At 45.3% G+C, this 55,992-nt stretch carries 60 protein-coding genes and 1 tRNA gene; 16 read left to right on the plus strand and 45 right to left on the minus strand.

The annotated features are described in order from the left end of the window. Positions 1–217: 217 nt before the first annotated feature. From ccoS to ICN23_RS02230, 5 genes are all read right to left on the minus strand, one after another. Positions 218–373 (minus strand): cbb3-type cytochrome oxidase assembly protein CcoS, encoded by a 156-nt coding sequence (ccoS, locus tag ICN23_RS02210; protein WP_216223553.1) that lies wholly within the window; start codon positions 371–373, stop codon positions 218–220. A gap of 9 nt (positions 374–382) precedes the next feature. After that, the gene (locus tag ICN23_RS02215; protein WP_216230722.1) at positions 383–2,815 is read right to left on the minus strand and encodes a heavy metal translocating P-type ATPase; all 2,433 of its coding nucleotides are present in this window, start codon (positions 2,813–2,815) and stop codon (positions 383–385) included. Between the two features lie 8 nt (positions 2,816–2,823). Then, positions 2,824–4,059, minus strand: a complete 1,236-nt coding sequence (locus ICN23_RS02220; protein ID WP_216230723.1) for an MFS transporter — start codon at positions 4,057–4,059, stop codon at positions 2,824–2,826. A 140-nt stretch (positions 4,060–4,199) separates the two neighbouring features. Then, complete coding sequence (locus ICN23_RS02225) at positions 4,200–4,955, minus strand: 2OG-Fe dioxygenase family protein (protein ID WP_216230724.1); 756 nt, start codon at positions 4,953–4,955, stop codon at positions 4,200–4,202. Positions 4,956–5,010: 55 nt separating this feature from the next. Further along, a complete protein-coding gene (locus tag ICN23_RS02230; protein ID WP_216230725.1) occupies positions 5,011–6,312 on the minus strand; it encodes a TAXI family TRAP transporter solute-binding subunit in 1,302 nt (433 codons plus the stop codon). Between the two features lie 112 nt (positions 6,313–6,424). Between ICN23_RS02230 and ICN23_RS02235 the strand changes: the two genes are divergently transcribed. Further along, the gene (locus tag ICN23_RS02235; protein ID WP_216230726.1) at positions 6,425–7,189 is read left to right on the plus strand and encodes an SDR family oxidoreductase; all 765 of its coding nucleotides are present in this window, start codon (positions 6,425–6,427) and stop codon (positions 7,187–7,189) included. A gap of 4 nt (positions 7,190–7,193) precedes the next feature. Here ICN23_RS02235 and ccmI read toward each other — a convergent pair whose 3' ends face one another. The 16 genes from ccmI to ICN23_RS02315 all read right to left on the minus strand — a co-directional run bounded on the left by ccmI (position 7,194) and on the right by ICN23_RS02315 (position 18,299). Then, positions 7,194–8,393, minus strand: a complete 1,200-nt coding sequence (gene ccmI / locus ICN23_RS02240) for a c-type cytochrome biogenesis protein CcmI (protein ID WP_216230727.1) — start codon at positions 8,391–8,393, stop codon at positions 7,194–7,196. Continuing rightward, positions 8,390–8,860, minus strand: a complete 471-nt coding sequence (locus ICN23_RS02245; protein ID WP_216230728.1) for a cytochrome c-type biogenesis protein — start codon at positions 8,858–8,860, stop codon at positions 8,390–8,392. The genes ccmI and ICN23_RS02245 overlap by 4 nt, the downstream gene beginning before the upstream one ends. Continuing rightward, positions 8,857–9,387, minus strand: coding sequence for a DsbE family thiol:disulfide interchange protein (locus ICN23_RS02250; RefSeq protein WP_216230729.1), 531 nt, complete (start codon positions 9,385–9,387; stop codon positions 8,857–8,859). The genes ICN23_RS02245 and ICN23_RS02250 overlap by 4 nt, the downstream gene beginning before the upstream one ends. Then, positions 9,384–11,303, minus strand: a complete 1,920-nt coding sequence (locus tag ICN23_RS02255) for a heme lyase CcmF/NrfE family subunit (protein WP_216230730.1) — start codon at positions 11,301–11,303, stop codon at positions 9,384–9,386. The genes ICN23_RS02250 and ICN23_RS02255 overlap by 4 nt, the downstream gene beginning before the upstream one ends. After that, a complete protein-coding gene (gene ccmE / locus ICN23_RS02260) occupies positions 11,300–11,734 on the minus strand; it encodes a cytochrome c maturation protein CcmE (RefSeq protein ID WP_216230731.1) in 435 nt (144 codons plus the stop codon). Before ccmE ends, ICN23_RS02255 begins: the two co-directional genes overlap by 4 nt. Beyond that, complete coding sequence (gene ccmD / locus ICN23_RS02265) at positions 11,731–11,919, minus strand: heme exporter protein CcmD (protein WP_216230732.1); 189 nt, start codon at positions 11,917–11,919, stop codon at positions 11,731–11,733. Before ccmD ends, ccmE begins: the two co-directional genes overlap by 4 nt. Then, positions 11,919–12,689 (minus strand): heme ABC transporter permease, encoded by a 771-nt coding sequence (locus tag ICN23_RS02270; protein WP_216230733.1) that lies wholly within the window; start codon positions 12,687–12,689, stop codon positions 11,919–11,921. Before ICN23_RS02270 ends, ccmD begins: the two co-directional genes overlap by 1 nt. Continuing rightward, positions 12,686–13,351: a heme exporter protein CcmB gene (gene ccmB, locus ICN23_RS02275; protein WP_216230734.1), complete on the minus strand. Its 666-nt coding sequence runs from the start codon at positions 13,349–13,351 to the stop codon at positions 12,686–12,688. Before ccmB ends, ICN23_RS02270 begins: the two co-directional genes overlap by 4 nt. Beyond that, positions 13,348–13,995 (minus strand): cytochrome c biogenesis heme-transporting ATPase CcmA, encoded by a 648-nt coding sequence (gene ccmA / locus ICN23_RS02280; RefSeq protein WP_216230735.1) that lies wholly within the window; start codon positions 13,993–13,995, stop codon positions 13,348–13,350. Before ccmA ends, ccmB begins: the two co-directional genes overlap by 4 nt. Positions 13,996–14,184: 189 nt before the next feature. Continuing rightward, the gene (locus ICN23_RS02285) at positions 14,185–14,739 is read right to left on the minus strand and encodes a flavodoxin family protein (RefSeq protein WP_216230736.1); all 555 of its coding nucleotides are present in this window, start codon (positions 14,737–14,739) and stop codon (positions 14,185–14,187) included. Positions 14,740–14,779: 40 nt separating this feature from the next. Then, entirely contained in the window at positions 14,780–15,193 is a 414-nt protein-coding gene (locus ICN23_RS02290; RefSeq protein ID WP_216230737.1) for a carboxypeptidase regulatory-like domain-containing protein, read from the minus strand. 78 nt (positions 15,194–15,271) lie between these two features. After that, positions 15,272–16,252 carry a zinc-binding dehydrogenase gene (locus ICN23_RS02295; protein ID WP_216230738.1) on the minus strand — a complete coding sequence of 327 codons (981 nt, stop codon included), beginning with the start codon at positions 16,250–16,252 and terminating at the stop codon, positions 15,272–15,274. 34 nt (positions 16,253–16,286) lie between these two features. Next, complete coding sequence (locus ICN23_RS02300) at positions 16,287–16,721, minus strand: DUF2452 domain-containing protein (RefSeq protein ID WP_216230739.1); 435 nt, start codon at positions 16,719–16,721, stop codon at positions 16,287–16,289. Positions 16,722–16,791: 70 nt separating this feature from the next. Beyond that, positions 16,792–17,340: a DUF3833 domain-containing protein gene (locus ICN23_RS02305; protein WP_216230740.1), complete on the minus strand. Its 549-nt coding sequence runs from the start codon at positions 17,338–17,340 to the stop codon at positions 16,792–16,794. Positions 17,341–17,343: 3 nt separating this feature from the next. Further along, a complete protein-coding gene (locus ICN23_RS02310) occupies positions 17,344–17,892 on the minus strand; it encodes a chalcone isomerase family protein (RefSeq protein ID WP_216230741.1) in 549 nt (182 codons plus the stop codon). Then, on the minus strand, positions 17,889–18,299 hold the full coding sequence (locus tag ICN23_RS02315) for a thiol-disulfide oxidoreductase DCC family protein (protein ID WP_216230742.1): 411 nt from the start codon (positions 18,297–18,299) through the stop codon (positions 17,889–17,891). The genes ICN23_RS02310 and ICN23_RS02315 overlap by 4 nt, the downstream gene beginning before the upstream one ends. 61 nt (positions 18,300–18,360) lie before the next feature. Between ICN23_RS02315 and ICN23_RS02320 the strand changes: the two genes are divergently transcribed. Then, entirely contained in the window at positions 18,361–18,735 is a 375-nt protein-coding gene (locus ICN23_RS02320; protein ID WP_216230743.1) for a DUF2237 family protein, read from the plus strand. Continuing rightward, on the plus strand, positions 18,732–19,631 hold the full coding sequence (locus tag ICN23_RS02325; protein WP_216230744.1) for a histone deacetylase: 900 nt from the start codon (positions 18,732–18,734) through the stop codon (positions 19,629–19,631). Before ICN23_RS02320 ends, ICN23_RS02325 begins: the two co-directional genes overlap by 4 nt. A gap of 18 nt (positions 19,632–19,649) precedes the next feature. Here ICN23_RS02325 and ICN23_RS02330 read toward each other — a convergent pair whose 3' ends face one another. The 5 genes from ICN23_RS02330 to ICN23_RS02350 all read right to left on the minus strand — a co-directional run bounded on the left by ICN23_RS02330 (position 19,650) and on the right by ICN23_RS02350 (position 24,468). Next, complete coding sequence (locus ICN23_RS02330; protein ID WP_216230745.1) at positions 19,650–20,201, minus strand: phasin family protein; 552 nt, start codon at positions 20,199–20,201, stop codon at positions 19,650–19,652. Positions 20,202–20,299: 98 nt separating this feature from the next. Then, entirely contained in the window at positions 20,300–20,941 is a 642-nt protein-coding gene (locus ICN23_RS02335) for a hypothetical protein (RefSeq protein WP_216230746.1), read from the minus strand. An 18-nt stretch (positions 20,942–20,959) separates the two neighbouring features. Then, entirely contained in the window at positions 20,960–22,666 is a 1,707-nt protein-coding gene (locus tag ICN23_RS02340; protein ID WP_216230747.1) for an amidohydrolase, read from the minus strand. A gap of 80 nt (positions 22,667–22,746) precedes the next feature. Then, the gene (locus tag ICN23_RS02345; RefSeq protein WP_216230748.1) at positions 22,747–23,565 is read right to left on the minus strand and encodes a hypothetical protein; all 819 of its coding nucleotides are present in this window, start codon (positions 23,563–23,565) and stop codon (positions 22,747–22,749) included. A gap of 99 nt (positions 23,566–23,664) precedes the next feature. Next, complete coding sequence (locus ICN23_RS02350) at positions 23,665–24,468, minus strand: hypothetical protein (protein ID WP_255532678.1); 804 nt, start codon at positions 24,466–24,468, stop codon at positions 23,665–23,667. Between the two features lie 286 nt (positions 24,469–24,754). Here ICN23_RS02350 and ahpC point away from each other — a divergent pair, with 286 nt between their 5' ends. The 3 genes from ahpC to ICN23_RS02365 all read left to right on the plus strand — a co-directional run bounded on the left by ahpC (position 24,755) and on the right by ICN23_RS02365 (position 27,773). Further along, positions 24,755–25,318 (plus strand): alkyl hydroperoxide reductase subunit C, encoded by a 564-nt coding sequence (gene ahpC, locus ICN23_RS02355; protein ID WP_215347302.1) that lies wholly within the window; start codon positions 24,755–24,757, stop codon positions 25,316–25,318. A gap of 99 nt (positions 25,319–25,417) precedes the next feature. Continuing rightward, positions 25,418–26,995 carry an alkyl hydroperoxide reductase subunit F gene (gene ahpF, locus ICN23_RS02360; RefSeq protein ID WP_216230749.1) on the plus strand — a complete coding sequence of 526 codons (1,578 nt, stop codon included), beginning with the start codon at positions 25,418–25,420 and terminating at the stop codon, positions 26,993–26,995. A 142-nt stretch (positions 26,996–27,137) separates the two neighbouring features. After that, positions 27,138–27,773 (plus strand): NAD(P)H-dependent oxidoreductase, encoded by a 636-nt coding sequence (locus ICN23_RS02365; protein WP_216230750.1) that lies wholly within the window; start codon positions 27,138–27,140, stop codon positions 27,771–27,773. A gap of 73 nt (positions 27,774–27,846) precedes the next feature. On the opposite strand, the gene ICN23_RS02370 is transcribed toward ICN23_RS02365, so the two are convergent. From ICN23_RS02370 to ICN23_RS02385, 4 genes are all read right to left on the minus strand, one after another. Then, positions 27,847–28,419, minus strand: a complete 573-nt coding sequence (locus ICN23_RS02370) for a phasin family protein (RefSeq protein WP_216230751.1) — start codon at positions 28,417–28,419, stop codon at positions 27,847–27,849. A 232-nt stretch (positions 28,420–28,651) separates the two neighbouring features. Continuing rightward, the gene (locus ICN23_RS02375) at positions 28,652–29,347 is read right to left on the minus strand and encodes a nitroreductase (protein WP_216230752.1); all 696 of its coding nucleotides are present in this window, start codon (positions 29,345–29,347) and stop codon (positions 28,652–28,654) included. 33 nt (positions 29,348–29,380) lie between these two features. Then, positions 29,381–31,576 carry an OsmC domain/YcaO domain-containing protein gene (locus tag ICN23_RS02380; protein ID WP_216230753.1) on the minus strand — a complete coding sequence of 732 codons (2,196 nt, stop codon included), beginning with the start codon at positions 31,574–31,576 and terminating at the stop codon, positions 29,381–29,383. A gap of 93 nt (positions 31,577–31,669) precedes the next feature. Beyond that, positions 31,670–32,323, minus strand: a complete 654-nt coding sequence (locus tag ICN23_RS02385; protein WP_216230754.1) for a cupin domain-containing protein — start codon at positions 32,321–32,323, stop codon at positions 31,670–31,672. Positions 32,324–32,474: 151 nt separating this feature from the next. Between ICN23_RS02385 and ICN23_RS02390 the strand changes: the two genes are divergently transcribed. Next, the gene (locus ICN23_RS02390; protein ID WP_216230755.1) at positions 32,475–33,170 is read left to right on the plus strand and encodes an SDR family NAD(P)-dependent oxidoreductase; all 696 of its coding nucleotides are present in this window, start codon (positions 32,475–32,477) and stop codon (positions 33,168–33,170) included. Between the two features lie 24 nt (positions 33,171–33,194). Here the strand turns inward: ICN23_RS02390 and ICN23_RS02395 are convergent, their stop codons facing one another. Further along, positions 33,195–33,764, minus strand: coding sequence for an Rrf2 family transcriptional regulator (locus ICN23_RS02395; RefSeq protein WP_216230756.1), 570 nt, complete (start codon positions 33,762–33,764; stop codon positions 33,195–33,197). 89 nt (positions 33,765–33,853) lie between these two features. Here ICN23_RS02395 and ICN23_RS02400 point away from each other — a divergent pair, with 89 nt between their 5' ends. Continuing rightward, a complete protein-coding gene (locus ICN23_RS02400) occupies positions 33,854–34,345 on the plus strand; it encodes a DUF4149 domain-containing protein (RefSeq protein ID WP_216230757.1) in 492 nt (163 codons plus the stop codon). Here the strand turns inward: ICN23_RS02400 and ICN23_RS02405 are convergent. Continuing rightward, a complete protein-coding gene (locus tag ICN23_RS02405) occupies positions 34,337–34,765 on the minus strand; it encodes a DUF2244 domain-containing protein (RefSeq protein ID WP_216230758.1) in 429 nt (142 codons plus the stop codon). The two genes, ICN23_RS02400 and ICN23_RS02405, sit on opposite strands and share 9 nt — an antisense overlap. A 305-nt stretch (positions 34,766–35,070) precedes the next feature. On the opposite strand from ICN23_RS02405, the gene ICN23_RS02410 reads away from it, so the two are divergent. Both ICN23_RS02410 and ICN23_RS02415 read left to right on the plus strand, forming a co-directional pair. Continuing rightward, positions 35,071–35,715: an LON peptidase substrate-binding domain-containing protein gene (locus ICN23_RS02410; protein ID WP_216230759.1), complete on the plus strand. Its 645-nt coding sequence runs from the start codon at positions 35,071–35,073 to the stop codon at positions 35,713–35,715. Positions 35,716–35,719: 4 nt separating this feature from the next. Beyond that, positions 35,720–36,580: an oxygenase MpaB family protein gene (locus ICN23_RS02415; RefSeq protein ID WP_216230760.1), complete on the plus strand. Its 861-nt coding sequence runs from the start codon at positions 35,720–35,722 to the stop codon at positions 36,578–36,580. Positions 36,581–36,613: 33 nt separating this feature from the next. On the opposite strand, the gene ICN23_RS02420 is transcribed toward ICN23_RS02415, so the two are convergent. Then, entirely contained in the window at positions 36,614–36,787 is a 174-nt protein-coding gene (locus ICN23_RS02420; RefSeq protein WP_216230761.1) for a hypothetical protein, read from the minus strand. A gap of 53 nt (positions 36,788–36,840) precedes the next feature. On the opposite strand from ICN23_RS02420, the gene ICN23_RS02425 reads away from it, so the two are divergent. Further along, a complete protein-coding gene (locus ICN23_RS02425) occupies positions 36,841–37,233 on the plus strand; it encodes a dihydroneopterin aldolase (protein ID WP_216860530.1) in 393 nt (130 codons plus the stop codon). A 110-nt stretch (positions 37,234–37,343) separates the two neighbouring features. Beyond that, positions 37,344–37,916, plus strand: coding sequence for a histidine phosphatase family protein (locus tag ICN23_RS02430; RefSeq protein WP_216230762.1), 573 nt, complete (start codon positions 37,344–37,346; stop codon positions 37,914–37,916). A gap of 52 nt (positions 37,917–37,968) precedes the next feature. On the opposite strand, the gene ICN23_RS02435 is transcribed toward ICN23_RS02430, so the two are convergent. The 5 genes from ICN23_RS02435 to rpsU all read right to left on the minus strand — a co-directional run bounded on the left by ICN23_RS02435 (position 37,969) and on the right by rpsU (position 43,679). Next, positions 37,969–38,045: transfer RNA gene (locus ICN23_RS02435), tRNA-Ile, on the minus strand. 12 nt (positions 38,046–38,057) lie between these two features. Beyond that, complete coding sequence (gene rpoD, locus ICN23_RS02440) at positions 38,058–40,655, minus strand: RNA polymerase sigma factor RpoD (RefSeq protein ID WP_216230763.1); 2,598 nt, start codon at positions 40,653–40,655, stop codon at positions 38,058–38,060. Positions 40,656–40,888: 233 nt separating this feature from the next. Next, positions 40,889–42,856, minus strand: coding sequence for a DNA primase (dnaG, locus tag ICN23_RS02450; RefSeq protein WP_255532679.1), 1,968 nt, complete (start codon positions 42,854–42,856; stop codon positions 40,889–40,891). Between the two features lie 36 nt (positions 42,857–42,892). Continuing rightward, positions 42,893–43,339 (minus strand): GatB/YqeY domain-containing protein, encoded by a 447-nt coding sequence (locus ICN23_RS02455; RefSeq protein WP_216230765.1) that lies wholly within the window; start codon positions 43,337–43,339, stop codon positions 42,893–42,895. A gap of 127 nt (positions 43,340–43,466) precedes the next feature. Next, positions 43,467–43,679 carry a 30S ribosomal protein S21 gene (gene rpsU, locus ICN23_RS02460; RefSeq protein ID WP_011903537.1) on the minus strand — a complete coding sequence of 71 codons (213 nt, stop codon included), beginning with the start codon at positions 43,677–43,679 and terminating at the stop codon, positions 43,467–43,469. A 77-nt stretch (positions 43,680–43,756) separates the two neighbouring features. Between rpsU and tsaD the strand changes: the two genes are divergently transcribed. After that, on the plus strand, positions 43,757–44,830 hold the full coding sequence (tsaD, locus tag ICN23_RS02465) for a tRNA (adenosine(37)-N6)-threonylcarbamoyltransferase complex transferase subunit TsaD (RefSeq protein ID WP_216230766.1): 1,074 nt from the start codon (positions 43,757–43,759) through the stop codon (positions 44,828–44,830). A gap of 24 nt (positions 44,831–44,854) precedes the next feature. Here tsaD and folE2 read toward each other — a convergent pair whose 3' ends face one another. The 4 genes from folE2 to xseB are packed head-to-tail and all read right to left on the minus strand — an operon-like array spanning position 44,855 to position 48,800. Beyond that, positions 44,855–45,682, minus strand: coding sequence for a GTP cyclohydrolase FolE2 (gene folE2 / locus ICN23_RS02470; RefSeq protein ID WP_216230767.1), 828 nt, complete (start codon positions 45,680–45,682; stop codon positions 44,855–44,857). A 25-nt stretch (positions 45,683–45,707) separates the two neighbouring features. Further along, a complete protein-coding gene (dxs, locus tag ICN23_RS02475) occupies positions 45,708–47,609 on the minus strand; it encodes a 1-deoxy-D-xylulose-5-phosphate synthase (RefSeq protein WP_216230768.1) in 1,902 nt (633 codons plus the stop codon). Between the two features lie 55 nt (positions 47,610–47,664). Then, on the minus strand, positions 47,665–48,567 hold the full coding sequence (locus ICN23_RS02480) for a polyprenyl synthetase family protein (protein WP_216230769.1): 903 nt from the start codon (positions 48,565–48,567) through the stop codon (positions 47,665–47,667). Then, on the minus strand, positions 48,567–48,800 hold the full coding sequence (xseB, locus tag ICN23_RS02485; protein WP_216230770.1) for an exodeoxyribonuclease VII small subunit: 234 nt from the start codon (positions 48,798–48,800) through the stop codon (positions 48,567–48,569). Before xseB ends, ICN23_RS02480 begins: the two co-directional genes overlap by 1 nt. Before the next feature lie 162 nt (positions 48,801–48,962). Between xseB and ICN23_RS02490 the strand changes: the two genes are divergently transcribed. Together ICN23_RS02490 and ICN23_RS02495 are read left to right on the plus strand one after the other, a co-directional pair. Next, positions 48,963–50,069: an SRPBCC family protein gene (locus ICN23_RS02490; RefSeq protein ID WP_216230771.1), complete on the plus strand. Its 1,107-nt coding sequence runs from the start codon at positions 48,963–48,965 to the stop codon at positions 50,067–50,069. A 57-nt stretch (positions 50,070–50,126) separates the two neighbouring features. Then, positions 50,127–50,957, plus strand: a complete 831-nt coding sequence (locus tag ICN23_RS02495) for a sulfurtransferase (RefSeq protein ID WP_216230772.1) — start codon at positions 50,127–50,129, stop codon at positions 50,955–50,957. Positions 50,958–50,973: 16 nt separating this feature from the next. Here ICN23_RS02495 and ICN23_RS02500 read toward each other — a convergent pair whose 3' ends face one another. The 3 genes from ICN23_RS02500 to polA are packed head-to-tail and all read right to left on the minus strand — an operon-like array spanning position 50,974 to position 55,490. Further along, positions 50,974–51,747 carry a ZIP family metal transporter gene (locus ICN23_RS02500; RefSeq protein WP_216230773.1) on the minus strand — a complete coding sequence of 258 codons (774 nt, stop codon included), beginning with the start codon at positions 51,745–51,747 and terminating at the stop codon, positions 50,974–50,976. Between the two features lie 5 nt (positions 51,748–51,752). Beyond that, entirely contained in the window at positions 51,753–52,628 is an 876-nt protein-coding gene (locus tag ICN23_RS02505) for a dienelactone hydrolase family protein (protein WP_216230774.1), read from the minus strand. A 36-nt stretch (positions 52,629–52,664) separates the two neighbouring features. Then, positions 52,665–55,490 (minus strand): DNA polymerase I, encoded by a 2,826-nt coding sequence (gene polA, locus ICN23_RS02510; RefSeq protein WP_216230775.1) that lies wholly within the window; start codon positions 55,488–55,490, stop codon positions 52,665–52,667. Between the two features lie 116 nt (positions 55,491–55,606). Here polA and ICN23_RS02515 point away from each other — a divergent pair, with 116 nt between their 5' ends. After that, a complete protein-coding gene (locus tag ICN23_RS02515; RefSeq protein ID WP_255532680.1) occupies positions 55,607–55,981 on the plus strand; it encodes a hypothetical protein in 375 nt (124 codons plus the stop codon). Positions 55,982–55,992: the final 11 nt, after the last annotated feature.

Below are 55,992 nucleotides of genomic sequence, written 5' to 3' on the forward strand. Positions count from 1 at the left end.
CTTGATTACTCCCCACGGTAAGTCCCATGGTTTCTCCTTTTTTGTGACCAAACAACGACATAATCCAAATAGATTGGATCGATTATCAAAGTAAGGTCATTAAGGGAGTTTGATCTATGTCAAAAAGGATGGGGCAAATTGGAGCCCCTGGGAAATAAAATGCTTTATTTTCTAAATCATATTAAATATATGACTTTAATTGATAGTGCCTACTAACTTATTTAGACTTCGGAGTATCATCATCCATCAGAATGGCTTCGCCTGGACCATCCAAATCATCAAACTGACCGCTCTTAATGGACCAGTTCAAAATCCAGACCAATAGGCCAATCAGAACCAGCGAAATAGGGATGAGTAGAAAAAGGCTTTCCATCCCTATAGTCTAAGCTTTTCGCAAACGCCAGGCATTTAAGGTCACCGCAAGCGAAGAAAGCGACATGCCGATTCCCGCAACCCAAGGATTAACCCAACCCATCATTGCCGCCGGAATAGCTAACAAGTTGTAAATCAAAGCCCATAATAAGTTTTCCTTAATAATGGCTTGGGTTTTATCTGCTAATAAAAGCGTTTTTGCTAAGGGCTCTAGAGAGACGGCCGTCAAAATGGCATCAGCGCCTGCAGCAGCTAATGGTGCACCCGCACCAACGGCAATTGAGATATCTGCTCGCGCCAGCAATGGAGCATCGTTTACGCCATCACCAATGGCCCAAATAAAACGTCCTTCTTTTTGCAAGCGTTCAATGTAATCATACTTATCTTCGGGAGTGCAGCCGCCTCTGTGGGATTCAATACCAACATGATGAGCCCACCAAGCAACCGTATCACGATCATCGCCTGAAACTAAATGTACGGCAATATTTCTAGACTTCACCACTTTTAAGAATTCCTCCAAACCAACTCTTGGCGTGTCCAAGAAAACAAAGCTGGCGATCAATCCTTGCTCGTCGGCCAAATGCACTTGACCATATTGACCTAACTGAGAGCTCTGCTCTACACCCAGCCATAGAGCACTTCCGAGCCTATAAGATCCAGAACTTAAGCCTCGACCTAAAAGATTAATGACAGGCTCACTCAATAAAGGTATCGAAAGATTTTCTTTTTCAGTAGCACGCAATAAAGAAAGCGCCAGTGGATGCCTTTGCCCTGACTCCAAGGCCGCCGCTAAAGCAAGCGCATCCTCACGCCGATAACCCGCACGAAGATTGATGATTTCTTGTAACTCTGGCTGACCCATTGTTAGAGTACCGGTTTTATCAAGAACCAAATCCGTAGCCTTCACTAAACCCTCCATCACATGGCCACGCACGATCAGTAAACCTAATTTAGTTACAGCGCCTTGAGCTGCTGCCATGGCTGTTGGGACTGCAAGTGATAAAGCACAAGGACAACTCGCAACTAGTACCGAAACTAAAACAGTCCATGCGCGAGCAGGATCAAAGTAAAGCCAAATCGCTGATGAAGCAAATGCACTGAATAATAGGAACGCAACGAAATAGGCGGCCCACTTTTCAGCAAGACTAACCATCACTGGCTTTGCAAGTAATGCTTGATCCAGTAGAGATGCAATTCCTGCGATACGAGTGGATTGACCTACCGCATCAATTTTCATAAAGAATGGATTAAGAATGTTATGTGTACCTGCATACACGCGATCACCAATTTTCTTATCAACTGGTTTAGATTCACCGGTCAATAAGGACTCATCCAAAGCGCTCACATTTTCAACCAAAACACCATCAGCAGGCACCACCTCTCCAGGGGATACTCGTAATATCTGACCAGGATCGCAATTTACTACTGGAACAACCTCTATCTCTTGTGAAGCTGGGTAATCGATTGCACGCTCGCAGGTAGCAGGTAATTGTTTTGCCAAAGCCTCCGCCCCACCCTGCACATCTTGTCTAGCTAGTAATTCAACATATCTTGCAGCCAAGATAAATGCTACAAACATTGTGATTGAATCAAAATAACTTTGACTAGAGCCATTGATTAAGTTAATTGTGCCGGCGATGAAAGCCAATGCAAGCGCCAATGCAATTGGTACATCCATACCCAGCATATGCGTTTGCCTAAAGGACTGGACACTGCGCCAAGCTGCTTGAAATATTGGCCCTGCTGAATACACCATAACCGGTACGGTTAGCATCCAACTAGTCCAACCTAAAAGCACTTCAAACTCAGGGGTGATATCAGCGTCCACATAGGTTGGCCATGCATACATCATGACTTGCATCATGCCCAACATTGCTACGCCAAGACGTGACAGAAGCTGTCGCCTCTCTTTTTTCGCCCTATCCAATGATTGAGATGGTTCGAATGGCCAAGCTTCATAGCCAATCCGTTCAATTTCAAAAAGGAGTCTTGCTAAGCTTGTTTTTTCTGGTGAGAAACGCACCATCACTTTTTGAGTAACGTAATTAATTTGCACATCTTGAACACCAGCATTACGACGCAAATGTTGTTCACATAACCACACGCAAGCTGCACATCGAATTTTTTCTAATCGCAGAGTGGTCTCTAGACTGTCCTCGCCTTCAGATGAACGAGTAAAGCGGCCTCGCAAAGAAGGATCGTCATAAGGCTTCAGCTTTTCTGGGATTTCATTGCTAGCAAGATAGGCTGCCGGCTTATCACCAGCCTGTGATCGTCGGGCGTAAAAAACCTCAAGACCCTCACCATGAATCGTTTGTGCAATAGCCATGCAGCCTGGGCAGCAAAATGATCGAGGCTCTCCCCCTAATTCTGCCTCGATTAAATCATCTGGGAGAATATGGCTTGAGCAGTGATAACAAGCCAGAGAATTTGTTTTATCCATTTGGTTACTCAAGCACGTACTGCGCTACCCCAACCTCTTCGTCGCTCGTAGATGACAAATAGAACACCCCATATCACGACAGCAACATATGCCCAGACCCAAGCTACTTGTGAGGTACGCGAACCAGAGATATCCAGAACAAAGCCAAAAATTGCAGGGCCCAATAGGCCGCCGCCAAAGCCCATCAATGAGTGAAGGCCCATGGCAGCTCCTTTAATATTTTCTTGTGCGCTAATCACCAGGCCCGCAGTAAGTGTTGAGGAATCTGCCATGATGAAAATAGCATGTCCAATAGCTAGAGCAACAATTAACCACCATGATTGGCCTGTTGAGCAAGCAAATGCAATGCCTAATACAGCACTGGTCAGCATCACAATACAAACCCACTTCTGACGACCCACTCTTAAAGCAATTTCATTACCCAGTATTGAAGCAGGCACACCAAAGAAATTAATCACTCCGGCTAGAGTCGTAGCAGCCAGAAAAAAAGATTCTCCTGATGCTACAGCGCAAAAAGCAAAGAAGGCAACAATCCAACTCCTTGAGGCAAAGAGTTCTAATGTGTGAGCGGTATAGCCAAAAATAAATCCTGCTGCATTTTTATCTTGCAAAACTAGCTTCCATTTATCAACTGGAAAGATATCGTGCAGACGTATATTGATTGGACCCTTCCACTTCTCATGCTGCAATGCTGGGATAAATAGCAAAACAAGTAGAAATGCAGCAAGCGGTCCTAAGGCGATGAGCCCAAATACATATTGCCAACCCAGCGCACTCAGAATCCAACCAGAGCATAAATAAGAAAAGCCAGTGCCAATGCCAAAGAAAGCGGTATAAAAAGCAATGTGTCGTGTTAGCTCGCCTGACTGAATACGATCAGACAAAATTTTGAGGCCCGGCATATACGTGCCAGCAAGTCCGGCGCCATTTAAAGCCATGAATATTAGTGCTGTCCAAAAGTTATAAGCTAATAAGCCCATACCCAATAGGCCGCAGACAGCAGAAAGTCCACCTACTAAATACACCTTGCGAGCATCCACTCGATCGGTCAATGCAGTTGCTAATGGAACTGCCAGCATATAACCAAAGAAAAAAGCACTGGCAATCAATCCTGACTGTAAATTTGTGAGGTGCCATTCCTCTTGGAGGGTAGTGAGAACTACGGCATAGCAGGCAAAACCCAATAAGGCACAAGTTTGTGCCATCAGCATAAGAGGGGTGTAGCCAGCAGAACGAATGCGCATAGATAATCAGAAGAAACGTAAACTCATTCTACTCGCCCAGAACACAATAGGCTTGTTAGATCGTCAAAAACAAGATATTTACAGCAGGCTAGGCAATTCCATTGATGATTATGGAATAGTGCCAGAGCAACTCCCGGGCTTTATTGCTGACTAATATTCGGGGAATCTTGGAAACCGTTAGAGCGGTAAGTTAAGACTAAGGTATCTCGGTAGCCGTATTTTGTTAGCGGCTGAATAGGCGTTGATTCATGAATCATGCGCTGATCATTCATTAGCAATAAAGACCAAGGTTCTGTCAAAGTAAAGCGCAAACCCGCCGAGCCTGAGGCATCAAATATTCTCGTCTCACCACCCTTGATACCTGAACGATCTAATAAGAAGACTGCTACAAAATCTACACCATCGCGATGTGCCCCCTCAGGAGTCGGGCGACCAATACCATCGGTTGTATCAATCCGAAATTGATGCGCTTCTACAAACCAAGTATTAACAGGCTTTAAGCCATTTAAGATATGAGCAAGCCCAAGCAATACCGATTGCCAAGCAGGACTACTCAACAAGTCATTTTGGATAGGCTCAAACCAGCGCTCAATACCGCCGTGAAGCGCGTTGTAATCAAGTGATTGCCAATGTGCGCGATGCGGAACTAACGTAAGTTCATCGCCCTTGATTTGATAACTAGCATGACGACGGAAACGATAGCGACCGCCATCCTTTAAATAGGGGTCCCGGGGCAAGTCTTCCCAAAACTTGGCGAGGCCTTGTAGTTTGGCCAGATCGACATGACTAAATTGAGCCACAGTCTCAGCAGATACCACCGCAAAGCCGTCATCGAGTAAAGCTTGATCTATCTGCTTTAGAGGGGTTAATGGAGGCGCAAGGCCGGCAATCGTCATAGTTTTATTTTAGGGCAGTAAGCAAAAGCAGTTTTACTTTTTATATCCCCTTACCTTAATGAACTAGATTTAAACGTACACGCACCTCACCCACATGCCCTTTAAGGTCATATAGTTCTTTGGCGTCCAACATTGATACCTTGATATTACCAACCCGCTTTTCGATAGCCTCTAGATCTTTAAAATTCTTCTCTTTAAGCGCTGGATTTTGAGCATTCCTCTCAATCACCTTGAGCTCCTCATACACCTGAGCCAACTTCAATCGTAATAAGAAATTTTTCGTAGTTGGGATGTAAGTAAACAAGGGGATCAAAATCACTAAAAGCGGAATAACAATCTTGACAAAACGTCCCGCCCAAACTGCAGTCCAAAAAGGAAGGTGGCGATGCAGGAATGAAGGACCATCTTTTAGATAGATCTCTGCATCCACATCCAAAGGAAAATCCAATCCAGTACCCGATGGAAACTCGCCAGTCTTTTGCAGGCGTGAATATGATTTCAAAATATCATATGAAGCGCCAAGCAAAAGTGATATTAGTGCAGGGCTCGCATTATCGTGCGCCACTAAGGTCGCAGTAGCGGCCATCACCTGAATATCCTGACGAGGCTGATCATATTGAATGCTCAACAATCCTCTGGGCACGGTAACCTTAGATAAATAGGGAAGATTGCGAGTGTAAGCATCAGCCTGATCAAAGTTCATCAAGCGAATACCGGGAATAGAGTAAAACTTTTTCAAAATTGGCGCTTCCGCTGCTGCCACAATAAATACAGCATCTAATTCACCAGCACTGAACTTTGCAAGCGCTTCATCAGGCTTCAGTTTTTGCGCATCTATATCCTTGTCAGTAATGCCGCTAACCTGTAATAAATCCTTGGTGAGCGCCAGCGTGCCACTTCCTTCGTTGCCAATAGAGACTCTTTTTCCTTTTAGCTGACTCAATATTTTTAGTTGGCCGCCATCACTTTTAAAAGTACCTTCGCGATACCAAACCCAAATTGGCTCGTAAAACATGCCTGCTATCGAAACCAAATTGGGATATTCGCTAATGTTAGCGACCCCACCTTGCACCATCGCAAAATCTACTCCAGTTTTTGGATCATTTAAGAGGACCAAGTTATCGATAGTTCCACCAGTAGAGCGCACTTTAAGATCAACACCATCTTTAGATAACTCTGCTTTTAAACGCTCTCCAAATTGGTAGTAGAGACCGGTAGGAAATCCCGTGGCTAGCTCGATAGACTTTGGTGGTGGAGGTACTAAGATCCATAGCACCCCAAAAAGAATGATCAGCAGCGCAATAAAGGATGCTGCCAAAGCCAGTGGATTGTATATTTGCCTTTTGATGAAATTCATTGAAGCCTCTTATGTTTTTTGCATTATGCCCCGTGCATGGCATTAGGAAAAGGTTTCAAAACCATTCATGCAAATCAAGATAAGATGAGGCTTTTTAGACGCCCCAGAAACCATGAAGAATTCAGCAAAAACTAAGGTAGCCCTAGTCACCGGAGCGGGAACTGGAATTGGTAAGGCTGCAGCCAAGGCCCTGCTTAAGGGGGGCTATTGCGTAGTGTTGACGGGGCGCAGTATTGATAAATTAGAAAAAGCCATTACCGATATAGGCGGCGACCAAAGCAATTGTTTGGCGGTTGCTTGTGATGTTGGCAAACCTGATGCGGTCAAAAAGCTATTTACAGCCCTTAGTAATAAGTTTGGTCGCATCGATGTTTTATTCAACAATGCCGGCATGGGCGCTCCTGCAATCCCTATGGAAGACTTGAGCTATGAACAGTGGATGAACGTTGTGAATACCAATCTTTGCGGTGCATTCCTCTGCTCACAAGAAGCGATTCGCATGATGAAAGCACAATCACCTCAAGGAGGCAGAATTATTAATAATGGCTCAATCTCTGCTCATGCACCACGGCCTATGTCAGCACCATATACCGCCACAAAACATGCCATCAGCGGCTTAACCAAAACAATTGCATTGGATGGGCGCCCTTTTAATATTGCCTGCGGTCAAATTGATATTGGGAATGCAGCAACCGAGATGACTGAGCGCATGGCTGCTGGAATTCTGCAGGCCGATCAATCTATTAAGGTAGAACCCCGCATGGACGTTGATCACGTTGGGGAAGCAGTACTTCATATGGCTCAACTGCCGCTGGAGAGCAATATTCTGTCGATGACAATTATGGCAACCAATATGCCATTTGTAGGTAGAGGCTAAAACTTTACTGACGTACTTGATCGATCAGCAGGCGAACATTGCTTGCACCAACTTTAACTGTCTGCGCCGATGAGATGAGATCTCCTGCTTCGGGCTTTGCCATTCCAGTTTTCGAGATGCGTACCTCTACACTTGCCTCAGATAATTGAGAAAGTGGCGCACTTGGATTCATTGCCAAGGCGTCATTCAAAGTGAAGCTCATTGGAAAATCGCTAGCTGCCACCTTTAGAACCGCTACTGGCATGCGTTCACCAGGCTTACGAGCAATCACCATTACGATGTCTCCCGATTTAACCTTAGACTTCAAATCAGCAGACAGTTCAACCTTGCCACTAATCGCTTTGCTGGCCACCGAAGCGGGAGCGGAAGAAGAAAGGCCACCTTTAGAACGAGCCTCAGCAATTGATCCCTGAATAGCGCGTGCCTCATCAGTATCTGATGGTATCTGCTTTGCTAATTTTTCCCAAGTTTGAACCGCAGCCTTGTAATTACCAGCGCTATACGCTGCAGTTCCTGAAAGCCATAGCGCCATCAAATTATCAGGATCCAGTTTTAAGGCTTGATTGATTAACTGCAAAGGTTTTCCAGCAAAGTTACCGTTTGCATTAGTGGCCAATACATCTGCGTAATCAGCTAATAATTGCGGATCCGAATTGATGAAGTCGCCAGCACGGGCATAAGCTTTAGCCGCATCCTCATTACGGCCCAAGATTCGGTAAGAGCGAGCCAACATCGCCCAGCCCTTCAGATTACCTGGATCCTTCTCCATCTTGGCAGCAAATTCAGCCACCATTTTTTCAACGCCCTCTTGGGTAACCGGTGTCTCTGAATTTTTTTGCGCTATCCGAACCACATCCCCCAAAGAAAAATAGAGGGCGGATGAAAGCAAAACAATAAATATGCACAACCCAATAGCTGTTTTTTTCGCAGAACCCGCTACTTCGTGATCATCTTCTACGATCGTATCTTGAAAAAGGCGCTGGCGCATTTCAGCATGGGCAATTTCATAGTCAGCAGAACTAATTGTTCCTGCAAGATGTTCTGCTTCCAACTTTTCAAGCTCTTCTCGATAAATAGCAGCATTCATCTGGCGACGTGATGTTGCCGCACTCTTTGCAGGAAATATAAAAGGTCTTAGAACCAATACCAATACCAGAACCAAGAGCAAAAAAGCAGGAATCAAAAAGCTAGTCACTAAATTCATCCTTCTTTCTTATCAGCCGCATTTAACAATGCGTCGATTTTTTGATTGTCAGCATCCGTCAGTATGACGGTAGGAACGCTACTGTTTCTGCGTCGCAAATACATTAAGAGACCTGCAATACCAATGCCGAGAATGATGAACGGTCCAATCCAAAGCAACCAAGTCAATGGCTTGACTGGCGGACGATAGAGTACAAAATCACCATAACGCTCAACCATGAATGAGCGAATTTGATCATCAGTCTTGCCTTCACTAATCAGAATACGAATTTCACGGCGCAAATCATTCGCTAAATCAGAACGTGAGCCAGCCAATGATTCATTCTGACAAACTAAGCAACGCATTTCCTCTGAAATGCTAATGAGGCGCTGCTCTGTTACAGGATCATCCGCAAGAGGCGCTGCATCCTTGGCATATCCACTACCAAGACTTAATGCAAATAATATAGCTAGAAAAATCTGCTTCATGATTTTTTAAGCTCGCTGAGCATAGGGTAGATTTTTTGATTCAATAAATTGATCGTCAATGGACCAATATGCTTAAAGCGAATCACGCCTGCTTTATCAATAATGTAGGTCTCAGGCACACCATACACTCCGTAATCAATGCCAACGCGACCATTGCCATCAAAGGCAGAGAGTACATAAGGGTTGCCCTGTTTTGCCAACATAGCCAGTGCATCTTCACGCTTATCTTTGTAATCTAAGCCAATGACTGGCGCTATTTGAGACTTAGCCAGCTCAACTAATACGGGATGTTCTTCACGACAAGCTACACACCATGAGGCCCAAACATTCAGGACCCACACTTGACCCTTCATGCTTTCTGGTGAGAATGTTTTATTGGGTTCAGAAAGTTGAGCAACTTCAAACGCCGGGGCGGCCTTGTTAATTAATGGTGAAGGTACTTCATGAGGATCACGATTGAGACCAATAGCTAAGAAAACTACCAAGCCTGTAAACAATACAAGCGGAATTAAGAATTTTGCTTTCATGAGAGCTTGCTCTTTAACTTCATTCGATAACGCCTATCCGAAATAGCCAATACTCCGCCCAAAGCCATCAGTAAACAGCCACCCCAGATCCAATCAACAAAAGGCTTGTAGTAGACACGCACCGCCCAGGATTGATCTCCCAACTCTTCACCCAAAGATACATAAATATCGCGAGTCAGTCCTGCGTCAATTGCCGCCTCAGTCATCGGCATCGTAGATGAGAAGTAACTTCTCTTTTCAGGATAAAGACTGGTGGGCGAACCACCATCTTTTGACAGCAAGAAGGTACCGCGCATTGCCTGGTAATTAGGGCCGCGAGCAGGATTAACACCTTGCAACTGAATTTGATAGCCGCCAACCGTGACCGTGTCACCAGCTGACATACGTACATCTTTCTCTTCCTGATAAGCGCCCACCATCGTGACGCCAATTACAAACACCGCAATACCTAGGTGCGCTACCTGCATGCCGATAAAGGAGCGAGTAGGCTTACCAGCCTTTGCTTGACGAACGATTTGCATGCAGCCTGACGCGATGACCCAAAAAGCCAACATGAAGCCCATACCTGCAAGCCAAGTAAATTGCCCCATGACTAAAGGAATCGCAACGCCAGCCACTAAAGCAACGGCACCTGCAAGCCAAAGACGCTTGATGATGCTGAGCAAGTTGCTCTGTTTCCAGCTTGCCCAAGGGCCAATGCCCATCAACACCAATAAAGGAACCATGATGGGAACAAAGACGCTATTGAAATACGGAGGGCCTACAGAAATCTTACCCAGATGCAAAGCATCAATTAATAAAGGATAGAGTGTGCCCAGTAAGACAGATCCAGCCGAGACGACCAGAAAAACATTCCCAAGCAAGATAAATGTCTCTCTTGAGCTGAGATTAAATTTACCGCCCATCGTACTTTTAGGTGCGCGCCACGCGTAAAGCACCAGAGAAGATCCAACTACTAGTGATAAAAAGATCAGGATAAAAATACCGCGCCGAGGATCAGTTGCAAACGCATGCACCGAGGTCAATACACCGGAGCGAACTAAGAAGGTGCCCAGCAATGATAAAGAGAATGCTGTAATTGCCAAAAGCACGGTCCAACTCTTGAACCCGCCACGCTTTTCAGTAACAGCCAATGAGTGCAATAAGGCAGTGCCTACCAGCCAAGGAATAAATGAGGCGTTCTCAACTGGGTCCCAGAACCACCAACCGCCCCAACCTAATTCGTAATAAGCCCACCAAGAACCCAGGGCAATACCCAGAGTCAAGAAAACCCAGGCAGCTGTAGTCCATGGACGTGACCAACGTGCCCATGCTGCATCTAATCTGCCTGACAACAAAGAGGCTATCGCAAAAGCAAAGGCTACTGAAAAACCAACATAGCCCATGTACAACATTGGCGGATGAAATACCAAACCTGGATCCTGAAGCAGTGGATTTAGCGATCGCCCATCTTGAGCAGCCGGCAATAAACGTTCAAATGGATTGGAGGTAGTTAAAACAAATAACAGCAAACCGCTGGTAACCAATCCCAGTACGCCGATTACGCGCGCCACCATGAAATCATCCAAGGCTTTTGAGAGTTGCGCCACCAAGATAGTCCACGTAGCCAGCAAGAAGATCCACAATAAGAGCGACCCTTCATGGCCACCCCATACCGCACCCAATCGATAAATCACCGGCATTTGTGAATTAGAGTGCTCAGCAACATAGAGCACAGAAAAATCATTGCTGTAAAAACTCCAAGCCAATATTCCAAAGGAAATCGCCAGTAGTAAGAAAACGGTTTGGGCGGTAGGTCTTGCGAGAACTAGCCAGTCTCGGCGGCCAAAGTGGGCGCCCACCAAAGGCAGAACCCCTTGCACAAGAGAAATACAAAGCGCTAGAACTAATGCGTAATGCCCAAACTCTGGAATCATTTAGCGCTTCCGTTTTTCTGCGCCTGATCTAAAGCATGTTTGGCTTCAGGTGGCATGTAATTCTCATCATGTTTCGCGAGCACCTCACTGGCAATAAATTCACCATTCGCATTCATGCGACCTTGAATCACCGCACCTTTACCCTCTTTAAATAAATCGGGAAGAATGCCGGTATAGGCAACTGGAATATCTTTCACGAGATCAGTGATCTCAAAGTGCACAGTGAGGCCATCACGTTTTACCGAGCCATCCTTCACCATGCCACCAATTCTAAAAGTTTGACCTTGAGGCGCTTTACCTGCAGCAACCTCACTAGGAGTGACATACAAAGCGATATTGCTATTAAGCGCATTCAAGATCAACATGGCAGCAACTCCAATCGCCAGGAGTGCGCCAATAATAATCAATGCGCGTTTATGTCTAGGTTTCACTTACCAATCTCTTTATCAAACTGTTCTGCTAGCTGCTGTTGCTTCAACCTGCGCACAATCGCCCTAAAACGAGCGCGCACAAATAGAGGCTCCAATATCAAAACCAAGGCACAAATGCCAAAACTGCTCCACACATAGAGTGCGTAACCGCCCATAGCAAAAAACTCGGAAGGACTATTCCACATTAGCTTTTCACCTCAATTGATTGTCTCACCCAATCCGCATGGGCTTCACGCTCCAAAATGATTGCCCTCACTCGCATTAAGGTGACTGCAATGGTGTACATCCAGAAACACAAGGCCATCAATAGCATTCCCCAGAGCATGGTTTGAGCCATTGCTGGTGATTTAGTCAAAGAAACGGAAGCCCCTTGATGCAAGGTATTCCACCATTTCACTGAAAAGTAAATAATGGGTACATTAACTACGCCAACTAATGCCAAAATTGCACTAGCTTTATCAGCGCGACGCGGATCGTCGATAGCGGCTCGTAAGGCAATAAAGCCCAAATAAAGAAACAATAGAATCAGCTCTGATGTGAGTCGTGCATCCCATACCCACCATGTACCCCACATTGGCTTGCCCCAAAACGCACCAGTCCATAAAGACAGAAACGCCATCCAGGCGCCAATTGGCGCAAGTGCCTGCGCCATCATGGCAGACAAGCGGGTATTAAAAACAAGCCCGAGCCCCGCCCAAGCAGCCATCACTAAATAGATAAACATCGACATCCATGAGGCTGGCACATGGATAAAGATAATGCGATAGCCCTGCCCTTGAACGGCGTCCACTGGAGCAACAAAAAAACTTACCCATAAACCAATAGCGCCAAATAGCAATGTCAAAACCCAAAAGAATGGGATGAGCTTTCCCGCCACCGGATAAAAGGTGCTGGGGCTAGATAACTTAAACCAGTTAATCAGGCGGTTATTAGAAAAGTGATTTGTTTGACTCATTCAATCGCAATCTTTACAGCAGCAGTACTTACCCAAGGAACAAATGCTAAAGCCAAAATCAATAATGCGCCCAGCAATGAAAAATGGCCCGATGCATCCAAGCCCACACTATTAGCGTATACAGCGCCAGCACCAAAAATGAGGACTGGAATAAATAAAGGCAGTATCAATAAACTTAATAAAACGCTGCCACCCCTCACCCCCAAGGTCAATGCAGCCCCTATTGAGCCTAGCAAGGATAGCACTGGAGTACCCAATAAAAGAGTGCCCATCAGCACATATAAAGAGCTGGCATCTAAATCAAACTGAATACCAATAATAGGGGCTAAAAGTACCAGCGGTAGGCCACACACAATCCAGTGGGCAATAATTTTTCCGGCCACTAGTAGCGCCAGAGGTTGAGGCGACAAAACCAGCTGCTCTAAAGAACCATCCTGATAATCGGCCGCAAACATTCGATGCAAACCTAATAATGTAGAAAGCAAGGCCGCAACCCAAAGAACGCCTGGTGCGATTTTTCGCAATAATGCAGCATCCGCACCAATCCCCAGAGGAAATAAACTGGTTACAACGACAAAAAAGAATAAGGCCGTTAGCACTTCGCTCTTGCGGCGCATAACCAGCAACAGATCGCGATGAATGATCGTTAGTAAAGCCTTCATAAATCAAGCGTCCTCACATGAGGAAGATTTACCTCTTGATGGCTAGTCAATACCACCAAGCCCCCAAGCTTCACATGCTCTGCAATAAGATCTTGCAAGGCTTGCACAGCATGAATATCCAGCGCATTAAATGGTTCGTCAAGAATCCATAGCTTTGCTTGCCGCGTCAGCATGCGTGCCATCAAGACGCGACGCTTTTGCCCAGCCGACAAACAATTGACTGGCAAGTGTTCACGCCCACGTAATCCAAAGCGCCAGAGGGCTGATAAAGCCTTCTCGCCTAGCAATTGAATATCATCTAATGCAGCATAGATCTGTAAATTTTCTAGCGCAGTGAGATCTTCCTTTAAGGCGTCGCGATGTCCCATAAACAAGAGTTCGCGATGATAAGCAGAAACATCTTTAGCAATAGATATTCCATTCCAAAAAATCTCGCCAGCCTCTGGCTTTGATAAACCCGTCAGGAGTCTGAGTAAGCTAGTTTTTCCAACGCCATTTTCTCCGCGCACATGAAGGCACTCTCCACCAGAAACCTTTAAGTGAAGATCTTCAAACAATCTTCTTTCACCGCGTACACAAGCAAGAGCTCGCGCTTCAAGCGCCAAGGCAGAGTTGCTGGAGGTGGAAGAGTTATCGACTGTCATGTAGGGCAATGGCTTGATTTAAACCACCCCAGGCATTGTCCAGACCCCATTGGGACTAACAAACCAGAAAAAGTGGAATTAAGGGAATAATCCCTTTCAATTCAATTACTTATGAAATTATAAACCGAGTCCACCAAGAACAAAAAAACCACCAAAAGGTGGTTTTTTCAATTAAATCAATTACTTAGCTTAGTTCAGACGCTTTGTAATTTCAGCAATACGCTGCCCATAGAGTCTTGCAGTCTCTAAGTCACCGGCATTCACCTCATCCACACTCGCATCCGAGGGAGTCTGCATCATGGCTCCTGCAGAAGAACCAACATAGTTAATGTCATCACGTTTAGCGGCTTTTGAGTTGGAAGGCATCAACCCAGTTCCCACCCATAAACCATTGTGCTGCATGGCCAAGGTAAAGAAATAATGCAAAGTGGAATGCTTATCGCCATTCATCGTGGCTGAATTAGTAAAACCGCCAAACACTTTATCTTTCCATTGCTGAGAGAACCATTGCTTGGAACTCGCATCAGCAAACTTTTTAAATTGCCAGCTGACGGTTCCCATATAAGTTGGCGAACCAAAAACGATTGCATCCGCTTCATTCAAAATTACCCACTGCGCATCCGTCAAGTTGCCCTCAGCATCAATTGCTACCAATGTAGCGCCAGCTCCTTTTGCAACCGCTTCCGCCTGTTTTACCGTGTGCCCATAGCCACTATGAAATACCACTGCAATTTTTTTTGTCATATCAATCTCCTTTTAAGAATGCAATCTGCTCTTAATTATTTTATTTCCAGAATAAAGAAATTTTTTGCGGCGTTTCAGGCTTAATAGAAAGTATTCGCCTTTGAACAACCCCTTCATATACCGCTTCAACCACATAATCTCCGGGCGTAAGATTAATCAGCATATAAGGGCCATCTGCTTGGGCGTCAAAGATCATCTGCTTTTTATTTGAGCTCATGATTTTGATAGTTGCTCCAAATATCCAAACACCCCTACCATTCTCAATCTGCGACATTTCCAGCAATAAAGGCCATTGCTTTGCCTCGGCAAGAATGGCTACCGTCTCACCCTCACCAACACCGCCAGTGATGTAAGAAATGCCTTGTGAATACTGTGTTTCTGGAATTTGAGCCATAGACAAAGCGCTCATCAAAATCAAATGCGTGGAAAAAATTATTTTTAGAAGTGTTTTCATCCTTCTATCCTACGCCTGATTGCTCTATAAAAAAAGCCCCGCAAGACGGGGCTTTTGTACGCTAGAACACTTAAGAATCTATGGTGTCATGACAATTGCGCCAGAAACTTTTCTACCTTCAGCAGCACGGTGTGCGTCTGCCGCTTGCTCCAAGGAAAACTTCGCGCCAATTTGTACTTTGACCTGCCCTTTGGCAATTGCATCAAAGACTGCTTTAGCATTTTCTTTTAACAAGGCTGCAGTTGCATTATGTGGAAATACAGAAGGTCTTGTTAAAAATAGACAACCCTTCTTGTTTAAGATTTCTGGCTGAATCTCTGGGGCTGGTCCTGAGGCGGCGCCGAACAAGGCCACCGTGCCAAACGGAGCGGCACAATCCAAGGATCCCAAGAAAGTAGTCTTTGCAACAGAGTCGTAAACCACGTTAGCTTTTTTGCCACCAGCTGCCTTAATAACCTCTTCAACCCAATTTGGTTGAGAGTAATCAACTACGGCGTCACAACCTGCTTCCTTAGCGGCCGCGAACTTTGCTGGCGAACCCACAGTGCCAACAACAAAAGCACCCAAAGCTTTTGCCCAGCCAGCCAAAATTTGACCAACACCACCTGCAGCAGCATGGACAAGTACAACATCGCCAGCTTTTACTTTGTATGTTTTCTGAACTAGGTATTGCGCAGTCATTGCCTTAAAGAAAACCGCTGCAGCTACTTCATCAGAGATGCCAGCTGGTATCAAAACCAATTTATCAGCAGCAACATTACGAGCGCTAGCGTATGCACCAATTCCAGCGTTCATGTAAACCACGTGATCGCCAACTTTAAAGTCAGTAACGCCTTCGCCTACAACCTCAACAACACCAGCAGCCTCATGACCGAGGCCAGTAGGCATCTCGAGCGGGTACACACCAGAGCGCTGATAAACGTCAATGAAATTAAATCCAATCGCAGTTTGACGAATCTGCACTTCACCTTTTGCAGGTGGAGGCAATTCTTTGTCGATTACCTTAATTACGTCTGCACTGCCTAATTCAGTCAGACTAACAACTCGAGCTTTTGTCACGTGTCACCTTATTATTTTTATAGAGAGAAAATAATCATACAGTAAGGGCATCTTCCTCAATTACCGCCCAAGTACTATCACCCAACTTCTTCACTGCCATTGAATAGGTCCAACTCTCAGGAATACCGCAACTCCATTCTTTTGGACCATTCTGGATTAAGACATTAACGCCATTCCTGCCGTCATAGTACAAGTGATAAATTTTTCCATGAATTGGATTAAAGCTAAATTTAGCGCTGTGCACCATCTCAGTAGCATCGAGTCTTGCTTGCAAAGCTTTCGCCTGCTTCATCAAAACCTCAGCTTGCTCCATAATGCGGTCATATTCCAACTTAGCATTCTGACGCGCTACGTTGACAGCTTTATCTTTTTCTTCTGTAACCTTGATAGGAGCAAATACAGGGGCGCCCACCTCCATTGGATATTCAATCCCTGCATGACGCGCTGGATCGGTATCTTCGATTCTCATGAAATGCCCTGTATTTCTATATAAATAAGTATTGTTCGCAGAAAGTGTGACACAAATCCCGGGCTTTTGCTCAGCGCTTATGGAAGCTCAAAGTAACCTCACCCAGCTCAATTCCAAACTTACTCATTTTGGCCTTATTGAGCATCACTTTAGGGGTCATCAAGTACATCCAATCATTGAATTGCACGTGATAAATGGTGCCATCCACTGGCAAGGCAAGGGTATAGGTCCAATTCAGAGCATTTCCTGCTAGTTGGCCTTGGGCATCCCCCACTACGTCATCCGCTCTACCAATGTAATAGCCAGGAGATTGCTCCGTTAAAGTCCAAATACGCTTTTGCTTAGTACCATCCGAGTAGTCAAAGCTCTCATCAAGAGTGCCTACTTTTTTTCCATCAACAGTTGTCCAATTGGATTTGATCAACACCGTAAAACGTTTTTTTACCTCGCCACTGCGATCGGTAAAAATGCCATAGGCATCAATCGTTCCCGAAAAATACTCACTCAGATCCAGTACAGGCTTTTCAGCTGCATATTGCGAAACTTGAGGCGCAGAACAAGAAACGACAAATAGTCCGCAAAATATCAACAGCGTGAAACGATAAAAAATGGTTTTCATGAATTAGCAGGCCTCATTAAAAATCGGTGGCGGGCAAGATTGTCCTAGCAACTCCGTCCGCAGCTTAGGTGCACTTGTTTTTGGATCAAGCCAAATCCCAAAAAATGCCTTTGAAAATTCAGGGCCTGGTATCTGTGCAATCTGCTTACCATCGTGATAAAAAATGGTTCCTTGCTTAGGGGAATACATCGCTGTCAAAGTTTGTCCTGATTCCACATTCGGCAAGATGGCAGTTAACTCCTTACCCCAAAGCGATGCCTGAGCCTCTGGCACACCAATACGCTTCATCTCCTCGACACTTCGATTGGCAATAGAGGATCCAGAGAATGATTTTTGGTAGCGCAGATTTAATGCAAAGTCGGGAGAGGATAGAGAGCCCACTCGATAAAAGGAGGCGTCGTAAACATGCAGGCCAAACCAAGTGAGTCGTCCACTACCTTGAAGTTTTGCAGAACTGATATTTGCAGGCAATTCAATCGGCTCGCGAGCAAAGCCAGTTGATAGCACTGTGCTCAATAAAGTAAACACGATAAAAAATTGAATTCTTTTCATTGTGATGCCGTTCCTGATTTGGACTTGACTAGACGGAGTGCTGCCGGCCCAAAAAGGCTCGAGATTGCATGTCTATTCTTAGCAAAAAATAGATACCCCAATTTAAAGAATGGTTGCAAAGGCTTTCTTGAGAAGAGCCAGGCCATGCGCGGCAGATCTGCTCGACGATAGGCTTCAGGAAAAACAGAAACGCCCTGAATTAATCTGCCACTAGCAAATTGACCATACATAGCCGCTAATGCAGCTTCACAAGAGACGCCTACCTTTTGAGGGTCAAACCGATCAGAATTAATATCAACAAAATCTAATAAGTTAGCGTGATTACGTCCGGACAAAAAAAGAATCTCCGCCTGACATAAAGGGCAGGCGCCATCGTAAAACAAGGTGAGTTTCTCTAGTTGAGTCATCGTTCAGCAAGTTTACGGCTTATTCAATAAACTGGTTGACACTAATATTTTTAAGGTTGTTATGCAAAACGAGATTGCACTGAATGTATATGGGGAGCCGTTAATACCCTGCTCTTTCGATCCCCTAACTGGTTTTTTTAGGGATGGGTGCTGCAAGACCAATGAAGAAGATGTCGGCAGTCATTTAGTTTGCGCGATTGTGACAGATGCTTTTTTGCAATTTAGCCTTCAAAAGGGGAATGATCTCATCACCCCTCGGCCAGAGTATCGATTTCCTGGACTGCTTGCGGGAGACCAATGGTGTTTATGCATCAATCGCTGGGTAGAGGCCTTAAACGCAAATTGCGCTCCATTAATCAAGCTGGAAAGTACTCACATCAAAGCTCTGGAAACGGTGCCATTGAATATTCTCAAGGAATATGCGAGAGAAGTTTGAAGGCTTTTTATACCGACCATTTTGTATTACCTCTGCCTACAGGGCATCGCTTCCCTATGGAGAAGTACTCTCGATTGCGAGATTTAGTTAGCGCTCAAGCAGGTATAGAACTTGTTGAAGCGCCACCAGCAACAGATACCCAAATTTTGTATGCGCATGATCCGGGCTACCTCATTAAAGTAATTGACGGAGCGCTTTCAACACAAGAGCAAAGAGAGATTGGTTTTCCCTGGAGCACTCAAATGGTCGAACGTTCACGACGCTCAGCAGGTGCTACTGTTGCTGCAGCTAAAGCAGCCTTGCAAGAAGGTATCTCTGCCAATCTAGCTGGGGGTACACATCATGCCTATCGAGATACCGGAAGTGGATTTTGTGTTTTTAATGACTCTGCTATTGCGGCACGCACCCTTCAAAAAGAAATTAGCGGATCACTCAAAATTGCCGTAATTGATTTAGATGTTCATCAAGGAAACGGTACTGCAGCGATTCTGCAAAATGATGATTCTATTTTTACCCTATCCCTTCATGGAGAAAATAACTTTCCATTTAAGAAGGAGCAGAGCGATCTTGATGTTGGTCTCGCTGATGGCTGTAACGATGATGTTTATTTACACTCGCTGCGTGAATCCCTTGACCAATTAGATACACGCTTTAAAGCAGACTTTCTCATCTTTCTAGCCGGCGCAGATCCACATGAAGGTGATCGACTTGGAAGGCTGGAGATTACTAAGGACGGCATGCGCCAGCGGGATGAAATGGTGTTTGAGTTTGCGCTAGCTCGTCAACTACCTATTGCATTCTCAATGGCGGGCGGCTACGGCAAGGAAATCGAATCTACCGTGGATATTCATTTTCAGACTATCAAAACCGCCCTACAATTTCAAAAACAGTATTAAACCCCTAACCTGAAATACTCAGCTCTTCTTCTTAGGAGAGCTTTTTGGGGTAGCAAGATTACTCACGTTCTCAACACTCTTTTCAAAATTAGTAAATGAGTCCGCCATTGCAGCACGTATCAACTCAAAATTCTGCAACGCATTGTTAAAGGATGTTTTAAATACTGAAACATAGGCTTCGCTGCCAATCGGTGCATTATCAGTAGCCTCATTCACAAAGTGAATGAGATCCGCCTTGGATTCTTGAATCATCGTTTCTGCAATATAAGCTAGCTCTTGATTACCGCTCTTAAGTACTTGCAATAACTGGTTGTGATATTGAGTAATCTCCTTGGCTGCATCCTGCAATACTTCAGCATGCACATACTCAAAGGCGGATTTAGGATCTTGGGTTGTCATCAACTCAGATACCCGCTTCTGAATCATGGCGGCCAGCTCTTGTGTAGCCTGTTGATTAATTTTTGCAATCGCCTGCGCACTCTCGACCGCCACGCGCCCTGCTGCTCTTGTAGCGTCAACGGCGCTTTGTTGCCCTGGCATAGTATTCATATTCAATGATTTCTTACTCATATCAGCCTTTCAGATGGGTATTGTTATGTACCAATCTACTCTCCTTCAGGCGGGTTTCTATAGAGAAATACCAGTATATGTAAGCAAACTGCCTGCCATTACTTCTTTTTGGGCAGACTATTTAAGGTTGCGGCATTATTCAGCTGCTGATCCACCAAATATAGGGTGCCACCATAATTGGCCTGTAAGTCGTATCCAGAAAGTCCCACCGTGTAAAAAGTAATCTCCGGGTTAAAGGATCGAATCGTTCCACCAGAGCCTGCTGAGAAATTCGCATCCACATCGACACCACCACGTTGACCATCAACCGAGGTCAGTAGAAACTGATCAATAGCGCCTGGAGTCTTAAAGATTGCCACTTGGTATTGATCTTGATATCCAGCCCCTAGACCTTCGCCGGTTTTTAGTGCTTGCATAAAAATGGGGTCTTTACGTCGCTTATCAAACAATACGCCTTCGCCGCGCGCCACCACTAATAGAACAATATTCACATTCGTAGTGGTGAAAACAGCATAGCCAGCCGCCTCATCGATTTCTTTTTGAACCGCGGGCTTTTGTTTGATGAGGGCATCCAAGCCAGTTTTGGCCATCCTGAGAGTGCCCTCACGTTTTTGAGCGATTTCTGTTGGAGTTAGAGGTTTGCCATCTTGGCCGGTAGACTGGCAACCCATCATTAATGCCACCATCAATGCGGTTACAGCAACACATTTAGATAAAGAGTGGAATGCAATAGTCATCATTATTTAAGCTCAAGATATCTATTGCAAGCTAACTGGCTTACCATCAATCCACGTGCTTTTTACTTTAATGTTGTGAATATCGGCTGGTGCAGTTTGGCGAGGATTTTTTTCTAAAACAACTAAGTCGGCCTGCTTGCCTACTTCTAGACTACCAACAATATTGTCCGCAAAGATTTGATATGCAGCATCAATAGTGATAGCACGGATTGCATCATCAACCGATACCGCTTGATCTGGTCCCAATACTTTTTGTGGCGGCAACTGCCATAAACGCGTTACTTCCTCACTAACATAGTTCAGAGGGCCAACATTCGAGACCGGCGTATCACTGTGCAATGTGAATTTGCCGCCTGCACGCTTGAAGTCACCAGCTGGATCAATACGCTTTGCGCGCTCAGATCCAATGATGTGATCATTAAATGCAGCGCCCCAATAATTAACGTGCCCAATCGTAAAGCTTGGAACTACGCCTAATTTCACGGCTTGCTTTACTTGAGACTCATGATTCACAGTGAAATGCTCAATACGCAAACGACGGTCTTGCGACTTAGGATTACCAGATAACAGCTTGGTATAGCTGGCTAAAGTTTGGTCAATTGCTTTATCCCCATTGGAGTGAGTAGAAATTTGCCAACCTTGATCAAAGAATCCCTTCATGGAAGCATAAATTTCAGAATCTTTATAGTTAAGCGCCCCGCTCCAGTTGGAGTTTTTTGGATAGGCATAAGGTGCATTTAATGCAGCGGTTAAACCTTGAGTAGATCCATCAGAAATATATTTAATGCCAATAAAGCGTAATTTGTCATCACCCTCATTAGGCTTAATAGAAGTTTTCCCTGCTGGTAAAGCTTCACTAAACAAATAACCACGCACTCGAATAGGCGCAGCATTCTTGGCAAAAATCGCCTTATAGATAGCAACCTCCTTATCAACACCAAAATTACCGCCCACACTCATCTCAGAGGCGGTAGTAACACCAGTTGAGGCAATCTTTTTCATAGTGCCTTCAATAGCACTAAATAATTGAGTTTCAGTGGGCGCCGGCATCTTTGCCATAAATGGCAAGTAAGAAGGAGGCTCTACTAATTTTCCAGTGAGCTTACCTTTGGCATCTTTCACATAAATGCCACCGCCAGGAGGATTGGGCGTTTTATCGGTAACGCCAGCCAACTCTAAAGCCTTGTGGTTTACATAGCCTATATGGCCAGATTGATTCACGATAAAGATAGGCACATCTTTAGATACCGTATCCAAATCATCGGCAGTAAGTTCAGCCATAAAAGGGGTGGTGCGCGATGGGTCAACACCAAAACCAAAAAGCCATCCGCCAGCAGGAACATCTTTAAGAGCGGCTTTCATTTTTTTTACCAAGGTTTCTTTAGTGTCATACGGCAAGGTAAAGTTACTTAGATTTAAGCCTAAGCCTTCAAACACTGCAGTTACCAAAATATGGACATGGGGCTCGACAAAACCCGGCATTAAGGTTTGACCTTTTAGATCAACCACCTTGGTAGTTGAAGTCTGCCAGTCTTTAGTTACTGCATCTTTAGTGCCGACCGCAACAATCTTGCCGCCTTGTACCGCGAGCGCCTGCACTTCTTCATTCTTCGCATTTACTGTAACAATTGGACCGCCATAGAAAATCGTGTCGGCATTCCCTTTGGCAAAGGTGGCCGCGCACTGCATCATTAAAAGCACAGAAAATAACTTTGGCACGAATTTCATATTCTTATCCTAGTGTTTGATTGAATGCTTGAAAGCAGTCAGCGATACTGCGGGACTAAGCTCTAGCGGGATTTGCACCATTAAAACCTGAAAGTTGCCGCCAACTGTGGGCCTTTAAATGTCGTTTTTTGCAATAAGCCATCGCCACTCATGTCGTAGTACATCGTGCGATAGGCAAGAGAAACATCAATCCAGTTTTCAAATGTTTTGCCTACTCCAAGAATAGTCTGCCAGGTCACATTGGTTGTGCCGCCTCCTCCGCCAATATCAGCGTAGAACGGAATGTACCAAGAAGAATCAGCTATACGGTAGCGGCCTTTGAAACCAACGATAGGATCAACCGTAGAAACTGATTTAGAGTCAACGGCGTTTTTGGACATACCGTATGCTGATAAATCTACTGCAATAGTTGCTGTTGCCGCAATGCTGCGTGCACCAACCAAAGCATCAAGATAAGCATTTTTATTATTCAGCACGGTATAGCTAACCGCACCGGTAATAATATTTTGTTGCAGAGTAGTCTTATTCGCTGCGTTAACAGGCAGAGCGCCAGATCGCGTTGGCACCGTCACCGTAGGGCTTGATGTCGTCTGCAAAGTGGCGGATACGATATCGCCCATAATGCCCCAGTTACCATAATGCGCTTCAGCAGAGATCATGCCACCGGACTTGAGATTGCCGATAATATCGGATGATGAAAGCCTGGCAGTATTGATATAGCGATCGTTATAAAAGAGCGTTGAAGAAATACCGGACGACCATAAATATGGAGTGATCTCAAAGCGCCATTCATCTGACACTTTAGGAATTGGAGTGGAATCTTGTTCGGCACTTGCGATACCTGCACTAGAGAGGATGGCGGATGCAAGGATGATGGACGTCAAAATTTTCTTATTCATAAAAAGCTCTATTTGAGATGTATGCACATAAAGGGTATTTACTACTAATTTTGATAGCGATTATAGGCTTTGGAGCCAATAACTGAGGGTGTTTGAAGCTTAAAAATTGAACGAAATCTTTGCATAGGCAGACCAATCGTATTGTATGTATGTCTGCACTACCTGCTTACTAGCACCTACGGCAACCACCCAATGTTTTGCAAGTCGATGCGTCACCATGGCATCAATCGGCACAAACCATCCCCCTCCAGCGGAGTTGTAGACAACCCCGTTCTCATCCCAGAAACGCAACATCGTATTTGGAGACAATTGGAAACCAACCGTTGGATATAACTGCAAACTTCGCATCAGCGCTGGCTGATTAGGATTAACAATGAGGCTATTATTTTTAGTATCAAAGCCATACATATAACGAACTAGTGGTGAGAAATCAGTCACACCGATTCGACTGTCGACACTAGGGATAAAAGACCAGTTCAATTGCGGACCAACTGCCCATTGCCCATTATTACCAAATGGGAAGATGACACGTCCACCAACTAGTGCTCCCAAGGGTTTTAAAAAAGTTTGGTCTTGCCCCCAGATCGTCACCATGGTGTTGCCTGCACTGTATTGCCCTGCATTATTCGCAGAAGAAATGGAGTTGTAACTTGAGGAGTAAGAAGTGTCCAGGCGTATGCGCCCTCGCCAATCACCTGCAGCAAGCGGGTTGTAGTAACGCAATTTCAAAACATTTTGATAGTTATCACTGTTGTCGTAATTGTGATAAGCCCAGAATTCCAAAACTTTATTGTCGGTAAGCCGCTGCGAATCATTATCAAATTTGGAAAGCGGTACCAACATATCCTCAGCGTAGCTTGCCGAAACAAAAATACTGAGGAGGAGCGTTAAAAGCAATTTCATAAAAGGTGGTGTTGCCTAAATTTGGCAGTTATTACATTTCTCTCTTGAATTGGGCACTATAGCCTAAAGATATTGCCGAACCTTTTAAAACCCCAAAAGACCAATACCTACCAAAAAGTGTGATTTAGGCCGTTCCGAGTGGGAAAAAGGTCCTTGGATCCTATTATCTATAAATTCGATCATAAATATCAAATTTATTCATTAGACAAATAAAGAACTGAGGTTCAAAATTCATATAGTTGTATTAGTTACCAAAGAATTGATTAACCAAAACAAGGAGCACAGTATGTCCATTATCAATACCGCAGTTCAACCCTTCAAAACCGAAGCTTTCCACAATGGCAAGTTTGTAACCATTACTGACGAAAGCCTCAAGGGTCACTGGTCTGTTCTGATTTTTATGCCAGCAGCATTTACCTTTAACTGCCCAACAGAAATTGAAGATGCGGCTGAGAACTATCCTGAATTCCAAAAAATGGGTGCTGAAGTGTATATCGTAACAACTGATACCCATTTCTCACACAAAGTTTGGCACGAGACATCTCCTGCTGTTGGTAAAGCAAAGTTCCCACTTGTTGGCGATCCAACACATACATTGACAAATGCTTTTGGTGTTCACATTCCTGAAGCAGGCTTGGCATTGCGTGGCACTTTCATTATCAATCCAGAAGGCGTGATTAAGACTGCAGAAATTCACTCTAACGAAATCGCACGTGACGTTTCTGAAACATTGCGCAAGCTGAAAGCTGCACAGTACACAGCTGCACACCCAGGCGAAGTTTGCCCAGCAAAGTGGAAAGAAGGCGCAGCAACATTGACTCCTTCTTTGGATCTCGTAGGCAAGATCTAAGAAATAGCTCTAATCCATAGACTCTCTTCGGAGAGTCTATTGGAGAGGACAAGATCCTGCCCAATAGACTCACCTAAAAAATTACCCAAGGAAATCATCATGCTCGATACCAATATCAAATCACAGTTAAAAGTGTATTTTGAAAAGATTGTTAGCCCTATCGTTCTCGTGGCTAGCCTAGATGACGGCGACAGCTCAAAGCAGATGCTTGAACTCTTAAATGAAGTGGCTGAGCAATCTGACAAGATCACCGTCAAAACCGATGGTAAAGCTGCGCACACACCTAGCTTTACTGTCAGTAAGCTTGATCAAGAAGCGCGCATTACTTTTGCAGGCCTGCCAATGGGTCACGAAATGACCTCTTTCATCTTGGCAATTTTGCAAGCAAGTGGCTACCCAGCAAAGGTTGAGCAAGAGATTATTGATCGCATCACTAAGCTAGATAGCAAACTCAGCTTCCAGACATTTATTTCTTTGTCATGCCATAACTGCCCTGATGTTGTTCAAGCACTCAATCTCATGGCAGCCCTCAATCCAAACGTTACCCATGAAATGGTTGACGGCGCCCTCTATCAAGAATTAGTTGACCAATTCCAAATCATGGCTGTACCAACCGTGATCTTAAATGGCGAAGTATTTGGTCAAGGCCGTATGAGTGTTGAAGAGATTGTGGCTAAGCTCGATACTGCAAGCCCTAAAGAAGAAGCCGCAAAACTCTCTGCCAAAGATCCATATGACGTTTTAGTCATTGGTGGTGGACCCGCTGGTTCAGCTGCAGCGATCTATGCCGCCCGCAAAGGCATCCGCACTGGAATTGTGGCTGAGCGCTTTGGCGGCCAAGTCATGGATACCATGGGTATTGAAAACTTCATATCCGTAAAAGAGACTGAGGGGCCTAAGCTGGTTCAAGCACTCGAGCAACATGTCAAGAGTTATGAAGTCGACATTATGAATTTGCAACGCGCTAATGCATTGCGTAAAACTGCCAATGGACTTGAAGTTGAACTGGTTAATGGTGCAGTACTGAAAAGCAAGTCAGTTATTTTGAGTACTGGTGCCCGCTGGAGAGAAATGAATGTTCCTGGCGAACAAGAGTACCGTGGCAAAGGTGTTGCCTACTGCCCTCACTGCGACGGCCCTTTATTCAAAGGCAAGCGTGTTGCTGTCATTGGTGGTGGTAACTCTGGCGTTGAAGCTGCAATTGATTTAGCTGGCATTGTGAGCCACGTCACCTTAATTGAGTTTGATAGCAAATTACGCGCTGATGCAGTGCTTCAGAAGAAAATGGCTAGTCTGCCAAATGTAACCGTTATCATGAGCGCCCTTACCAAAGAAGTATTGGGTGCAGGTGGCAAGGTCAATGGCTTGCGCTATCAAGATCGCACCAATAATTCTGAGCATACACTTGAGCTTGAAGGCATCTTTGTGCAAATTGGCTTATTACCAAATACGGATTGGCTCAAAGGTACTCTTGAGTTGTCAAAACACGGTGAAGTCATTGTGGATGCAAAAGGTGAGACTTCTTTGCCTGGCGTATTTGCAGCGGGCGATTGCACGACTGTTCCTTACAAGCAAATCATCATCGCCATGGGCGAAGGTGCCAAAGCCTCTCTTGGAGCGTTTGATTACCTTATTCGCTCATCAGTTACTGAACCAGAAGAAGCGCTTGCTGCTTAATTTGACCTAAAGAATCGATAGCAAAATAAAGGGGTCCTCGGACCCCTTTTTACATGAACGTGAATAACCAGCTATTCAGGTAATGAAGATATAAATTACACTGAATTATCTTTTTATATTCACCAATACCAAAGGAATCAGAATGAGCTTAATTGAGAAACTACAGTGGCGTTATGCAACCAAAAAAATGGACTCTACCAAATCTGTACCCCATGAAAAGGTAGAGCAAATTCTGGAAGCGATTCGCCTCACTGCAAGCTCTAGCGGATTGCAGCCATATGAAGTGCTCGTCATTACCAACAAGGCTATTCGTGAACAGATCAAGGCAATTGCATGGGATCAAACCCAAATTGTTGATTCGTCTCATTTGCTAGTTTTTGCTGCCTGGGATACCTACACAGCAGATCGCATTAATCAATCGTTTGATATGACCGAGAAGATTCGCAACTTTAAAAGTGAAGCTGGTGATATCTATCGTCAGAAGCTACTTAGCGGCTATACAGCACGAGATGCTGAAACCAATTACACGCATGCTGCAAAACAAGCTTATATCGGACTTGGCACTGCACTCATTGCAGCTGCTTACGAGCAAGTAGACTCCACCCCCATGGAGGGGTTTGATCCTGTTGCCCTAGATGAGATCCTTAATCTCAAAGCAAAAGGCCTTCGCAGCGTAGTCATGCTTCCACTAGGCTATAGAAAGGCTGATGAGGATTGGTTGATGAACCTGAAAAAGGTCAGAAAGCCAAAGGAAAGTTTTATTACTTGGATTGAATAAAAGTCTCATTCCCGGAAAAACAAAAGCCACCCGAAGGTGGCTTTTTTAACAACAAAATTAACTGTGTAGTTAATTAAGCAGCTTTACGGCTTTTAGCGGCTGGCTTAGCAACAGCGTATTGACCTTGAATGTTTGCCATAGCAGCATCAACACTCTTCTCAAAGTTAGCAAATGCGTCAGTTGCAGATGCGCGAACTTGGTCGAACTGTTGGAGTGAAGACTCAAATGCAGTTTTGAATGCAGAAACAAATGCCTCAGAACCAGCAGGAGCTGTCTTAGTAGCTTCTTTAACAAACTTAACCAAATCAGCACGTGCGTCATCAATAGAAGCGTCAACTACTTGAGCAACTTCTTTGTTACCGTTACGTACTACTTTGTTTACTTTAGCTTGATAAGCAGCAGCATATTTAGCAGCTTCTTGAGCAGCTTCTGGCTGAGCCAATTTAGCTAATTGTTGTGGATCTTTGATTGCTAACAATTGTGAGCTTGTATCTTGAGCAGCAACCAAAGCGTCTTTAGCAGCAGCTTGGTTGATTTCAGCTAATTCTTGAGCGCTTTCAACAGCAACTTGTGCCAAATGTTTAGCGTTTTCGATAGCTTTTGCTTGAGCAGCAGCGAATTGGTCGTTTAATTGAGCTTGGAACATGATTAATCCTTTATTTATTAAATGGGTTTTTTATTGCGATGCACCATTTTAAAATCGGTATTTTGGAAATGCAAGATATTTTTGCTGCAAAGCAACATATATTTTCAAAACCTGCATTTTTAGGCTTTAAATGAGGGTTATCAAGGACTTAACTCAGCCTTCAAACTGGGGAAATGGCTGGAAATTAGGCTAAAACCCTCTAAAAATGACTGAAATTACCCACCTACAAAAACTACTTTACCCAGGTAGTAAAGACCTCGGCGCTCACTCTAGGGGTATGAAAGCCGTTCACGATGTCATTTTTATCGGCATACCCAAGTGCCATACCGCACACAAGCATCTCATTCTCTTTTGCACCAATAGAGGGAAGGATGATCTTTGCATAATCATTCCATGCGGCTTGAGGACAAGTATCAAGACCTTCACCTCTTGCGGCGACCATGATGTTCTGCAGAAACATTCCGTAGTCAAGCATTGAGCCTCTGCCGAGCTCCTTATCGATTGTAAAAAACAAGCATACAGGAGCACCAAATGCTTCAAAGTTTTTGCGATGTTGGGCATGCATCTTATCTTTATCGCCCTTAGTAATTCCTAGAAGCCCATATAAGCCCCAGCCATTTTCACGACGTCTATCGATGTAGGGGCTAAACCATTTAGCAGGGTAATACTCATAAGCAGGTTGATATTCTTTTGCTAACTCGGGATTGGCGGCAATACTGTCATACGCCGCACATACTTTTTCGCACAAGTCTTTGAGAGCATTGCCTTCTAGGACATAGACTTTCCAGGGTTGAGTATTGGTGCCAGAAGGTGCGCGCGCAGAGATGTTGAGTAATTTGAGAATGACCTCTTTTGAAACATTCTCTTTTGTGAATGCTCGCACTGACATGCGCGATGTAATTGCCTCAGCTGGAGTTAATGCTTTCATCACCGACCTTTGAAAGTTGAATATATTGATTGCTTAAAGACTCTTCTTAGCCCGCGCCTGATGCAGCTTTCTATAGCTGTCAATCAGACGATGATGTCTATCAAGACCCTCCAACCCCATACTGGTTGGCGTTAACCCAAAGAAACGGACGCTGCCATCGATAGAACCCAAAACGGCATCCATGCGTGCATCACCATACATCCGACGGAAGTTCTTTTCATAATCCGCCATTTCTAATTCATCATCCAGCAATACTTCTAGCGCCGCATCCATAGCCTGATAAAACAATTTCCGCTCAACTGTATTGTCGTTGTACTGAAGAAAAGCGCCTACTAAATCATGTGCTTCTTCATATTGTTTTAAGGCAAGCTGAATCAATAACTTTAACTCGAGTACAGTTAACTGGCCCCAAACGGTATTCTCATCAAACTCGATTCCGATGAGCGTTGCAATATCGCCATACTCATCTAGTTCATTATTTTCTAAATTTTCGAGTAGCGATGTTAAGCGAGCATCCTCTAAAGAGGATAAATTTAGAATGTCTTCACGGAATAACAATGCTTTATTGGTGTTATCCCATACAAGATCTTCAATTGGGTAGACCTCAGAATATCCTGGCACCAAAATTCGGCAGGCAGTTGCCCCTAACTCGTCATATACCGCTACATAAACTTCTTTACCGAGCTCTTTGAGGATGCCAAATAAAGTTTCGACTTCTTTGGCATTGGAATCTTCGCCCTTGCTCGAGAAATCCCAATCTACAAATTCATAATCTGACTTTGCGCTAAAGAAACGCCAAGATACAATGCCGCTGGAGTCAATAAAGTGTTCTACAAAGTTATTAGGCTCAGTTACTGCTTCACTTGCAAATGTAGGTGGTGGTAAATCGTTCAGACCCTCCAAGCTACGACCTTGCAATAACTCCGTCAGACTTCGCTCTAGAGCAACTTCTAAGCTAGGGTGCGCACCAAAAGAGGCAAATACGCCGCCGGTGCGGGGATTCATCAAGGTGACGCACATTACTGGGTAGATACCGCCAAGTGATGCATCCTTTACTAGCACCGGAAAGCCTTGCTCTTCTAGACTTTGGATGCCAGCCAAAATACCGGGATATCTCGCCAACACTTCCTGAGGCACATCTGGGAGTGCTATTTCACTTTCGAGTATTTCTCGCTTAACTGCTCTCTCAAAGATTTCTGATAGGCATTGAACTTGGGCTTCAGCAAGCGTATTACCTGCACTCATACCATTACTAACGAAGAGATTTTCAATCAAGTTCGAGGGGAAGTAGACTATCTTGCCATCGGATTGACGAACATAAGGCAATGAACAGATGCCGCGCTGCGCATTACCAGAATTGGTATCCACTAAATGGGATGCGCGCAACTCACCGTCTGGGTTATAAATTTTTAGACAGTACTCATCCAGAATTTCTGTCGGCAACGCATCCTTCTTCCCGGGCTTAAACCATTGTTCGTTGGGGTAATGCACGAATGCTGCATTCGCAATATCCTCACCCCAGTAAGCGCCCGCATAAAAATGGTTATTACTAAGACGCTCAATGTATTCGCCCAAAGCAGATGCCAGCGCACTCTCCTTGGTAGAGCCTTTGCCGTTTGTAAAGCACATTGGTGAATGCGCATCGCGAATATGTAGGGACCAGACATTGGGGATGAGGTTGCGCCATGAGGCGATCTCAATCTTGATGCCGAGATTTGCGAGCAATGCAGACATATTGGCAATCGTTTCTTCCAAAGGAAGATCTTTACCAACAATATGGGTGCTAGTTCCAGCATTGGGTTTTAGAGTCAGCAGGCTCTGTGCATCGGCGTCTAGATTTGCGACTTCTTCAATAACAAACTCAGGTCCTTCCTGCACTACCTTCTTGACTGTACAACGCTCGATAGAGCGCAAAATACCTTGACGGTCCGCAGCAGAAATATCTGCTGGCAATTCAACTTGAATCTTAAAGATCTGTTTATAGCGATTCTCTGGATCAACAATATTATTTTGCGAGAGGCGAATATTCTCAGTAGATAAATTACGAGTCTCGCAGTACAACTTCACAAAGTAAGCGGCGCACAACGCCGATGAAGCCAAGAAATAATCAAAAGGTCCTGGCGCAGAACCATCACCCTTGTATCGAATGGGTTGATCGGCAATTACCGTAAAGTCATCGAACTTAGCTTCAAGACGCAGCTTGTCGAGAAAATTGACCTTAATTTCCATGGGAATGATTCCAAAATAGTGCAAATAATGATGTGAGCACCATTATCCATCGCAATCGCCTTAAGGCGCTGGCACTACTTCAGGCTGCTGAAATCAGTCTAATAAGTGGCCGGTCTTCACAAAAATCGTGCAGCCTTCTTTACTAAAGGGCTGATGTAGGCTCATATGAGGACTTCTAATCCAGGAGCCAGCCGGGTAGCGCCCATGCTCATCTTCAAATACACCATCCACCACAAAAATTTCTTCGCCACCATAATGTTTATGGGGATTGAAATAGGTTTGAGGTGCCCATCGCACTAAAGTCGATCCACTACCCTGCGTCATCAGCGGCATCACATTGAGGCCAGGAACCATTCCCTGAAACCAAGGGGCAGTTTTCGTATTCACTATCTCTCGCTTGACTTGATCTGGGCCAAGGTGTCGCAACTTTACAAACAGAGTACAGCCAGACTGGCTAAATGGTGCATGAGAAGATCCAGGCGGATTCATCATATAAGTACCAGCAGGGTAATCGCCTGTCTCGTCACTAAAGACGCCATCTAAAACGAATATCTCTTCACCAAATTCATGGGTATGCGTTTGAAATTTGGATCCCGGTTGATAGCGAACAATTGAGGTTGCCTTTGCCACCTCACCACCCATACGATCAAGCATGCGCCTCTCGACCCCCGGCTCTGGGCTAGGAACCCAAGGTAGGTCTTGGTGGTTGATGACAACTCTCTTACTGTAATCGGAGTGGATATTCACTTATTGCATTTCTCGTCTATAAACAAGAGTAAGCATAGCAAGCAAATGAGGGACTTGCTTGAAAGAGAATTTTGCCGCGTACGCTCATACGTGATCTGCGCTAAAGTCTCCTCAATCTACCCCCATTCATTAAATGATTTAACAGGGCAATATGAGCTTACTTCCCAACCCCTTTCGTGCACTAGTTATTGGATCCTCTGGAACCATAGGCTCTGCTTTCGTGGATCTCCTAAAAACTAACCCAGCATGCTCAGAGGTCATCGGCCTTCATCGCCATTCTGAACTTCCGATTGATTATCAAAGTCTCGAGTCTATTGAATCTTGTGCGACCGCACTCTCCCAAGCAGCACCTTTTCAACTCATTATTAATGCAGTTGGTGTTTTGCACACCAGCAAATGGATGCCTGAAAAGAGACTGGATGATCTCAATGCAGAACAGCTCATGGAACTCATGACAGTCAATGCGATTGGTCCGGCACTAACGATTCGTCACTTTTCAAAATTACTGGATCCCAAAAATAGCATCATGGTGACTCTGTCAGCAAAAGTGGGCAGTATTGAAGATAACCGTCTTGGCGGCTGGTATAGCTATCGTGCCTCTAAGGCTGCACTCAATATGTTGGTGAAGACAACATCGATCGAATGGGGACGCACAAAACCCAATACTGCATTAATCGCAATGCATCCCGGCACCGTGAACTCCAGGCTCTCAAAGCCATTTCGTGGTGAGCAGATTGGCAGGCCTGCCAATCAAGCCGCAGCAGAAATGTTTAGCGTCATTGAGCATCTTCAAAAAGAAGATACAGGAAGCTTTCTGACTTATTCGGGTGAAAAGTTACCCTGGTAATGAGAAGCGCTTTTAATCCGAGCCTTAACCAAGGCTGCGATCCAAAAAGTTTGCAAAGTCAAATACAGAATTAGGTCCACGCGGGACCTCTTCCACTTTTTTAAACTGCGCCTTCACTACTTTTTGAACCTCACCCTTTTGTCTTCTATCTTTCTTAGGATCAAGAGGAGCATAAACAGTTCTCTCAGGTGCTTTTTTAATATCACTAAAGCTGGGCACATAGTCTTTGATAGTAGATGCCAGGGTGACGTTGGCCATACAACTGAGCATATAAGCTTCCAAAGATTGGTATAGCTCTTTAGCAATATCGGATAACTCTACCTTACGCTTTTTAATGAGATTCATGGCAAGCACGATATCTTTTATCGTAATTAAGCCAGGGTCTTGAGAAAGCACGTAACCTCCTCTGCGACCTTTAGTTCCCTTAACAAAACCCGACTCCCTTAATGGTCGTAATAGAAGCTCAATCCGACTGATAGATAATTTTTGCCTTTTAGCCAGCTCAGGAACGGGCACGGGCTGGCCATTAACCGAATGACTGGCAATATCTACCAGGGTATTCAGGGCGGCTTTTGCTGCTTTAGTGAGGTCCATTTTGAACTTAGCGGAAATGTTAGATTAGCTCTAGTATCAAACTGATTCCAACTTTATGCTGCGGCGCAATTCTTAACCCTATTTACCCTATGGTTGAAAGTACTCAAGACCAATACCAATTTGCATATCGATTTTTGCGATTCATCTCCTACTTACTGTTGGGTGGAGTCATTGCACAATTGTTTAGCTGCTTAAGCGCTTACCTCTTTATTGGCGATACACAGGCGGCAGGCATGGTAGCGCACATAGTGATACAACATTTGTCTTATTACATATTAGGCTGCACTTTTATTGTCTTGAGCCTTGCTAATGTGCTTATCAAAAGAGGTCGACACGACCTCAAGACAATTCGCATCCCCGCTCTCATGTTAATACTAGCTACATCAGCAAGCAGCTTCCTGTTAATACCGCGCATGGATTACTTACGAGAGACTGCATTGCTAGATGGCATGCCTGTAGCACTCTCGCCATTTGCCAATTACTTTGAGATTTTGAATGGATTGGCCTTCATCTTGGTCGCAACTCAGATAGTTTGCTGCGGGCTACTGGCGTGGCGCCTTAGTAAGCCCCGCTCATCCTAGGTAGCGCCTCACCGAGGCAATCAGCGGCAACTGCTGCTCTTGCCTGATAAATTGGCCAATCTCCACTCGTAAGTTTGATTGGCTAATAAAAAATGTTTTTGCATCCTCAAGAGGGGTTTCTATTTTTGCCCACTGCGTATTGAATTCATAAACCTTTTCCTTGTAGCCAATAAACTTTTTAACAATCAGGCGTTTACCATCGATCTCAATCGTTTCGCTATCAAGCGCATGTCGGCAATAAATCAAAAACCCGATCGTTACCGCACCAATTTCAACAATCGTAAAAATCGGAATAACCCAAACTCCCGCCAGAAGAAAGCCGATTGCCACCACAAAGGAGAGGCATACCAAAGCGATATAAAACTGCAGGAGCTGCTTTGGAGTCAGCGCGCAGTTTCTTCGCATTTGCCAAATCTTCATACCAAGCCCCATTACAGCAGATGAATTACTTGTTTTTTCGTTCTTGGGATTTTGCCAACTGATCAGCACTTCTTTGCTGAAAGTCGACCATGCTGTGGTAACCCATTTGATAGCACGGGCAATGCTTTCCTAATATCCAGCGGGCTAGCTTGATGCGTAGTTTTTGTACCATTTTGGGTCTCCAAGAATTGAACATCTAATGTAAACGGAAATTAGATTTACTGCAGGCCGTAGAGAAAAACACGGGTGATTTCAGTTGTGAGTGGTCATCAGCAAAAAGCATCCAAATCCATTACATTGATTACATGACTGAATCTAACTCCGCCCCACGAAAAATCCCCTTATTCCCTCTTGGAACAGTACTTTTCCCAGACGGTGTGATCGCACTCAAAATTTTTGAAGCCCGGTACCTTGACATGATTAAGCAATGCTTGCGAGAGAAAACTGAATTCGGCGTGGTTAGCATTATCAAAAATGCCAGTAACGATAACGATAGCGAACCTCCTACTTTTGCCAGCATTGGGACCCTAGCATTGATCGAAGACTTTGATCCTGTGCAGCCTGCCCTATACATGACTAAATCATGCGGAACGCAGCGCTTTAAGTTACTAACTAGCACCCAACAAAACAACGGTCTATGGGTTGGTGAAGTGGAGCTGCTGGATAAAGATCCACTCATACCTATTCCTCAAGAACATCAAGGTGTAGCTAAGTTACTAGACGAGATCATTTCTGTCATTCAAAGTGAGGATCTATTGGGCGACGCCCCTTTCAAGAAGCCCTTTAAAACCGATGATTGCGGCTGGGTCTCCAATCGTCTAGCAGAACTCTTGCCAATTTCTCTTGCACAGAAAAATCATCTCTTAGCCCAAACCAATCCGCGGATTAGACTCGATCTCATTACCGAAATCATTGAGGATGATGATTTAAGAAATCTGAAGATGCACTAAACCCATGCTGGATGAGCTGATTCGGAAAACGATTCGAGAAATGGTGGGCGGAAGTGGCCCACCAGTAGCGTTCTTAGTGCCAAAGGGTGACCGTGGTTTATTTGGCCCCGAATCAATAGCCTGGAAGGTGCATGCAGACTTTATTTCCATGATGATTGGTGGCATTAGCTCATTAATTCTTCAGGCACTACATCCACAAGCCTTAGCTGGAGTTTGGGATCATTCTTCATTTAGGGAAGATTTGAAGGGTCGACTCGGTAGAACGGCCTTTTTTATTGCAGCTACTACATACGGTCCTACCGATATGGCAGACAACATTATTCATAAGGTTAATCAGATTCATACCAAAATTACTGGTCTCGATGAATTTGGCAAACCATACTCAGCCACCGATCCACATTTACTTGCTTGGGTACATCTCACAGAAACGCGCAGCTTCATGAGTTCTTTTGAGGTTTACCGTAAAGAAAAAATAAGCCCAAAAGAGAAAGATCAATATTTTTTAGAAATGAAATCTCTTGGCGAAAGAATGGGTGCCACTGGTATTCCAAATACTTATGCGGAGACTGAGCGCGCCATTAAAGCCTACATACCAGAGCTCTATTTTGGCGACCGGGCTAAGAGCATTATTGATTTACTCGATCATTTTCCAAGTAATCTGACTGCTAAACCTTTTATCAAGCTTATTAGTCGCGCAGGATTTCTGAATCTTCCTGACTGGGTGTACCCAATTATCAAAAAACCAACACCCACTTATTTAGAGCGCCTTGCAGTTCAGAAGAGTATCGACCTCATCGCCTACCCTGTGCGTGAAGCCCTGAAGGATGGGGTGGCTGCCCACTCCCTGCGTAGAGTGTATGGCTAACTTTTTACAAAAGAGTATTTTAGTCTTGGGTTACTACTCAGATTTAGGCTTATCAGGATTGGGCTCTTCGTTCTTATCTTTAACTTGCAGATTCAAACTCGGTGCCGACATTTTTTCACCGTCCCAAACCTGGCCACACCAACACTCTCCAGCATCATTAATGATACAAACGCCGGATCCACAGCAACGCTTATCTGGGGCTTTCATGATTCAAACCTTCTTTCCGATATCTGCTAATAAAAAATTTACTTGAAAACATTATGACAACAAATGCCCGTATTGAATTAAAAGATCTTAAACTGCAAACGCAAATTGGAACCTATGGCCCGGGCGCTATTGTTCCAAAACAGCATCTTCTCGACTTAACTCTTTGGATAGACCCAAAATTGGTCCTTATCGCAGAAGATGTCATGGAAAATGTATTCGACTATGACCCCTTAGTCACTGAGATTGATCGATTAGCAGGCGATGGTCATTACGAAACCCAAGAAAGACTGATGACTAGGATCGTTCAGGCCTGCTCTAAATACCCCGAAATTGAGTCTCTTGAAATTGGTCTAAGAAAGCTGCCCGTCAGCGCAGGATCGGGTTCTCTAGGCGTTCGACTCTCCTTAGATAATGCCGCCCTCAGGAACATGATGGATAAGAGCTGACTACCGTAAATTGGCTCGTATGAAACTGAGAATCTCATCATAAAGCTCTCGAATTTTTCGAATCAATTTCATACCTATCATCTTAAGCGATTCTCTTTAAAGTAAACATCATGAAAATTGCCTTCTCCTTCTTTATTAGCGCATTACTTACTATCGTCGCCATGCCAGCAAGCGCAAACCTTGCAAGTAGCCTTAGTGATGGACAGCATGTTTTGCTGATGCGTCATGCTGATGCGCCTGGCTATGGAGATCCAGCAGGCTATCAACTAGATAAATGCTCTACCCAAAGAAATCTGGGTGATCGAGGCAAGAAGCAGGCAATGCTGATAGGCCAGTGGTTGAGTAATCAAGGGATTACTTCTGCAAAAGTGATGAGTAGCCCCTGGTGTCGCTGTATTGATACTGCAAAACTACTAAATAAGGGTCAAGTCACTATTGCCCCTGCGCTTGGCTCCTTCTTTGACGATATGAGCATGGAAAAAGAGCAAACCCGAAATCTGGAAAAACTCATTCAGGTTCAGCTAAATGAAAATCCCAAGATACCCATCATCTTGGTCACACATCATGTGAATATCCAAGCCTACACTGGAAAAGTAGTGAATGTTGGAGACATGGTTCTAGCTAAAGCAGATAAGAATGGTAAGTTTTTATCTCAACAAATCTATCCAAGCCCAAGTTTTTAACGCTTTTCTTTGCGTATAAAAGAAAACCACCCGAAGGTGGTTTTTTTACTTCTGGTGGGCCCACCAGGACTTGAACCTGGGACCAAAGGATTATGAGTCCTCTGCTCTAACCAACTGAGCTATGGGCCCGTTAGTCTTGGATCAATCTTCTTCGAGGAAGGTCTTGAGTTTGTCGCTACGGCTTGGATGACGCATTTTGCGCAGAGCCTTAGCTTCAATCTGACGAATACGCTCACGAGTAACGTCAAACTGTTTGCCCACTTCTTCGAGAGTGTGATCAGTGCTCATCTCAACACCAAAGCGCATACGCAATACTTTTGCTTCGCGTGGTGTCAATGAATCGAGAACGTCTTTCACAACATCGCGCATAGAGTCATGCAATGCTGCTTCTGCCGGAGCCAATGTATTACCGTCTTCGATGAAGTCACCCAAATGAGAATCTTCATCGTCACCAATTGGTGTCTCCATGGAGATAGGCTCTTTAGCAATCTTCATGATCTTACGGATCTTGTCTTCTGGAATCTCCATCTTCAGTGCCAATGTTGCAGCATCTGGCTCGTGACCAGTCTCTTGCAAAATTTGACGGCTGATACGGTTCATCTTGTTGATCGTCTCAATCATGTGAACTGGGATACGGATCGTACGCGCTTGGTCAGCAATCGAACGAGTAATCGCCTGACGAATCCACCATGTTGCATAAGTAGAGAACTTATAACCACGACGGTATTCAAACTTATCTACCGCCTTCATCAAGCCAATATTGCCTTCTTGAATCAGATCCAAGAACTGCAAGCCACGGTTGGTGTATTTCTTAGCAATCGAGATTACCAAACGTAAGTTGGCTACAGTCATTTCACGTTTCGCTTCGCGGGCACGCTTCTCGCCGGCGATCATTTGTTTATTCACTTCTTTTAATTCTGGAAGTGGAATAACAACATTCTTCTGAATATCAATCAACTTCTGTTGCAATTCTTGAATTGCTGGAACGTTACGCTGCAAGAGTGCGCTGTATGGCTTGTTCTCTTTGAGCAACTTGTCAGTCCAGGTCAAGTTCATAGACATCTTAGGGAAGTCTTTTAGTACTTCACCACGATTAACGCCAACTTTGTCTACCAACAAGCTCACGATGCCACGCTCAAGCTTCCATACTTGGTCTACTTGTGAGCGCATGGTGTCGCATAACTTCTCAACACTTTTCGCTGTTAAACGGAAACCCAGTAATTCAGCACGAATGGCATCTTGCGCCTTCACGTATGCAGGACAGTTGTAACCGTCTTTATCAAACGCGCGACGCATCTTGTCAGCTTGTGTACGAACGATTGCAAACTTCTCTAAAGAAATCTGCTTTAACTCCTCTAATTGCTTAGCGTTTGCCGTTGCAGCACCGCCGCCACCACCGCCAGCATCATCCTCTTCGCCCTCTTCACCTTCTTCAGCGTCTGGATCAACTTCTGGCTCTTCAGGTCCGAGCTTAATATCTTCTGCATTTGGATCAACCAAACCATCCACAAACTGGTCGATCTCCATCTCACCGCTAGCGATCTTGTCAACGTTACTCAGAATCTCAGCAATGGTTACAGGGCAAGCAGCCAAAGCCATCACCATGTCTTTGAGACCAGCTTCAATCTTCTTCGCAATCACGATCTCGCCTTCGCGAGTCAACAAGTCAACCGTACCCATTTCACGCATATACATACGTACTGGATCGGTAGTGCGTCCGAACTCGGAATCAACAGTAGATAAAGCGGCTTCAGCCTCTTCTTCAGCCTCTTCTTCAGAAGCTGCAGCAGCTGTATTGTCAGAAAGAATTAATGTTTCTGCGTCTGGTGCCTGTTCGTAAACGGTAATACCGATGTCATTGAGTAAGCTAATCAAAGTTTCTAATGCGTCCGCATCAGACAACTCGTCAGACATCACGTCATTCATCTCGCCATGGGTTAAGTAACCCTTGGACATACCCATCTTGATCAAAGTCTTCAAGCGAGCACGACGTAACTCTTGTTGCTCTTCAGTTCCTAACTGTTGAGCAGCAAACTCTTTTAAGAGCGCCTTTTCTTTCGCCTTACGCTCGCGCGCTTTTTGACGATCCGTTAATACCGGCTCCGCATTATCCGCAGGTGCGTCTGCTTTCGCTTTGCGGCCACGCTTCTTTTCTTCTTCAACAACTACAGGTGCTTCTAGTTCTGCAGTCTTAGCTTTTTTGCCTTTGACTTCTTTTACATCTTTAGTTTCTTTTGCTGCTTTTGTTTCTTTAACTGGCTCAGCCTTAGGCGCTGCTACTGCTTTACCTTTTTTGGCCAGCTCAACTTTGATTTCTGCTTTAGCGGATTTCGCAGGAGCTTTAACAGCCGGTTTAGCCGGAGCTGGTTTTGCTGCGGCCTTTGCTGGTTTAGCGGCTGGCTTTGCAGCTGCCTTTACTGGCTTGGCTGGAGCTTTTGCTTTAGCAACTGGCTTAGCTGGAGTCTTTGTTTTGGCAACTGGCTTTGCAGCTGCCTTTACTGGCTTAGCAGGAGCTTTTGCTTTAGCAACTGGCTTAGCTGGAGTCTTTGCTTTAGCAACTGGTTTTGCAGCTGCCTTTACTGGCTTAGCTGGAGCTTTTGCTTTAGCTGCAGGTTTAGGAGCAGCCTTTACTGGCTTAGCAGGAGCTTTTGCTTTAGCTGCAGGTTTAGCAGCAACCTTTACTGGCTTAGCAGGTGTTTTCGCTTTTGGAGCTGGTTTTTTGGTCTTGGTATTCGGCATTTATTAGCACTTACTCACATTACTGTTGTTGATATCGACTGATGAAACACAGCCCCGCGTTACTCACTTACCCACTTACCCCAAATTTCATCAAAATAAAGCGCAAGTGGCTGAATTAAATCGGTTTTTTCTTGGGAACAGAGGATTATAGTCGATTGCGACTTTTTAACCCTCTTCTTACCTAAAAATATGGGGTAATTTCAGAGGATTTCTAGGGGTGTTTTCAGAAATTCTTAGGAGAATTTCAGCTTTTCGCCCAATTCCCGATATCGGGCCCGATCTTGCTCGGTAGCGGTACTTCCGGCGATCTTTTGCGCAATTTCCGTCATTTCTTGCTTGAGGTGGGTTAATTCCAGTTTTTTGAACGCTCCATCCAAATCTGCAGCAGCGCCATCGAGCTCTAGATCGGAGCCCATCACACGATTTCTGAGTACCTCATACAGCGGGGCCAACTCACTTCGAGAAAGTTGATCTTGGAACATCGCAAATGCTCCCGCACCTGCAGTAGCTGGTTTACCACCCTCACCTGGAATCAACTCAACCAAGTCACACTGCGCTAAAAGATCTTTCATCAAAGCATGGGCTTTTTCAGATCTTTGCTCAGCAGCCTTTAATGCAAGCGCGCGCTTATTTGCATCTAAGGCTTTTCCCAAATGTGGAAACTGAATAATCACACGCAGCATTTGCTCCGCTAAATCCGTTGGTGCTTTTGGAGGCTCAATGTTTTGAGTGGCAACACGTTTTGCAGATCCCTTAGATGCTTGCCAAGGTGCACCTTGACGATTGCCATTGCCTGAAAAAGTATTTTGATTATTTTGATTGCCTTGACTGCCTGGAGTTCTAGCTTGCATCGGCTGGTAAGTAGTTTGGCGCACGGGTGCAGGCGCCACTGTCAAGCCACAAAATGCTTCAAGCTCAGCTGGAGTGGTGTTGGTGCGAATAGCCAACTCACGCAAGATTTGGGTGCGCAATGCGATTGGCGGCATCGACAATAAAAGGGGCTTGGCAGCATGATGAGTATGGGCTCTTCCTTCAGGGGTAGTTTGCTCATGCCCCTCACTAACAACCTTGAAGAAGAAGCTAGAGATAGACATAGCCTCTTTGATAACTTTTTCAAATGCCGGCGCACCATAAGCACGCACATAACTATCTGGGTCATGCTCTGTCGGCAAAAATAAGAAACGAATTTCTTTATCGTCTGACATTAAAGGCAAACAAGCCTCGAGTGCTCGTTGAGCCGCACGCTGTCCAGCAGAGTCACCATCAAATGAGAACACCACCTTATCGGTTTGACGTAATAACATACGAACGTGGTTAGCAGTGCAGGCAGTACCTAAAGTAGCAACCGCATTTGGAAACCCCAGTTGCGCTAGTGCCACTACATCCATATAACCTTCACACACCAAGACATACTCTTGCGCGCGAATCGCTTGCCTTGCTTCAAACAAACCGTAGAGCGTATTGCCCTTAGAAAAGAGTGGCGTCTCTGGAGAATTTAAATATTTAGGCTCGCCCTGATCCAAGATGCGCCCACCAAAGCCAATAGTTTGACCTTTAGGATTGCGAATTGGGAACATGATGCGATCGCGGAAACGGTCATAGCGCTTTACATTTGCGCCTTCGGATTGCTCACCCTGAATGAGTAGACCGCCCTCTAACAATGTCTTGGCAACTTCATCATTGGAATAAGTTCCAAAGACCGCTTCTAGGCCCTGCCAGCCATCAGGCGCATAACCTAAGGCATAGCGTTTTGCGATCTCACCAGTAAGACCACGACCTTTGAGGTATTCAACAGCTCGGGTGCTGCCCTTAAGTTGCTGGCGATACCAATCTGCCGCAGAACTCATTACCTCACTCAGTGCCATGGCTTGCTGCTGACGAGCAACGTCATTTGCCGTGCGCTCTTCTCGAGGAACATCTAATCCAGCAGAACGCGCTAGATCTTCAATAGCATCTACATATCCAAGACCGGAATACTCCATTAAGAAGCTAATGGCAGATCCGTGTGCGCCACAGCCAAAGCAGTGATAAAACTGCTTGGTTGGTGACACTGAAAATGAAGGAGACTTTTCCGAATGAAAAGGGCACAAACCCTGAAAGTTCGCGCCCGCTTTTTTTAACTTTACGTGCTGCCCAACCACATCAACGATGTCTACCCGATTTAACAGATCGGCAATAAAGGATTGTGGGATGAGTGCCATAAGGCGAGTATGAAACTGTTTCGCTTATTTGGATACTTACTTGGCGAGTGCGGCTTTTACCAAACCAGAAACTTTACCCATATCTGCTTTACCAGCCAATTGACCTTTAAGAACGCCAATCACCTTACCCATATCCTGCGGGCCAGCAGCGCCAGTAGAAGCAACGGCAGCAGCTACTGCAGCCTCTACTTCAGCATCAGATAACTGCGCTGGCAAGTACGTCTGCAAGATCACCATCTCGGCAGCTTCAATCGCAACCAAATCATCGCGCCCAGCTTTTTCAAACTGCGAGATGGAGTCTTTACGTTGCTTAATCATTTTTTCAACGGTAGCAATGACGCCAGCATCATCAACCACGATACGCTCATCTACTTCACGTTGCTTAATGGCTGCCAATAAAAGACGAATGGTTCCTAGGCGCTCAACTTCTTTTGCGCGCATAGCATTTTTCATATCTTCGGTAATTTGATCTTTTAGAGTCATGGCTTTATTCCTGGGTGTTGAATATATTTTGCTGCACAGCGTTTGGCAATTCAAAAAGCAAAAACCCGCTGCGTTTCACCGTCAGCGGGTTTCAAAGCTTCTCGGTGAAGAGAGCTTTTAAATTCTATTAGTAAAGCTTCTTAGGCAACATTTGGCTGCGAATACGCTTGTAATGGCGCTTAGCAGCTGCAGCCTTCTTACGCTTACGCTCAGCCGTTGGCTTCTCGTAGAACTCGCGTGCACGCAAGTCTGTCAAAAGGCCATTCTTTTCAATGGTGCGCTTGAAACGGCGCAATGCCACTTCAAATGGTTCGTTTTCGCGGAGGCGGACTGTAGTCATACTTGTTTAACTCGTATATGCTCGAAAAATATCGAAAAATTAACTGAATTGCGATTCTAGCACGACCAAGCGAAAAAATGATTGTTTTAGGAATAGAAACTTCTTGTGACGAGACCGGGGTGGCTTTATACAACACCGCCCCTTGGGAAGAGGGTAAACCAGCCTTCCAAGGCATACTGGGCCAGGGTTTGCACTCCCAGATCGCCATGCACCGGGACTATGGGGGTGTTGTCCCAGAATTAGCCTCCCGTGACCATATTCGCCGTGTTTTACCCCTTTTAGACCAGTCTTTAGCCCAATCTGGTCTCAAGCTGGCCGATATTGATGCCGTTGCCTTTACTCAAGGTCCAGGGCTGGCAGGCGCCCTTCTCGTGGGCAGTGCTTTTGCCAAATCCCTGGCCCAAGGCCTCAATTTGCCTTCAATTGGGGTTCATCACCTCGAAGGACACCTGCTTTCACCACTTTTAGGTCAAACAGCCCCTCAATTTCCCTTTATTGCTCTTCTGGTATCCGGCGGCCATACCCAACTCATGAAAGTCTCTGGCATTGGGCAATATGAGCTTCTGGGCGAAACCTTAGATGATGCAGCAGGCGAAGCTTTTGATAAGACGGCCAAATTACTCGGGCTCGACTACCCAGGTGGTGCTGCAATTTCTAAATTAGCTGAGCAAGGACGTTCCGGTATTTTTGATTTACCAAAACCCATGCTGCACTCGGGCGATCTGGATTTCTCTTTCTCTGGATTGAAAACAGCCGTTCTCAACCAAGTCAAAAAGTTTGAAGATAAAAAGATTGTCGACACATCTGAAGTGACGCAGTTTCATGCGGACCTCGCTAGATCTTTTGTCGATGCGATTGTTGCAGTACTAGTCAGTAAATCTGAAAAAGCACTAAAGCAAACTGGTTGCAAACATCTAGTGCTTGCTGGTGGTGTTGGCGCTAATTTACAACTGCGTAGTGCATTAAATGAAAAAGCTGCGCGAAATGGTTTTGAAGTGCACTACCCGCCACTAGAGTTATGTACTGATAATGGCGTGATGATTGCATTTGCTGGAGCACTGCGAATGTTAGCTAAAAATAATGGCTCCACAACATCTGGAGCCTTTGATATCAAACCCCGTTGGGATTTGCAAAGCAATAATTTAACTTAAGTATTTAGCTTGCTGAGTTGCTACTTATTTCTGATGGCTGATACGGGCAAAAGCACTGTGATTATGAATAGACTCAAAGTTCTCAGCCTCTACTACAAATGACTGGATGCGCTGATCCGCCTTGAGGTTGCCGGCTACATCACGAACCAGGTCTTCTACAAATTTAGGATTACTGTAAGAACGCTCAGTAACCCACTTCTCGTCAGGGCGCTTGAGTAAACCCCATAACTCGCTGGATGCCTCACTCTCAGCAGCAGTGACCAAATCCTCTACCGTCATTTTTGTTTCGGCATCGAGTACTACAGACATCGTTACATGAGAACGTTGGTTGTGTGCACCAAAATCAGAAATCTCTTTTGAACAAGGGCACAAACTCATCACCGGGACCTGAGCACGCAAACCCAACTCCACATCAGTACTGCCCTTGGAGTTTTGTTTGGCAGTAGCCATCCAAGTCACTTCGTAGTCCATCAAACTCTCAACACCGGATACTGGCGCTGCTTTTTTTACAAAGTGAGTGTAAGTAAATTGCACATGCCCCTCTTTAGCATCAAGCAAAGGCAACATTTCACGAACCATTGCGACTACTGAAGTGCTATCAACAGCAATTTCTTGCTTTTGTAACAGGGCCATAAAACGGGACATATGGGTACCCTTAACATGCGCAGGTAAAGCGACATCCATTTCAAAGGTGCCTACTGATGGAAAGTTACCAGTCTTACTGCGAATAGTGAGTGGATGACGCACACCACGAATACCAACCTGCTCAATTGGCAAAGCGCGCTCATCCAAAGTGGATTGCACGTCAGGCATTGCGCTAGGCTTTAAAAAAGCAGGATTCATGTCATTCATAGCTCTATTTTCAGGCAAAACAGGCTTATTTGCCTACAAGCGCAGAATTTTGGGTCAATATCGCTGGAAAACGCTGTTTGATGGAGTTAGCAATGCCCTCTACATCTAGGCCACACTTGGTCATTAGCAGGCTGTAGTCACCATGCTCAATAAACTCATCAGGAAGACCTAATTGCAAGAGGGGCTTATGAATACCAAGATTTGATAAAGCTTCTAAACAAGCACTACCAGCACCGCCAGCAATCGCGCCATCTTCAATCGTCACGAAATAATCATGATCAGCCGCCAGGGACTGAATCAAATCGACATCTAGCGGTTTTACAAAACGCATATTGGCAACTGTGGCATTAATACCTTCCGCTACCTCTAGGGCTGGGTATAGCAATGTGCCAAAAGCTAATATCGCTAAACGTTGTCCGGATGGCGCAGTAGATTTACGACGAATCTCACCCTTACCCAACGGCAAGGTGCGCAACTCTTTAGATGGGATAGCGCCAATACCTGATCCACGTGGGTAACGAACTGCACTTGGATGCGGCTGATGGAAAGCGGTCGTTAATAAATCACGGCACTCTGCCTCATCTGCTGGAGTCATCACCAACATATTTGGGATGCAACGCAAGAATGGGATGTCGTATGCACCGGCATGTGTAGCGCCATCGGCACCCACTAAGCCCGCACGATCCAGTGCAAATAACACTGGTAAATCCTGTAAAGCGACATCATGAATTAACTGATCGTAGGCGCGCTGCAAGAATGTCGAATAGATTGCCACCACTGGCTTCATGCCTTCACAAGCCATGCCAGCTGCAAAAGTAACTGCATGCTGTTCAGCAATGCCGACGTCGTAGTAGCGCTTCGGAAAATTCTTTTCAAATTCAACTAAGCCAGAGCCTTCGCGCATCGCTGGAGTGATACCAACTAATAATGGGTCAGCATGCGCCATATCGCATAACCATTCACCAAATACTTGGGTAAAGGTTTTCTTACTGACAGCAGGCTTTTTAACACCCTCTTCCGGATTGAATTTACTTGGCCCGTGATACAACACTGGATCTGCCTCAGCCAACTCATAGCCCTGACCTTTTTTGGTCACCACATGCAAGAACTGAGGGCCGCGCCCTTCAAGCGCCAGACGACGTACGTTCTGCAGCATTGGAATCAATGCATCCAAATCATGGCCATCAATTGGACCAAAGTAATTGAAACCAAACTCTTGGAAGATGGTAGATGGAGACACCATGCCTTTAGCATGATCCTCAAGACGTTTAGCGAACTCGCGTAAAGGTGGCGCAATTGATAAAACGCTATCAATCCCTTTTTTAGTCGCAGAGTAAATATTGCCGCTGAGCACTCTAGCCAGATGACGGTTAAGCGCGCCTACAGCTGGAGAGATCGACATATCGTTGTCATTCAAAATCACGACGAGCGGTAGGTCGTCATACACACCTGCATTGTTCATCGCCTCGAAAGCCATGCCCCCTGTCATCGCACTATCACCAATGACGGCTACAGCTACATGTCTTTCGCCTTTAGTTTGAAACGCGCGTGCCATACCCATCGCAGCAGAAATACTAGTAGATGAATGGCCGGTACCAAAAGCATCAAATTCACTTTCAGCGCGATGTGGGAAACCCGACAAACCTTTGTACTGACGTAAGGTGTTCATGCGCTCACGACGGCCCGTCAAGATCTTATGGGGATAGCTTTGATGACCCACATCCCACACAATGCGATCTTCTGGTGTATCAAAGACGTAATGCAAGGCAATTGATAGCTCTACTGTTCCCAAATTAGAGGACAGATGTCCCCCCGTTTTTGATACTGAATCCAACACAAACTCACGCAACTCATCCGCCAAGGCGGGAAGCTCTTCGCGTGAGAGTTTTTTGAGATCGTCAGGTGAGTTAATGGAATGTAAAGTCATTGAATCTAAATAATCTAAACCGATGTATTTCTCTCGTATTTCTATTGTTTCTTTCTTACTTGCCGCGATTGACAACCAAGAGAGCCAAATCTTTTAATGCCTGCGCTGATGCGCCAAAACTATCTAAACTGGCGATAGCTACCTCTTGTAGCTCTTTAGCCTGCTTCTGCGCATAGTCTAAACCCATCAAGGTCACATAGGTGGGCTTATTGGCCGCAGCGTCTTTGCCAGCGGTCTTGCCCAATGTTTGACTATCCGCAGTGGCATCCAATACATCATCCACAATCTGAAACGCTAATCCCAGGGCTTTTGCATAACTGGCTAGATGAGCCATTTGCTCAGGACTGAGGTACGCACAAATACCCCCTAATTCCACTGCGCATGACAACAAAGCGCCCGTCTTCATGGCATGCATTTGCTTAAGACCTGGGAGGTCCAACTTTTTACCAACGCTCTCCAAATCAATTGCCTGACCACCAGCCATACCTCGTGATCCCGAGGCAGCAGCTAAAGCGGCAATCATTTTTAGGCGTACCTGCGCATCGCAGTTTGCATTAGCAAGGATTTCAAAAGCGCGGGTTTGCAATGCATCCCCAACCAATAATGCAGTTGCTTCGTCAAAAGCTTTATGAACCGTTGGACGACCACGACGCAAATCATCATCATCCATACAAGGTAAATCATCATGAACTAATGAGTAAGCATGAATAGATTCGATCGCAACAGCAGCTGCATCCAAAGACTCTGCGTGTGCGACATCCGTCTGATTTCCCAGTTGACCCGCCGCATAAACCAATAATGGTCGAATACGTTTGCCGCCACCTTGCGCCGCATAGCGCATTGCCTCATGCAAACGATGAGGAGTAGTATGAGCAGAATCAAGTAAGCAATCTAACGCCAACTCAGTTCGCTTAGAGTGCGAACTGACCCACTCCTGAAATTGAAAAGCAGTATTCATTAAGCCTCGAACACTCGCACCTGTTGCTCAACTTGAGCCAACATAGTTTGACAATGTTTTAGTAAAGCCGCGCCGCGTTGATAAGCAAGCAAGGTTTCTTCTAGAGAAAATTTTCCAGATTCCATGTCAGAAATGAGCTTTTCGAGCTCTTTTACTGCCTGCTCGTAGCGCAGATCTGGGTCAACTTGGACCTCTAGACCGGGTTTTTGACTCTCAGACTTCTTGGTTGCCATAAGCTCGTTTCCTTCGTATTTCCCACACGGATAGCCCTACATATTAAAGCGAGAAGCCCCTCAGATGGGTATAATCCACCCCTTCCTTTCCAATATCGATCCGTCGATGGTTGGATTGGTTATTCCGCTTAGCTTCGGCTGACGTTTTCGGGGGTGGGGAGAATGACTAATCTGGCTACCGCGCAGAAGCTTGCGCCGTCCAATCTACAACTGCCGGTTTCGGCATATTTTGACGCTGACTTGTATCAGCGGGAAATTGAACTGCTTTTCAAGCAGGGTCCTGGCTATGTTGGCCACGAACTCATGGTGCCTGAAGTTGGCTCCTATCAAACTTTAAGCGCAGAAAATGAGGGGCGCATCCTCGTTCGCAATGAAGCTGGCGTAGAACTACTTTCAAATGTTTGCCGTCATCGTCAAGCACTCATGCTTAATGGTCGCGGCAAAGCAGACAATATTGTTTGCCCCTTACATCGCTGGACCTATGATTTAAACGGTAACTTATTAGGCGCACCACACTTTGAAGATAAGCCTTGTTTAAATCTTGGCAAATCTCCTTTGCAAAATTGGCAAGGCTTACTGTTTGAGGGCCCACGCGATGTACGAGCTGATCTTGCCAAACTCGGTGTTGCTGACGATCTCAAATTTGATGGCTATGTGCTTGATCATATTGAAGTGCATGACTGCAAATACAACTGGAAAACTTTCATCGAGGTGTATCTCGAGGACTATCACGTTGTGCCATTTCATCCAGGCTTAGGCAAATTTGTTTCATGCGAAGATCTACATTGGGAGTTTGGCGATTGGCATAGCGTACAAACTGTTGGCATACACAAAGATCTTAAGACGCCAGGCTCGCCAACCTATCGCAATTGGCACGAGGCAGTACTACGTCAATTTGACGGCAAAGCCCCACGCCACGGCGCTATCTGGCTTACCTACTACCCTAATGTGATGGTGGAGTGGTATCCAGGAGTGTTATGTGTATCCACACTGCACCCCATGGGGCCAGGTAAAACTCGCAACATTGTGGAGTTCTACTATCCAGAAGAAATTGCACTGTTTGAGCGCGAATTTGTTGAAGCTGAACGTGCCGCCTATATGGAAACCTGCATCGAAGATGATGAAATTGGTGAGCGCATGGATCAAGGTCGCGCTGCACTGTATGCACGCGGCATTAATGAGGTGGGTCCATACCAAAGCCCAATGGAAGATGGCATGCAACACTTTCATGAATGGTATCGCCGCGTCATGAATTTTGAAGGCGCATAATCTAATCAGGTTTTATAGTTTTATCTAATACTCTCGCCACTAAAGATAGGAAGCATCATGACTCCTCTGATCTCAGCTAACCAGTTAGAAGAAATCATTAACAGTGGCGAGAATGTCTTGCTCTGTGATTGCCGTTTTGATTTAGTTGATCCTTTGATCGGCAAAAAATCGTACGAAGAAAGTCACATTCCAGGCGCAATCTATATCGATTTAGACAAAGATTTATCTGGCAATAAAACTGGTAGTAACGGACGCCACCCCCTTCCTAGTCCAGAAGCCTGGGCTCAAACCAAAACTCGTCTGGGCATCAGCCCAAACACACTAGTAGTTGCCTATGACAAACAAGGCTCCGTGTATGCAAGCCGCTTATGGTGGATGCTTAAAGCAACAGGGCACGCTAATGTTCGCGTACTAGATGGTGGCTTAGATGCCTGGAATGGCCCTATGGGATCGATTCCTAGAGCGCCCACTCCTTGCACCCAAGCGATCGCGCCCATGCCCTATGCGGGGCTGGTTTTAGTCGATGAGGTTGTCGCCAACCTGGAATCAAAGAAAAACAAAATCATTGATGCCAGAGGTGAGGATCGTTTCCGCGGTCAAAACGAAACACTAGATCCAGTTGGTGGGCATATCCCTGGCGCAATGAATCGTTTTTTTAAAAACAATCTCAATGCGACTGCATTTAAAGCCCCGGAACAATTGTTTAAAGAATTTTCAGAATGTATCGGCCCCATTAAAGCTTCTGAGGTGATTCACCAATGCGGATCTGGAGTAACTGCTTGCCATAATCTGCTAGCTATGGAACTTGCAGGATTTAAAGGTTCACGTCTATATGCGGGTAGCTGGAGCGAGTGGTGCTCTGACCCCAAAAGACCAGTTGAACTCTAGGCGTGTACTTTTTTCGTTAATGCAGCAGCGAGAGCAGGACAACAATTCCTACGCCGCAGGCAATCAAAATCGTCTGACGTAAAGATTCCGCCCAATGCGGACGTCTATGCATTTGAGGAATGAGATCGCTGACTGCAATATAAATAAAACTACTGGAAGCGATCACCAATAAATATGGCATTGCCGCGTGAGCTCTTTCCAAAAAGAAATAAGCCAGCACACCACCAACAACTGCGGATAAGCCGCAAATAAAGTTATAAAGTAAAGCGCGTGCTCGCGAGAACCCGGCATTGAGCAAAACGATGAAATCTCCAATCTCTTGTGGAATCTCATGGGCAATGATGGCGATAGCAGTAAAGATACCGACTTGATAATCCGCCATAAAAGCTGCGGCAATCAAGATGCCATCCACAAAATTATGAATACCATCGCCCACTAAGACCATCCAGCCACTACGACCAGCGTTTTCGGCATCATGGCCATGGTGGTGGTGGTGACCATCCCCTTCATGGTGATGATCATGACGCAATAACGCAATTTTCTCGAGCAGGAAAAATCCTAATAAGCCCGCTAGCAAAGTAGCGAAAAGTAGCTGAGGACTCACGCCCTCCATGCTAAAAGCTTCTGGTAATGAATGCAGTAAAGCGGTAGCCAATAAAATACCTACCGACAAGCTCACCATATTGTTGACCATCTTGGACAACATTGATAAAGAACAGCTAGCGGCTACCAAGACGCTAGCTGTTCCTGCTAAGGCAGTAACCAAGAGAATACTTTGTAAAACCGACATGCTAATTAAGCTACTCCGTTTTTCTTAAACCAAGCAAGGCACTTTTCCCAACCATCTTTTGCTGGACCTTCACGATAGGTAGCGCGATAGTCTGCATGAAAAGCGTGCGGAGCATCTGGATACACTTCAATCATTGATGCTTTGGCAGCGGGATTTTTTGGTGCTGCTTGTGCCAATGCGGCGCGCATTTGCTCAACACTCTCCAAGGAAATGCCAGTATCAGCACCGCCGTATAAACCAAGCACTGGCGCCTTTAAGTCGGCAGCAATGTCTACTGGATGACGTGGGCTGTTTTCCGTCTTCTCACCAATCACTCGACCATACCAGGCCACACCCGCACGCACCTGCGGCAAAGTAGCTGAGAGCCAAGTAATACGACCGCCCCAACAGAAGCCAGTCACGCCAACACGCTTAAGATCACCACCATTTTTACCCGCCCAAACTAATGCGGCCTGCAAGTCATTCAAAATCTGTGAGTCCGGAGTTTTAGCAACAATATTTTGCTGAATTTCCGCTACTGTTCCATAGGTATTAGGATCACCAGCGCGAGTAAAAAATTCTGGGGCAATTGCAAGATAGCCAAGTTTGGCAAAACGTCTTGTGACGTCAGCAATATACTCATGCACACCAAAAATCTCGCTCACCACGATCACGATAGGTAGAGCACCCTTTGCTTTTTCAGGACGAGATACATAGGCAGGCATTTGAAAGCTACCCACTGGAATCATCTGCTCGCCTACTTTAAGCCCCTTGAAATCAGTCTCAATGGCAGCTGCCATGACTGGCTCAGATGCCGCCACAAATCCTACGCCGATTGCAGTAGCTCCAATGGCTGATGTCTTCATAAAATTGCGTCGACTATTTTGAATTTCTTTACTCATTGTCTTGTCTCCTCGCTTGAATTTTTACTGCGGTTTTTAATGCGCCTCTTCCCAATTATCGCCAATCCCAATACTAACCACTAAAGGCACCTTTAGCTGAGCTACATGGCACATCAAATCCGGCAACTTGGCCTGTAGCAACTCAATCTCATCCAAAGGTACATCAAACACCAATTCATCATGTACCTGCAGCAACATTCTCGTTTTTAACTGCTCCTTTTCAAGCCAATCCTCAACAGCAATCATGGCTAACTTAATAAGGTCAGCGGCAGTGCCTTGCATTGGCGCGTTAATAGCGGCGCGTTCAGCACCTTGGCGACGGGGGCCATTGGAGCCCTTAATCTCAGGCAGCCAAAGACGGCGCCCAAAGACAGTTTCAACGTATCCATTCTCTCTAGCCTCGAGACGAGTACGTTCCATGTATTGAGCAACTCCAGGATAGCGATCAAAATATTTAGCAATATAGTTTTGCGCAGCTGAACGTTCAATACCTAAATTACCTGCCAAACCAAAAGCACTCATGCCATAAATCAGACCAAAGTTAATCACCTTGGCATAGCGACGTTGCTCAGAATTCACATCATCCAAAGCAACGCCAAAGATTTCTGCTGCAGTAGCTTGGTGCACATCCTTGCCATCTCTAAAAGCGGCTAAAAGATTTTCATCTTCAGCAATGTGCGCCATGATGCGTAACTCAATCTGAGAATAGTCAGCTGACAATAATTTGCAGCCTTTCGCAGGAATAAATGCTTCCCGAATACGTCTACCCTCTTCAGTGCGAACAGGAATGTTTTGCAGGTTTGGATCGCTTGAGGCTAAGCGGCCAGTAACGGCAGTTGCCTGAGAAAAATTGGTATGAACGCGCCCCGTCTTAGGATCAGCCATACGAGGCAACTTCTCAATATAAGTCGACATCAACTTTGCCAAACTACGATAGTCCAGGATGCGTGCAGGCAGAGGGTAATCCTCTGCGAGCTTCTGCAGAACTTCTTCGTCGGTTGATGGCGCGCCTGATGGAGTCTTTTTAATCACCGGCAGCTCAAGCTGTCCAAACAATATTTCTGCGATTTGTTTTGGTGACTGAATATTGAAAGGTTGGCCTGCCAACTTGTGGATTTCTCCCTCAAGCTCCAAAAGACGTTTACCCACCTGCTGGCCCTGCTTGGCAAGCAGCTCAGAGTCAATCCGAATGCCATTGCGCTCCATGATCCCCAGTACACGCATGGCAGGCATTTCTACCTTTTCATAAATGTAGAGCAGACCGGGGCTTTCCTGAATCTGGGGCCACAACTCTAAATGAAGGCGCAAGGTAATGTCGGCATCTTCAGCGGCGTAATCTGTTGCAATCTTCAAATCCACCTGATCAAAGCCAATTTGATGCACGCCCTTACCGCAAACCTCTTCATAGCGAATAGTTTTCATACCCAGATGACGCTCAGCCAAACTATCCATATTGTGAGGGAGATGGGACTCAAGCACATATGACTCTAGCAAGGTATCGTATGCAACCCCTTTTAACGTGATGCCGTAGTTTGCAAAGATATGTGCGTCGTACTTTAGGTTTTGCCCCACCTTTAAATGCGTCGCACTTTCTAGCCAAGGCTTCATGCGTGCCAGCACCCCATCACGATCAAGCTGTACTTCACCGTTACGATGCGCAACTGGAATGTAGCAAGCCTCGCCTGGCTTGACTGATAAAGAAATACCTACGAGTTCTGCTGCAAGCGCATCAAGACTAGTAGTTTCTGTATCCACCGCAGTCAATGCAGAAGATTCAATCTTTTTTAACCACTTCTCTAAACCCGCGTCATCGACAATGCACTCATAATGGCGCTCGATTGCATCTTGCGAGTCACGAGTTTCTTGTGACAAATCTTTGGTTGGTGCGCTCGCAATCACACGTGTCTTTTTTTCTTGCTCTGCTCCGTTTTCTACGGCGGAAATTGGGCTGCCTGCCAAATCAAAAGTCACTGTATCGCCCTTATTATCTGGGCTTGTAAGCTGCTTTTCTACATCACGCAACCAAGTCTTAAATGCGTAACGCTCAAATAATTCGCGCAGCAAAGGCGCGTCTTCAGACTTCGCATGTAAATCATCTAAGCCAGGTAAATGAGGAGATAAATCGCAATCGGTTTTTACGGTAATCAGTTGACGCGCTTGTGGCAACCAATCTAAAGAAGCGCGCAGATTTTCGCCAACAACGCCTTTCACCTGATCAGCGTTGGCCATCAAGTTATCGAGATTACCAAATTCTGACAACCATTTGTTTGCTGTTTTAGGACCAGCTTTAGGCACACCTGGTACGTTATCAACGGTATCGCCAATGATAGATAAATAATCAACGATCAATTCAGGAGGAACGCCAAACTTTTCTTTAACGCCATCAATATCCAACTTTTCATTCGTCATCGTATTGATCAGAGTGACAGAAGGATTTACCAATTGCGCTAAATCTTTATCTCCAGTGGAAATAATAGTTTCCCAGCCGGCTTGCGTCGCTTGACAAGCTAATGTACCAATTACGTCATCCGCCTCGACTCCGCTTACCATGAGTACGGGCCAACCTAATGCTTTGACCATGGCATGAATAGGCTCTATCTGCTTGACCAAGTCTTCCGGCATAGGTGAGCGATGGGCCTTGTACTCGGAGTACATTTCATCGCGAAAAGTTTTGCCCTTGGCATCAAAAACACAGGCTATATGGTCAGCCTTGAGCTCAGAACGGGCTCGGCGCATCATATTGACCATGCCATATATAGCCCCAGTAGGCTCTCCAGCCCCATTTCTGAGGTCTGGCATAGCATGGAAGGCGCGATAGAGGTAGCTAGAGCCGTCTACCAACAAGAGTCTATGTTTAGTCATACCGCAATCGTACAATCTAGTTGTGAAATGCCTACAGGTCTGGTTAAGGAACCGTCCGAGAGTAGGCTTAAAAAGGTGAAAAAATGCATTATTTAACGAACTTAGTGAGTCACTCCTTGAGCCAAACCATTGCAACTGCAGGCTTTTTGGTGGTTTTTGGAATTTTTAGCACCACTTCAGCTCTAGCTCAGAATAACAGCCAGGCACTAAGCCCATCAGAATTAAACCGCATCAACAATCAACCGCTTGCACCAACCGTTAGTCCAGCTGGCGCCCTCAATTCTCCTGAGCAACGCAAGCCCAACTTTGAGTACAGGGATACAAACGGCACCACCGTTACTGAATATAAAGATGTCAATGCCCCGACCCAAGTTGATGTCAAAACTCGCTTTACAAGCTATGAAATGGCCCCACCTACTTCAGTAATGCCTGGCCCACCAAAAGAAACGGATCTGATTAGCGTTCCAAGCATTAGCATCCCTCTTAAATAAAAATCATTTAG

Source organism: Polynucleobacter sp. MWH-Jannik1A5 (assembly GCF_018881795.1).
GTDB lineage: Bacteria > Pseudomonadota > Gammaproteobacteria > Burkholderiales > Burkholderiaceae > Polynucleobacter.

What these genes read in the sequence shown, in the direction of transcription:
- ICN23_RS02380 (WP_216230753.1), bottom strand. Translation starts at nt 31,576, where the DNA reads ATGGAAATTAAGGTCAATTTTCTCGACAAGCTGCGTCTTGAAGCTAAG.
- ICN23_RS02250 (WP_216230729.1), bottom strand. Translation starts at nt 9,387, where the DNA reads ATGAAAGCAAAATTCTTAATTCCGCTTGTATTGTTTACAGGCTTGGTA.
- ICN23_RS02320 (WP_216230743.1), top strand. Translation starts at nt 18,361, where the DNA reads ATGCAAAACGAGATTGCACTGAATGTATATGGGGAGCCGTTAATACCC.
- ICN23_RS02330 (WP_216230745.1), bottom strand. Translation starts at nt 20,201, where the DNA reads ATGAGTAAGAAATCATTGAATATGAATACTATGCCAGGGCAACAAAGC.
- ICN23_RS02315 (WP_216230742.1), bottom strand. Translation starts at nt 18,299, where the DNA reads ATGACTCAACTAGAGAAACTCACCTTGTTTTACGATGGCGCCTGCCCT.
- dxs (WP_216230768.1), bottom strand. Translation starts at nt 47,609, where the DNA reads ATGACTTTACATTCCATTAACTCACCTGACGATCTCAAAAAACTCTCA.
- ahpF (WP_216230749.1), top strand. Translation starts at nt 25,418, where the DNA reads ATGCTCGATACCAATATCAAATCACAGTTAAAAGTGTATTTTGAAAAG.
- ccmB (WP_216230734.1), bottom strand. Translation starts at nt 13,351, where the DNA reads ATGAAGGCTTTACTAACGATCATTCATCGCGATCTGTTGCTGGTTATG.
- ahpC (WP_215347302.1), top strand. Translation starts at nt 24,755, where the DNA reads ATGTCCATTATCAATACCGCAGTTCAACCCTTCAAAACCGAAGCTTTC.
- polA (WP_216230775.1), bottom strand. Translation starts at nt 55,490, where the DNA reads ATGACTAAACATAGACTCTTGTTGGTAGACGGCTCTAGCTACCTCTAT.
- rpsU (WP_011903537.1), bottom strand. Translation starts at nt 43,679, where the DNA reads ATGACTACAGTCCGCCTCCGCGAAAACGAACCATTTGAAGTGGCATTG.
- ccmA (WP_216230735.1), bottom strand. Translation starts at nt 13,995, where the DNA reads ATGACAGTCGATAACTCTTCCACCTCCAGCAACTCTGCCTTGGCGCTT.
- ICN23_RS02425 (WP_216860530.1), top strand. Translation starts at nt 36,841, where the DNA reads ATGACAACAAATGCCCGTATTGAATTAAAAGATCTTAAACTGCAAACG.
- ICN23_RS02245 (WP_216230728.1), bottom strand. Translation starts at nt 8,860, where the DNA reads ATGAAGCAGATTTTTCTAGCTATATTATTTGCATTAAGTCTTGGTAGT.
- ICN23_RS02285 (WP_216230736.1), bottom strand. Translation starts at nt 14,739, where the DNA reads ATGACAAAAAAAATTGCAGTGGTATTTCATAGTGGCTATGGGCACACG.
- ICN23_RS02420 (WP_216230761.1), bottom strand. Translation starts at nt 36,787, where the DNA reads ATGAAAGCCCCAGATAAGCGTTGCTGTGGATCCGGCGTTTGTATCATT.
- ICN23_RS02340 (WP_216230747.1), bottom strand. Translation starts at nt 22,666, where the DNA reads ATGAAATTCGTGCCAAAGTTATTTTCTGTGCTTTTAATGATGCAGTGC.
- ICN23_RS02230 (WP_216230725.1), bottom strand. Translation starts at nt 6,312, where the DNA reads ATGAATTTCATCAAAAGGCAAATATACAATCCACTGGCTTTGGCAGCA.
- ICN23_RS02365 (WP_216230750.1), top strand. Translation starts at nt 27,138, where the DNA reads ATGAGCTTAATTGAGAAACTACAGTGGCGTTATGCAACCAAAAAAATG.
- ICN23_RS02350 (WP_255532678.1), bottom strand. Translation starts at nt 24,468, where the DNA reads ATGAAATTGCTTTTAACGCTCCTCCTCAGTATTTTTGTTTCGGCAAGC.
- ccmI (WP_216230727.1), bottom strand. Translation starts at nt 8,393, where the DNA reads ATGAATTTAGTGACTAGCTTTTTGATTCCTGCTTTTTTGCTCTTGGTT.
- ICN23_RS02480 (WP_216230769.1), bottom strand. Translation starts at nt 48,567, where the DNA reads ATGAATACTGCTTTTCAATTTCAGGAGTGGGTCAGTTCGCACTCTAAG.
- ICN23_RS02390 (WP_216230755.1), top strand. Translation starts at nt 32,475, where the DNA reads ATGAGCTTACTTCCCAACCCCTTTCGTGCACTAGTTATTGGATCCTCT.
- ICN23_RS02270 (WP_216230733.1), bottom strand. Translation starts at nt 12,689, where the DNA reads ATGAGTCAAACAAATCACTTTTCTAATAACCGCCTGATTAACTGGTTT.
- ICN23_RS02495 (WP_216230772.1), top strand. Translation starts at nt 50,127, where the DNA reads ATGACTCCTCTGATCTCAGCTAACCAGTTAGAAGAAATCATTAACAGT.
- ICN23_RS02395 (WP_216230756.1), bottom strand. Translation starts at nt 33,764, where the DNA reads ATGGACCTCACTAAAGCAGCAAAAGCCGCCCTGAATACCCTGGTAGAT.
- ICN23_RS02255 (WP_216230730.1), bottom strand. Translation starts at nt 11,303, where the DNA reads ATGATTCCAGAGTTTGGGCATTACGCATTAGTTCTAGCGCTTTGTATT.
- ICN23_RS02455 (WP_216230765.1), bottom strand. Translation starts at nt 43,339, where the DNA reads ATGACTCTAAAAGATCAAATTACCGAAGATATGAAAAATGCTATGCGC.
- ICN23_RS02225 (WP_216230724.1), bottom strand. Translation starts at nt 4,955, where the DNA reads ATGACGATTGCCGGCCTTGCGCCTCCATTAACCCCTCTAAAGCAGATA.
- ICN23_RS02235 (WP_216230726.1), top strand. Translation starts at nt 6,425, where the DNA reads ATGAAGAATTCAGCAAAAACTAAGGTAGCCCTAGTCACCGGAGCGGGA.
- ICN23_RS02490 (WP_216230771.1), top strand. Translation starts at nt 48,963, where the DNA reads ATGACTAATCTGGCTACCGCGCAGAAGCTTGCGCCGTCCAATCTACAA.
- xseB (WP_216230770.1), bottom strand. Translation starts at nt 48,800, where the DNA reads ATGGCAACCAAGAAGTCTGAGAGTCAAAAACCCGGTCTAGAGGTCCAA.
- ccmD (WP_216230732.1), bottom strand. Translation starts at nt 11,919, where the DNA reads ATGTGGAATAGTCCTTCCGAGTTTTTTGCTATGGGCGGTTACGCACTC.
- ICN23_RS02400 (WP_216230757.1), top strand. Translation starts at nt 33,854, where the DNA reads ATGGTTGAAAGTACTCAAGACCAATACCAATTTGCATATCGATTTTTG.
- ICN23_RS02430 (WP_216230762.1), top strand. Translation starts at nt 37,344, where the DNA reads ATGAAAATTGCCTTCTCCTTCTTTATTAGCGCATTACTTACTATCGTC.
- ICN23_RS02375 (WP_216230752.1), bottom strand. Translation starts at nt 29,347, where the DNA reads ATGAAAGCATTAACTCCAGCTGAGGCAATTACATCGCGCATGTCAGTG.
- ICN23_RS02370 (WP_216230751.1), bottom strand. Translation starts at nt 28,419, where the DNA reads ATGTTCCAAGCTCAATTAAACGACCAATTCGCTGCTGCTCAAGCAAAA.
- ICN23_RS02310 (WP_216230741.1), bottom strand. Translation starts at nt 17,892, where the DNA reads ATGAAAAGAATTCAATTTTTTATCGTGTTTACTTTATTGAGCACAGTG.
- dnaG (WP_255532679.1), bottom strand. Translation starts at nt 42,856, where the DNA reads ATGGCACTCATCCCACAATCCTTTATTGCCGATCTGTTAAATCGGGTA.
- ICN23_RS02505 (WP_216230774.1), bottom strand. Translation starts at nt 52,628, where the DNA reads ATGAGTAAAGAAATTCAAAATAGTCGACGCAATTTTATGAAGACATCA.
- ICN23_RS02345 (WP_216230748.1), bottom strand. Translation starts at nt 23,565, where the DNA reads ATGAATAAGAAAATTTTGACGTCCATCATCCTTGCATCCGCCATCCTC.
- tsaD (WP_216230766.1), top strand. Translation starts at nt 43,757, where the DNA reads ATGATTGTTTTAGGAATAGAAACTTCTTGTGACGAGACCGGGGTGGCT.
- ICN23_RS02335 (WP_216230746.1), bottom strand. Translation starts at nt 20,941, where the DNA reads ATGATGACTATTGCATTCCACTCTTTATCTAAATGTGTTGCTGTAACC.
- folE2 (WP_216230767.1), bottom strand. Translation starts at nt 45,682, where the DNA reads ATGAATGACATGAATCCTGCTTTTTTAAAGCCTAGCGCAATGCCTGAC.
- ICN23_RS02500 (WP_216230773.1), bottom strand. Translation starts at nt 51,747, where the DNA reads ATGTCGGTTTTACAAAGTATTCTCTTGGTTACTGCCTTAGCAGGAACA.
- rpoD (WP_216230763.1), bottom strand. Translation starts at nt 40,655, where the DNA reads ATGCCGAATACCAAGACCAAAAAACCAGCTCCAAAAGCGAAAACACCT.
- ICN23_RS02220 (WP_216230723.1), bottom strand. Translation starts at nt 4,059, where the DNA reads ATGCGCATTCGTTCTGCTGGCTACACCCCTCTTATGCTGATGGCACAA.
- ICN23_RS02300 (WP_216230739.1), bottom strand. Translation starts at nt 16,721, where the DNA reads ATGAGAATCGAAGATACCGATCCAGCGCGTCATGCAGGGATTGAATAT.
- ccoS (WP_216223553.1), bottom strand. Translation starts at nt 373, where the DNA reads ATGGAAAGCCTTTTTCTACTCATCCCTATTTCGCTGGTTCTGATTGGC.
- ICN23_RS02410 (WP_216230759.1), top strand. Translation starts at nt 35,071, where the DNA reads ATGACTGAATCTAACTCCGCCCCACGAAAAATCCCCTTATTCCCTCTT.
- ICN23_RS02290 (WP_216230737.1), bottom strand. Translation starts at nt 15,193, where the DNA reads ATGAAAACACTTCTAAAAATAATTTTTTCCACGCATTTGATTTTGATG.
- ICN23_RS02215 (WP_216230722.1), bottom strand. Translation starts at nt 2,815, where the DNA reads ATGGATAAAACAAATTCTCTGGCTTGTTATCACTGCTCAAGCCATATT.
- ICN23_RS02405 (WP_216230758.1), bottom strand. Translation starts at nt 34,765, where the DNA reads ATGAAGATTTGGCAAATGCGAAGAAACTGCGCGCTGACTCCAAAGCAG.
- ICN23_RS02305 (WP_216230740.1), bottom strand. Translation starts at nt 17,340, where the DNA reads ATGAAAACCATTTTTTATCGTTTCACGCTGTTGATATTTTGCGGACTA.
- ICN23_RS02415 (WP_216230760.1), top strand. Translation starts at nt 35,720, where the DNA reads ATGCTGGATGAGCTGATTCGGAAAACGATTCGAGAAATGGTGGGCGGA.